The sequence below is a fragment of the Streptomyces sp. ISL-98 genome (genome assembly GCF_018614055.1).
Classification (GTDB): Bacteria; Actinomycetota; Actinomycetes; order Streptomycetales; family Streptomycetaceae; genus Streptomyces; species Streptomyces spiramyceticus.
Map to the genome: position 1 here is coordinate 1 of NZ_JAGGPB010000023.1, position 56,637 is coordinate 56,637.

The 56,637-nt window shown below is 71.2% G+C and carries 52 protein-coding genes and 1 pseudogene (1 of these 53 only partly in view); 6 read left to right on the forward strand and 47 right to left on the reverse strand.

Annotated elements, in window-relative coordinates:
• Positions 1–118: 118 nt before the first annotated feature.
• The 25 genes and pseudogenes from J7I98_RS16400 to J7I98_RS16520 all read right to left on the reverse strand — a co-directional run bounded on the left by J7I98_RS16400 (position 119) and on the right by J7I98_RS16520 (position 26,232).
• Positions 119–598 (reverse strand): nuclear transport factor 2 family protein, encoded by a 480-nt coding sequence (locus J7I98_RS16400; protein WP_214921449.1) that lies wholly within the window; start codon positions 596–598, stop codon positions 119–121.
• Positions 599–669: 71 nt separating this feature from the next.
• Positions 670–888 (reverse strand): acyl-CoA carboxylase epsilon subunit, encoded by a 219-nt coding sequence (locus J7I98_RS16405; RefSeq protein WP_214921450.1) that lies wholly within the window; start codon positions 886–888, stop codon positions 670–672.
• Positions 889–902: 14 nt separating this feature from the next.
• Entirely contained in the window at positions 903–2,474 is a 1,572-nt protein-coding gene (locus tag J7I98_RS16410; RefSeq protein WP_214921451.1) for an acyl-CoA carboxylase subunit beta, read from the reverse strand.
• A gap of 53 nt (positions 2,475–2,527) precedes the next feature.
• Positions 2,528–3,331 (reverse strand): 4'-phosphopantetheinyl transferase superfamily protein, encoded by an 804-nt coding sequence (locus J7I98_RS16415; RefSeq protein ID WP_214921452.1) that lies wholly within the window; start codon positions 3,329–3,331, stop codon positions 2,528–2,530.
• 13 nt (positions 3,332–3,344) lie between these two features.
• Positions 3,345–4,709, reverse strand: coding sequence for an MFS transporter (locus J7I98_RS16420; protein ID WP_251020734.1), 1,365 nt, complete (start codon positions 4,707–4,709; stop codon positions 3,345–3,347).
• Between the two features lie 24 nt (positions 4,710–4,733).
• Positions 4,734–5,648, reverse strand: coding sequence for an alpha/beta hydrolase (locus J7I98_RS16425; protein ID WP_214921453.1), 915 nt, complete (start codon positions 5,646–5,648; stop codon positions 4,734–4,736).
• Between the two features lie 99 nt (positions 5,649–5,747).
• A complete protein-coding gene (locus J7I98_RS16430; protein WP_214921454.1) occupies positions 5,748–7,124 on the reverse strand; it encodes an NDP-hexose 2,3-dehydratase family protein in 1,377 nt (458 codons plus the stop codon).
• The gene (locus tag J7I98_RS16435; protein ID WP_214921455.1) at positions 7,121–7,864 is read right to left on the reverse strand and encodes a trans-aconitate 2-methyltransferase; all 744 of its coding nucleotides are present in this window, start codon (positions 7,862–7,864) and stop codon (positions 7,121–7,123) included. Before J7I98_RS16435 ends, J7I98_RS16430 begins: the two co-directional genes overlap by 4 nt.
• Positions 7,865–7,931: 67 nt before the next feature.
• Positions 7,932–9,053, reverse strand: coding sequence for a DegT/DnrJ/EryC1/StrS aminotransferase family protein (locus J7I98_RS16440; protein WP_214921456.1), 1,122 nt, complete (start codon positions 9,051–9,053; stop codon positions 7,932–7,934).
• Positions 9,054–9,108: 55 nt separating this feature from the next.
• The gene (locus tag J7I98_RS16445) at positions 9,109–10,113 is read right to left on the reverse strand and encodes a carbohydrate kinase family protein (protein WP_214921457.1); all 1,005 of its coding nucleotides are present in this window, start codon (positions 10,111–10,113) and stop codon (positions 9,109–9,111) included.
• A 44-nt stretch (positions 10,114–10,157) separates the two neighbouring features.
• Positions 10,158–11,381, reverse strand: coding sequence for a methionine adenosyltransferase (metK, locus tag J7I98_RS16450; RefSeq protein ID WP_214921458.1), 1,224 nt, complete (start codon positions 11,379–11,381; stop codon positions 10,158–10,160).
• A gap of 35 nt (positions 11,382–11,416) precedes the next feature.
• The gene (locus J7I98_RS16455; RefSeq protein ID WP_214921459.1) at positions 11,417–12,937 is read right to left on the reverse strand and encodes an FAD-dependent monooxygenase; all 1,521 of its coding nucleotides are present in this window, start codon (positions 12,935–12,937) and stop codon (positions 11,417–11,419) included.
• The gene (gene rfbB, locus J7I98_RS16460; RefSeq protein ID WP_214921460.1) at positions 12,937–13,938 is read right to left on the reverse strand and encodes a dTDP-glucose 4,6-dehydratase; all 1,002 of its coding nucleotides are present in this window, start codon (positions 13,936–13,938) and stop codon (positions 12,937–12,939) included. Before rfbB ends, J7I98_RS16455 begins: the two co-directional genes overlap by 1 nt.
• Positions 13,939–14,125: 187 nt before the next feature.
• Complete coding sequence (gene rfbA / locus J7I98_RS16465) at positions 14,126–14,995, reverse strand: glucose-1-phosphate thymidylyltransferase RfbA (protein ID WP_214921461.1); 870 nt, start codon at positions 14,993–14,995, stop codon at positions 14,126–14,128.
• 112 nt (positions 14,996–15,107) lie between these two features.
• Positions 15,108–16,652: an FAD-dependent monooxygenase gene (locus J7I98_RS16470; RefSeq protein ID WP_214921462.1), complete on the reverse strand. Its 1,545-nt coding sequence runs from the start codon at positions 16,650–16,652 to the stop codon at positions 15,108–15,110.
• A gap of 2 nt (positions 16,653–16,654) precedes the next feature.
• Positions 16,655–17,599, reverse strand: a complete 945-nt coding sequence (locus J7I98_RS16475; RefSeq protein WP_214921463.1) for an aromatase/cyclase — start codon at positions 17,597–17,599, stop codon at positions 16,655–16,657.
• Positions 17,600–17,633: 34 nt separating this feature from the next.
• The gene (gene fabG / locus J7I98_RS16480; RefSeq protein ID WP_214921464.1) at positions 17,634–18,419 is read right to left on the reverse strand and encodes a 3-oxoacyl-ACP reductase FabG; all 786 of its coding nucleotides are present in this window, start codon (positions 18,417–18,419) and stop codon (positions 17,634–17,636) included.
• 89 nt (positions 18,420–18,508) lie between these two features.
• On the reverse strand, positions 18,509–18,772 hold the full coding sequence (locus J7I98_RS16485; protein ID WP_214921465.1) for an acyl carrier protein: 264 nt from the start codon (positions 18,770–18,772) through the stop codon (positions 18,509–18,511).
• 156 nt (positions 18,773–18,928) lie between these two features.
• Positions 18,929–20,143 (reverse strand): ketosynthase chain-length factor, encoded by a 1,215-nt coding sequence (locus tag J7I98_RS16490; RefSeq protein ID WP_214921466.1) that lies wholly within the window; start codon positions 20,141–20,143, stop codon positions 18,929–18,931.
• The gene (locus J7I98_RS16495; protein ID WP_214921467.1) at positions 20,140–21,411 is read right to left on the reverse strand and encodes a beta-ketoacyl synthase; all 1,272 of its coding nucleotides are present in this window, start codon (positions 21,409–21,411) and stop codon (positions 20,140–20,142) included. Before J7I98_RS16495 ends, J7I98_RS16490 begins: the two co-directional genes overlap by 4 nt.
• Complete coding sequence (locus J7I98_RS16500; RefSeq protein WP_214921468.1) at positions 21,408–21,737, reverse strand: TcmI family type II polyketide cyclase; 330 nt, start codon at positions 21,735–21,737, stop codon at positions 21,408–21,410. The genes J7I98_RS16495 and J7I98_RS16500 overlap by 4 nt, the downstream gene beginning before the upstream one ends.
• A gap of 208 nt (positions 21,738–21,945) precedes the next feature.
• Positions 21,946–22,095: pseudogene (locus J7I98_RS16505) on the reverse strand (biotin carboxylase N-terminal domain-containing protein); the annotation flags it as partial.
• Between the two features lie 212 nt (positions 22,096–22,307).
• Positions 22,308–23,141: a hypothetical protein gene (locus J7I98_RS16510; RefSeq protein WP_214921469.1), complete on the reverse strand. Its 834-nt coding sequence runs from the start codon at positions 23,139–23,141 to the stop codon at positions 22,308–22,310.
• A gap of 56 nt (positions 23,142–23,197) precedes the next feature.
• Entirely contained in the window at positions 23,198–23,974 is a 777-nt protein-coding gene (locus J7I98_RS16515) for a response regulator transcription factor (protein WP_214921470.1), read from the reverse strand.
• A gap of 332 nt (positions 23,975–24,306) precedes the next feature.
• The gene (locus tag J7I98_RS16520) at positions 24,307–26,232 is read right to left on the reverse strand and encodes an acyl-CoA dehydrogenase (RefSeq protein WP_214921471.1); all 1,926 of its coding nucleotides are present in this window, start codon (positions 26,230–26,232) and stop codon (positions 24,307–24,309) included.
• A gap of 179 nt (positions 26,233–26,411) precedes the next feature.
• On the opposite strand from J7I98_RS16520, the gene J7I98_RS16525 reads away from it, so the two are divergent.
• The 3 genes from J7I98_RS16525 to soxR all read left to right on the forward strand — a co-directional run bounded on the left by J7I98_RS16525 (position 26,412) and on the right by soxR (position 29,006).
• Positions 26,412–27,098 carry a ScbR family autoregulator-binding transcription factor gene (locus tag J7I98_RS16525; RefSeq protein WP_214921472.1) on the forward strand — a complete coding sequence of 229 codons (687 nt, stop codon included), beginning with the start codon at positions 26,412–26,414 and terminating at the stop codon, positions 27,096–27,098.
• A 97-nt stretch (positions 27,099–27,195) separates the two neighbouring features.
• Positions 27,196–28,437, forward strand: coding sequence for a cytochrome P450 (locus J7I98_RS16530; RefSeq protein WP_251020735.1), 1,242 nt, complete (start codon positions 27,196–27,198; stop codon positions 28,435–28,437).
• Between the two features lie 113 nt (positions 28,438–28,550).
• Positions 28,551–29,006: a redox-sensitive transcriptional activator SoxR gene (gene soxR, locus J7I98_RS16535; protein WP_214921473.1), complete on the forward strand. Its 456-nt coding sequence runs from the start codon at positions 28,551–28,553 to the stop codon at positions 29,004–29,006.
• Positions 29,007–29,022: 16 nt separating this feature from the next.
• Here soxR and J7I98_RS16540 read toward each other — a convergent pair whose 3' ends face one another.
• From J7I98_RS16540 to J7I98_RS16605, 14 genes are all read right to left on the reverse strand, one after another.
• Positions 29,023–29,619: an NADPH-dependent FMN reductase gene (locus tag J7I98_RS16540; protein ID WP_214921474.1), complete on the reverse strand. Its 597-nt coding sequence runs from the start codon at positions 29,617–29,619 to the stop codon at positions 29,023–29,025.
• Between the two features lie 180 nt (positions 29,620–29,799).
• Entirely contained in the window at positions 29,800–31,398 is a 1,599-nt protein-coding gene (locus J7I98_RS16545) for an MFS transporter (RefSeq protein WP_214921475.1), read from the reverse strand.
• 59 nt (positions 31,399–31,457) lie between these two features.
• Positions 31,458–32,177 (reverse strand): antibiotic biosynthesis monooxygenase, encoded by a 720-nt coding sequence (locus J7I98_RS16550; RefSeq protein ID WP_285438039.1) that lies wholly within the window; start codon positions 32,175–32,177, stop codon positions 31,458–31,460.
• A 135-nt stretch (positions 32,178–32,312) separates the two neighbouring features.
• Complete coding sequence (locus J7I98_RS16555; protein WP_214921476.1) at positions 32,313–32,759, reverse strand: hypothetical protein; 447 nt, start codon at positions 32,757–32,759, stop codon at positions 32,313–32,315.
• Between the two features lie 91 nt (positions 32,760–32,850).
• Positions 32,851–33,981, reverse strand: coding sequence for a glycosyltransferase (locus tag J7I98_RS16560; RefSeq protein WP_214921477.1), 1,131 nt, complete (start codon positions 33,979–33,981; stop codon positions 32,851–32,853).
• 52 nt (positions 33,982–34,033) lie between these two features.
• Positions 34,034–34,951 carry an NAD(P)-dependent oxidoreductase gene (locus tag J7I98_RS16565; RefSeq protein ID WP_214921478.1) on the reverse strand — a complete coding sequence of 306 codons (918 nt, stop codon included), beginning with the start codon at positions 34,949–34,951 and terminating at the stop codon, positions 34,034–34,036.
• Positions 34,952–35,150: 199 nt separating this feature from the next.
• Entirely contained in the window at positions 35,151–36,125 is a 975-nt protein-coding gene (locus J7I98_RS16570; protein ID WP_214921479.1) for a cytochrome d ubiquinol oxidase subunit II, read from the reverse strand.
• A 51-nt stretch (positions 36,126–36,176) separates the two neighbouring features.
• Positions 36,177–37,505 carry a cytochrome ubiquinol oxidase subunit I gene (locus J7I98_RS42580; protein ID WP_308377825.1) on the reverse strand — a complete coding sequence of 443 codons (1,329 nt, stop codon included), beginning with the start codon at positions 37,503–37,505 and terminating at the stop codon, positions 36,177–36,179.
• 192 nt (positions 37,506–37,697) lie between these two features.
• Positions 37,698–38,519 carry an SAM-dependent methyltransferase gene (locus J7I98_RS16580; protein WP_214921480.1) on the reverse strand — a complete coding sequence of 274 codons (822 nt, stop codon included), beginning with the start codon at positions 38,517–38,519 and terminating at the stop codon, positions 37,698–37,700.
• 53 nt (positions 38,520–38,572) lie between these two features.
• Complete coding sequence (locus J7I98_RS16585; protein ID WP_214921481.1) at positions 38,573–38,944, reverse strand: lipocalin-like domain-containing protein; 372 nt, start codon at positions 38,942–38,944, stop codon at positions 38,573–38,575.
• Between the two features lie 50 nt (positions 38,945–38,994).
• Entirely contained in the window at positions 38,995–40,044 is a 1,050-nt protein-coding gene (locus J7I98_RS16590) for an aldo/keto reductase (RefSeq protein WP_251020758.1), read from the reverse strand.
• Entirely contained in the window at positions 40,041–40,856 is an 816-nt protein-coding gene (locus J7I98_RS16595) for a thioesterase II family protein (protein ID WP_214921483.1), read from the reverse strand. The genes J7I98_RS16590 and J7I98_RS16595 overlap by 4 nt, the downstream gene beginning before the upstream one ends.
• 71 nt (positions 40,857–40,927) lie before the next feature.
• On the reverse strand, positions 40,928–43,726 hold the full coding sequence (locus J7I98_RS16600; RefSeq protein ID WP_214921484.1) for a type I polyketide synthase: 2,799 nt from the start codon (positions 43,724–43,726) through the stop codon (positions 40,928–40,930).
• Positions 43,720–44,124: an acyl carrier protein gene (locus J7I98_RS16605; RefSeq protein WP_214921485.1), complete on the reverse strand. Its 405-nt coding sequence runs from the start codon at positions 44,122–44,124 to the stop codon at positions 43,720–43,722. Before J7I98_RS16605 ends, J7I98_RS16600 begins: the two co-directional genes overlap by 7 nt.
• A gap of 123 nt (positions 44,125–44,247) precedes the next feature.
• Between J7I98_RS16605 and J7I98_RS16610 the strand changes: the two genes are divergently transcribed.
• A complete protein-coding gene (locus J7I98_RS16610; protein ID WP_214921486.1) occupies positions 44,248–45,135 on the forward strand; it encodes a LysR family transcriptional regulator in 888 nt (295 codons plus the stop codon).
• A gap of 34 nt (positions 45,136–45,169) precedes the next feature.
• Here the strand turns inward: J7I98_RS16610 and J7I98_RS16615 are convergent, their stop codons facing one another.
• Both J7I98_RS16615 and J7I98_RS16620 read right to left on the reverse strand, forming a co-directional pair.
• On the reverse strand, positions 45,170–46,576 hold the full coding sequence (locus tag J7I98_RS16615; RefSeq protein WP_214921487.1) for an aldehyde dehydrogenase family protein: 1,407 nt from the start codon (positions 46,574–46,576) through the stop codon (positions 45,170–45,172).
• Positions 46,576–47,676, reverse strand: coding sequence for a phenazine antibiotic biosynthesis protein (locus tag J7I98_RS16620; protein ID WP_214921488.1), 1,101 nt, complete (start codon positions 47,674–47,676; stop codon positions 46,576–46,578). Before J7I98_RS16620 ends, J7I98_RS16615 begins: the two co-directional genes overlap by 1 nt.
• A 247-nt stretch (positions 47,677–47,923) precedes the next feature.
• On the opposite strand from J7I98_RS16620, the gene J7I98_RS16625 reads away from it, so the two are divergent.
• Positions 47,924–48,271 carry a YdhR family protein gene (locus tag J7I98_RS16625; RefSeq protein WP_214921489.1) on the forward strand — a complete coding sequence of 116 codons (348 nt, stop codon included), beginning with the start codon at positions 47,924–47,926 and terminating at the stop codon, positions 48,269–48,271.
• Between the two features lie 41 nt (positions 48,272–48,312).
• Here the strand turns inward: J7I98_RS16625 and J7I98_RS16630 are convergent, their stop codons facing one another.
• On the reverse strand, positions 48,313–48,768 hold the full coding sequence (locus tag J7I98_RS16630) for a hypothetical protein (protein ID WP_251020736.1): 456 nt from the start codon (positions 48,766–48,768) through the stop codon (positions 48,313–48,315).
• A 117-nt stretch (positions 48,769–48,885) separates the two neighbouring features.
• The gene (locus J7I98_RS16635; RefSeq protein WP_308377826.1) at positions 48,886–50,283 is read right to left on the reverse strand and encodes an FAD-binding oxidoreductase; all 1,398 of its coding nucleotides are present in this window, start codon (positions 50,281–50,283) and stop codon (positions 48,886–48,888) included.
• An 87-nt stretch (positions 50,284–50,370) separates the two neighbouring features.
• Here J7I98_RS16635 and J7I98_RS16640 point away from each other — a divergent pair, with 87 nt between their 5' ends.
• Complete coding sequence (locus J7I98_RS16640) at positions 50,371–51,366, forward strand: YafY family protein (RefSeq protein WP_214921490.1); 996 nt, start codon at positions 50,371–50,373, stop codon at positions 51,364–51,366.
• On the opposite strand, the gene J7I98_RS16645 is transcribed toward J7I98_RS16640, so the two are convergent.
• From J7I98_RS16645 to J7I98_RS16660, 4 genes are all read right to left on the reverse strand, one after another.
• A complete protein-coding gene (locus tag J7I98_RS16645; RefSeq protein WP_214921491.1) occupies positions 51,345–54,011 on the reverse strand; it encodes a LuxR family transcriptional regulator in 2,667 nt (888 codons plus the stop codon). The genes J7I98_RS16640 and J7I98_RS16645 overlap by 22 nt on opposite strands.
• Before the next feature lie 156 nt (positions 54,012–54,167).
• Entirely contained in the window at positions 54,168–55,565 is a 1,398-nt protein-coding gene (locus tag J7I98_RS16650) for an FAD-binding oxidoreductase (RefSeq protein WP_214921492.1), read from the reverse strand.
• A gap of 80 nt (positions 55,566–55,645) precedes the next feature.
• Positions 55,646–55,903 (reverse strand): phosphopantetheine-binding protein, encoded by a 258-nt coding sequence (locus tag J7I98_RS16655; RefSeq protein WP_214921493.1) that lies wholly within the window; start codon positions 55,901–55,903, stop codon positions 55,646–55,648.
• A gap of 31 nt (positions 55,904–55,934) precedes the next feature.
• Positions 55,935–56,637, reverse strand: partial view of a ketoacyl-ACP synthase III family protein gene (locus J7I98_RS16660; RefSeq protein ID WP_214921494.1) — the 3' portion only. It continues 344 nt past the right edge of the window; 703 of the gene's 1,047 nt are visible here — the last part of the coding sequence; the start codon falls outside the window, past its right edge; its stop codon occupies positions 55,935–55,937.

Below are 56,637 nucleotides of genomic sequence, written 5' to 3' on the forward strand. Positions count from 1 at the left end.
CCCGACCACTACCGCTACTGAGCAACCCGCACGACGCAAGAAACGCAAAAAGAGGGGTGGCCGGGCAGGACCGCAAAGGTCCTGCCCGGCCACCCCCCTCCGCCCTCCGTGTACGGGATCAGATCTTGCCCGCCGGCGGATCGCCCGCGTTCCAGACCAGGTCGAAGTCGAACGTGCGGATCCGCCAGCCCTCGTCCGTACGTACCGCCTCGGCCTCGTAGTGACCGCCGATGGTGAAGTGGCTTCCCGGCTCCTCGCGGCGCCGCACGTGCACCGCCATCAGGTGCGCCGTGATCAGGGCGCGGTCGCCGTCCACCCGGATGTCGTAGTTGGAGCTGACGTGGTGGGTCCGCTCGAACGTGGTGCGGGCCATCTTCTGGAAGGCCGTCAGGCCCTCCATGCCCCGGAACTCCCCCATGGGGAAGGTCAGACGGGCGTCCTGTGTGAAGACCGAGCCGAGCCAGGCGTCGCTGGCCCGGTCCTTGTCGAGATGCCGGACGTAGCGGTCGCACAGTTCGGTGAGCTCGACGCGGTCGGTCAGCTCCTGCAGCCGGAGGCTGAGCGACTGGAGGTCGTACTGCGGTGCGGTGGTGGTCATGTCTGTGTCCTTGTTCTCGGGGGCTCGGGTTCTCGGTCGGGTTCTCGGGTCTTCGGGGTCTCGGGAAGCGGTCAGGCCGCGCTGCGCCAGGTGCGCGGACCGTCGAATCCGGCCACCCGCTCGGGCCGTCGCCAGTGGGCGACCGCTCGCCTGCCGCGCGCCTGGTCGTCCGGCTCGACGTCAGGGCCGAGGACGCGGGCGAGGAGGACCGCGGTCAGGGCCGCCAGCTCCTCGGGGGCGGGGTTGCCCTTCTCGATGCGCACCAGAGGCGCGGGATACGGCTGTGTCATGGCAGCTCCTTCACTCACTGGGGCGGGTTGCCGTGCTTGCGGCGCGGCAGGTCGGCGTGCTTGGTGGCGAGCATGGCGAGGGCCCGGCCGAGCACCGACCGGGTCTCGCGGGGGTCGATGACGTCGTCGACCAGGCCGCGTTCCGCCGCGTAATAGGGGTGCACCAGCTCCTGCTTGTACTGCTCGATCTTGCTGCTGCGCATCGCCTCGGGGTCGTCGGCCGCGGCGATCTCCCGCCGGAAGACGACGTTGGCGGCGCCCTCGGCGCCCATCACCGCGATCTCGTTGGTGGGCCAGGCCAGCGCGATGTCCGCGCCGATGGACCGGGAGTCCATGACGATGTACGCGCCGCCGTACGCCTTGCGCAGCACCACCGAGATCCGCGGCACCGTCGCGTTGCAGTAGGCGTACAGCAGCTTGGCCCCGCGCCGGATGATGCCCTCGTGCTCCTGGTCGACGCCGGGCAGGAAGCCGGGCACGTCGACGAGGGTGAGCAGCGGGATGTTGAAGGCGTCGCAGAACTGGACGAACCGCGCGCCCTTCTCGCTGGCCTTGATGTCCAGCACCCCCGCCATGGCGGCAGGCTGGTTGGCGACGATGCCGACGACATGGCCGTCGATGCGGGCCAGCGCGCAGACGATGTTGGGCGCCCAGGCCGCGTGGACCTCCATGAATTCGCCGTCGTCGACGAGTTCCTCGATGACGGGACGGATGTCGTACGAACGGTTGCCGTCGGCCGGCACCAGGTCGAGAAGCGCGTCGCCCGCCCGGTCGGCCGCGTCGCCGCTCTGCGCGGACGGCGGGAGCTCCCGGTTGTTGGCGGGCAGCAGGGAGAGCAGGTAGCGCACCTCGGCGAGGCAGGTCTCCTCGTCGTCGTACACGAAGTGGGCCACACCCGAGACCCCCGCGTGTACGTCCGCGCCGCCCAGCCCGTTCTGGGAGATCTCCTCACCGGTGACGGCCTTGACGACGTCGGGGCCCGTGATGAACATCTGCGAGATGTCGCGTACGGCGAAGATGAAGTCGGTCAGGGCCGGGCTGTACGCCGCGCCGCCCGCGCACGGACCGAGCATCACGGAGATCTGCGGGATCACACCGCTCGCGCGGGTGTTGCGCTGGAAGATGCCACCGTAGCCGGCGAGCGCCGAGACGCCCTCCTGGATACGGGCGCCCGCGCCGTCGTTCAGCGAGACCAGCGGGGCGCCGGCCGCGATGGCCATGTCCATGATCTTGTGGATCTTCTGGGCATGCGCCTCGCCGAGCGCGCCGCCGAAGATGCGGAAGTCGTGGGCGTACACGAAGACTGTGCGGCCCTCCACGGTGCCCCAGCCGGTGACCACACCGTCGGTGTACGGGCGCTTGGCCTCCAGGCCGAAGCCCGTCGCCCGGTGCCGGCGCAGCGACTCGACCTCCGAGAAACTGCCCTTGTCCAGGAGCAGCGCGATGCGCTCGTGGGCGGTCAGCTTGCCCTTGGCGTGCTGTCTCTCGGTGGCCCTCGGATCCGCGCCCAGGCGGGCGAGGTCCTTGCGCTCCTGCAGATCCCTCAGCCGGTCGGCCAGTGCTTCGGTGGTTGTTGCGGGCGGCATGCTGTTCCCCCACTGTCGTGACAGTCGTGCCTGTCGTGTTGGCGTGTTCTCGTTCAGTGCCTCGCTCGCACGGCGGCGATCAGATCGGTGGCGTCCTCGGCGTACAGCCACTCCTCGGGCAGGTGGCGGGCGACGGTGCGGTGCGGCGCGTCCGCCCGCACGGCGGTCGCCGCGACGTGGCCGTCCTCGACCGGCAGATTGCGTACGCTCCAGCCCTCGGGCCGGCCGGGGGCGCCGGGCCCGCCGGCGCCCAGGTAGTCGGCGGCCGCACGGCGACACAGTCCGGTGCCCAGGCCCTTGAGGTAGGCCTCCTTGCGGACCCACAACTCGCCGAAGGCGGCGGGAAGCTGCTCCCCGGGCAGCGCTGCCATCTCGCGGCGCTCGGCCGGGTGCAGCGCCGGCAAGCACACCTGGGCCGACGCGACGGTGGGCAGCCGCTGTACGTCGACACCGAGCGGCGTGCCCGCCAGCCCGACGACCGCCAGGCCGTGGCTGTGCGAGAGGGAGAAGTGGGGCCCGGTGCCGGAGAGCACCGGCGGGCCGTGCTCTCCCGCGCAGCGCGGACACGGTGCCCGGCCCAGCCGCAGCCGGCCAGGCGGGATGCCGGTGTACGCCGACAGCAACCGCCGCAGCGCGATGTGCGCCGCCGTGTACGTCAGCCGGTCGCGCGGGCGCCGGAACGCCGCGGCCCGCCGAGTCTCGACAGGGCCGAGTTCGCGGGTCGCGAGGGGCAAGGGGCCGTCGTCGTCCGGTGGCACGCGCAGCGCCCACACGTGCGCCTCGCCCGGCCTCATGGCACGCGGCGCGGCCGGGTCCGTGAGGTGGCCTGCTCCGCCGGAAAGGGTCGGTTCCGTCATGGGTTCCTGCTCCTCATCGGGGCGCGTCGGGGAAGACCTGCGGCCCGGCAGATCCGGTGCGCCCGTCCTGCCCCGGCGCGGGGGCGGTGCGCCCCGGCGCCGGGGCGACAGCGGCTTTCCCCGCTGTGTCCCCAGTGGTGCGCCCGCGCCCGGCCGCGAGCACCACGAGCGCCCCGGCCAGCGAGGCCAGGCCACCTGCGTAGAGCCCGGCGCGGGCCCCGAAGTGGCCGGTGAGCCAGCCGACGAGGAGGGCGCCGAGGGGGGTGGATCCCTGCAGGATCAGCGTGTAGAGGGCCATCACGCGCCCCCGGAACTGCGGGTCGCTGCCGAGCTGGATCCGGTGGTTCGCCGCCTGCGCGAAGTAGATGGTCGCGAAGCCGGTGAGACAGAGCAGCACCGCTGCGGCGAGGTAGTTCGGGGACCAGCCCGCGGCCGTCTCCAGCAGCCCGAAGGCGAGGGCCGCCACGGCGACGGTACGGGCCGCCGGGCGGCTGCGGCGCACGGTGGTGGCGAACGCCGCGATCAGTGATCCTGCGGCGAACGCCGTGGTCAGCAGGCCGAAGGAGGCCGCGTCGGCGTGGAAGACGGTCTTGGCGAGCAGCGGCAGCGTCAGCTGGAAGTTGAAGCCGAACAGGCCGACGACGGCGACGAGCGCCAGCGGCACCAGCAGATCGCGGCGGGTGCCCACGTACCGCAGCCCGTCGACCACTCGGGCACCTGCCGTGGGACGGTTCCCGCGGGTCAGTTCCTGCGGCCGCATCATGCGCAGCCCCACCACCGTGGCCAGATAGCTGGCCGCGTTGACCAGCATCACCGGCCCGGTGCCCAGGACGCTGATGAGCAGGCCGGCGAGTGCCGGGCCGACGACCCGGGCCGTGTTGAAGTACGCCGCGCTCAGCGCGGAGGCGTTCGGCAGCAGGTCGGGGCCGACCATCTCGCTGACGAACGACATCCGTGTCGGCACCTCGACGGAGTTGACCGTGCCGAGCGCGAACGCGAACAGGTAGATCTGCCACAGCTGTACGGAGCCGGTGACGACCAGCAGTGCCAGCCCCAGCGCCAGGGCGCCGGAGACCAGGTTGGCGAGGGTGAGCAGCAGTCTCTTGTCGAACCGGTCCGCGATGCGCCCCCCGTACAGGGTGAACAGCAGCAGCGGCGTGAACTGCAGCGCGGTCACGGTGCCCAGGGCCGTTTCGGAGTCGCCCGTCAGGGAGAGCACCAGCCAGTCCTGGGCCACGATCATCATCCATGTGCCCGCGACCGAGACCACCTGTCCGGCCGCGAAGAGCCGGAAGTTGCGTACGGACAGGGACCGGAAGATGTTCGGGTACGTCTTGTCCATGGGCTTCATGGGCTTCATGGGCTTCATGGGCTCCATGGGCTGCGCTGCACCTCGCGTCTCTCATGTGCTGCCGGTAGACATCCCCTGGTCGGCGGCCGCCACGCATTCCTCCAGGAAGGCGAGCGCGCGCAGGTGGTACGTACGGGCGGCCCAGCCCAGGCTGATGTTGTGGCCCGCCTCGTCCAGGCGGTCGACGGTGACCCGCGGGGCCGAGGTGAGCCGGGCCGTCAGGTCGGCGATGCTCTCCGGGTCGTGCCGCCACCACTTCTCGTACTCGGCGAAGGTCAGCCGGACCGGTACGCGTACCCGGGCAGCCAGTTCGTCGAAGTACTGGGGCCAGCGCACCGCCTCCGCCCAGTCCAGGGAAGGCATCGGGGCGATCAGGGGGGCGCTGTTGCGGAAGGTGTGCGGCGGATAGAAGCGCAGACGCCCCCAGTTGCGTGTCCAGTGCCCGTGCCGGTGGGAGTCGGGGAGGTCGGCCGGGTCGACGGCGTAGCGGTGGCCGCAGCCGGAGATGTCGAGTCCGAGCAGGGGTACTCCCAGCGGGTCCGCCGCGCAGGTGAGCGCGAGTTTGCCGCCGTAGGAGTGGGCGAGCAGGAACAGGCCCGCCCCGGTGGGCCGGCCGCCGAGGATACCCGCGAGCGCCGTGCGCATCGACATGGCCTGTCCGGACAGCGTCTGTCCCTGGGGCAGTTGCCGGGCGGAGAGGCCGTAGCCGGGGCGGTCGACGGCGATGACGGTGTAGCCGAGCCGGGCGCCGAGGGTGAGCAGCGAGACGTCGGGGTGGGACTGGCCGTCGAAGTAGCCGGCCCGCATACCCCCGCCGTGCACGGCGACGACCGTCGCCCGGGGGGTGCCCTCGGGCTCGGCGATCAGCGCGGACAGGGCGACGCCGTCGCCGCCGTCCAGGGTGATCGCCCGGACGCCCGGGGACAGGGAGCCGGTGGGGGCGGGCGCCGCCACGCCGGTGTTCACGCGGCGCGCCCGGCGGCCGGGGCGGGGATGCGGGCGCGGCTCATGGTGTCCTCCTGGGGTGGGTGTGGGGGGTGACGGCCGCCGAAGCGGACGGTGTGCTCATGCCACGTCTTCGAGCCGTGCCGCACCCGAGTTGAGGCAGGCCAGGAGCGTCCGGGCCTGGACGTTGACGTAGTGTGCGTGCCCGGCCAGGTCGTTGAGCTGCCCGGGGGTGACCCACTGGAAGCCGGGCGGCGGGTCCAGCGGGGCCTGTGTCTCGTCGGCCTCGACGAAGAGGTAGCGGATCTCCGCGTACAGGAAGCGTCCGCCCTCCTCCGAGTGCAGGGCCTCGTACACGACACGTTCCGGAGCGGCCTCCAGGACGGTGTCCAGGAACGGCGGGGCTTGTACGTCGCGCCAGTTGCCGGGGTCGCACTGGACGGTGGGGCCCAGCTCGATGGTGTCGAGGAAGCCTGCCTCCGCCCTGGCGCTGACCAGCAGGTGGGGTACACCTGCGATGCGGCGGACCAGGAAGGCCGCCACCGCGGGCCCGGTCGGCTCCAGCAGGGGCTGCGACCAGCCGGAGACCTCGCGGCTGCCGGCCTCGACCGAGACGGCGACCAGCTTGAAGAAGCGGCCGTCGGGGCGGCCCAGCGAGTTCTCGTCGCGCTCCCAGCCCTTGAGGCCGGCGAGCGGCACCCGGTCGACGACCACGTCGTGACGGGAGCGTTCGACGGTGACCCAGGACTGCACGGCCGCGTCCGGGAGGAGCGCGCCCTGCTCGGACGCGCCCATGGGGAAGCAGGCGACGACCGTGCGCGAGTCCATGTTGACCACGTTGTCCAGGCGCAGCAGCTCGCCGATCTGACCGAGGGTCAGCCAGCAGAAGTCGTCGTCCTGCGGCACCTCGTCGAGCGCCTCGACCAGCATGTTGCGGTTGGCCTTGCGGTAGAACCAGGAGCCGTGTTCGGACTGGAGTACGTCGAAGACCACCCGGCCCCGGGCGGGGTCGGTGAAGTACTCGAGGTACTTCACGTCGGCACCCTTGTGGACCTTGGTGTAGTTGCTCCGGGTGGCCTGCACCGTCGGCGAGAGCTGGAGGAGGTTGCGGTTGCCCGGCTCCATCTTGGCCTGCATCAAGAAGTGCAGGACCCCGTCGAACTCCTTGGCCACCAGGCCCAGAATGCCTACCTCGGGCTGCCGGATGATCGGCTGCTCCCAGTGGCGGAACGGGCCCTCCCCGACCGTGACGGACAGCCCCTCGACGGAGAAGAACCGCCCGGTGCGGTGCACCAGGTTCCCGGTGTCCTCGGCGAACGACCACCCGTCGAGCTCGGCGAAGGGGATCCGTTCGACCTTGAAGTGGTGGGCACGGCGCCGCCCCTCCAGCCAGGCGGGGAAGTCGGCGGTGGAGATCCACGATCCGTCGGCCGCAGCCGACCGCGCGAGGCGCCCGGCGAGCACGTCGTCCGCCCGGGGACGCAGGGCCACGCTCACGCGTTTTCCCGCTTGACGCCCACGAACAGGCCGTTGCCGTTGTAGTCGCCCTCGACGTACTCCACGGAGAACCCGGCCTGCTCGAAGGCCTTCTCGAACTGCTCGCGGCCGTACAGCGACAGCACGTGGACGTCTGCGAAGTGCTGAACGCCCTTGCCGGACTCGGCCACCAGGTAGTGGACGTTCATCCGGCTGGCGGTCTCGCTGTCGCGGACCGCGTGCGAGACCCGGGCGACGGTGCGGCCGTCGACGGTGGTGACGCTGCCGCCGACGTGGCCCGGGGTGAAGTTCTCCGGGAACCACCACGGTTCGATGACGAGGACGCCGCCGGGCACCACGTGGCGGGCGAAGGTGGACAGCGTCGTGTCGAGCTCGTCCTGGCCGACCAGGTTCCCGATGGTCGCGAACAGGCAGACGACTGCGTCGAAGCGGCGGCCCAGCTCGAAGGAGCGCATGTCGCCGCACTGCACGGGTATCTCCGGCAGGTTGCGGCGTGCCACGTCGAGCATGCCCTCGGTCAGGTCGAGGCCCTCGACCACGGTGAAGTCCTCGGCGAAGTACTTCAGGTGGCCGCCGGTGCCGCACCCGACGTCGAGGACCGAGGCGGCCCGGGGGTGGCGGGAGCGGATGTGCCGGGTGACGGCGGCGGACTCGCCGCGGTAGTCCTTGCCCCGGCCGCCGTAGATGGCGTCATAGATGTCGCCGACGTCGTAGATGCCGATGTTCTCCTGGTCGATCATGTATTCCCTCTCTGGGACGGCCGGGGCCGGGCGGCCGCGGTGGTGGTGATGACAGGGGCGGGCCGGCCTAAAGGGCGGCCAGCACCAAGCGCAGCGCGTTGATGACCCGGTCCTGCTCCGCCTCGTCGAGCGAGGGGTACATCGGCAGCGAGAAGATCTCGCCGGCCAGCTTCTCGGTGACCGGGAGCGTCCCCGTCCCGTAACCGAGATACGCGAAGCCGGTCATGGTGTGGCAGGGCCACGGGTAGCTGATGTTCAGCGAGATGTCGTACGCCTTGAGCGCCTCGATGATCCGGTCGCGCTCGGGGTGACGGACCACGTAGACGTAGTACGAGTGGGTGTTGCCTTCGTTGGTGGCCGGCAGCCGGAGCGCATCGGGGCCCGTGAGGTCGCCGAGCTTCTCCTCGTAGCGGCGGGCAACGGCGTTGCGGCCGGCCACGTACTCGTCGAGCCGACCGAGCTTGCGGCGCAGGATCTCGGCCTGTACCTCGTCCAGCCGGGAGTTGTGGCCCGGGGTGCGGACGACGTAGTAGACCTTGTCCATGCCGTAGTAGCGGAGCTGACGCATGGCCAGGTCGGTCGCCTTGTCGGAGGTGACCACCGCTCCGCCGTCCCCGTACGCCCCGAGAACCTTGGTGGGGTAGAAGGAGAACGCGGCCGCGTCGCCCATGGTGCCGACGAGCTCGCCGTGGTGACGGGCGCCGTGCGCCTGCGCGCAGTCTTCGAGGATCTTCAGCCCGTGCTTTGCGGCGATCGCCTTGAGCGGGGCCATGTCGACGCTCTGGCCGTAGAGGTGGACCGGCAGCAGCGCCTTGGTGCGAGGGGTGATCGCCGCCTCGACGAGGTCGGTGTCGATCAGGAAGTCCTCTTCGCGCACGTCCACGAACACGGGGACGGCCCCCGTGCCGGTGATGGCCAGGACGGTGGGGGCCGCCGTGTTGGAGACGGTGACGACCTCGTCGCCGGGGCCGATGCCCAGTGCTTCCAGGGCGAGCTTCAGCGCGTTGGTGCCGTTGTCGACACTCGTGCAGTAGCCCGCGCCGTGGTAGGCGGCGAACTCCGCCTCGAAGCCCTTGACGCTCTCACCGAGCACCAGTTGGCCGGAGCCGAACACCTTCTCGACGGCGTCGAGGATGTCGGCCTTCTCCTTCTCGTACTCCGGCAGGTAGTTCCATACACGCGTCGTCACTCTCATACCTCCAGGTGCGGGTCGTACTCGTCAAAGGGGGGCTGGACCTGCGGAGTCAGGCGGCGGGCGTGAGCGGGCCGCACACACCCGCCAGCCCGGTCTCCATCGCGCGGGCCGCGTCGGAGCCGTACGCCTGCTCGATGCGCCGCAGCAGACCCGCTCCGGTGAGCTCGTACTCCTGGGTTCCGACGGATTCGAGCACCAGCGTGGCCAGGCTGCAGCCGAGCTGCGCCGCCCGTTCCTGCGGCCAGCCCCACGAGGTGCCGGCCAGGAAGCCGGCCCGGAAGGCGTCGCCCACGCCGGTCGGTTCGACGACGTCGTCCGTGTGGACGGCGGCCACGTGCAGGCCGGGCCGGTCCTTTTGGGCGATGTCGACGCCGTCGGCGCCGCGCGTGGTGATCCAGGTGCCGACGCGCTCCAGGACGTCCGTCTCGCTCCAGTCGGCGTGCTCCTTGAGCAGCGCCGCCTCGTACTCGTTGGTGAACAGGTACGTGGCCCCGTCGACCACCGTGCGGACCTCGTCACGGCCGAGCCGGGCAAGCTGCTGCGAGGGGTCGGCGGCGAAGGGGACGCCGAGCCGGCGGGCGGCCTCGGTATGGCGCAGCATCGCTGCGGGGTCGTCGGCGCCGACCAGGACGAGGTCCAGCCCGCCGCAGTTTCCGGCGACGGTGGCGAGGCTGATCTTCCGGGCCTCGGCCATGGCGCCCGCGTAGAACGTGGCGATCTGGTTCTGCTCGATGTCCGTCGTGCACACGAAGCGCGCCGTGTGCAGGGTTTCGCTGACGTGTACCGCGGAGGTGTCCACGCCGTTGGCCTCCAGCCAGCGCGCGTACTCCCCGAAGTCGACGCCCGCCGCGCCGATCAGCACGGGGGAGAGCCCGAGTCTGCCGAGCCCCAGCGCGATGTTGGCCGCGACTCCGCCCCGCCGCACCTCCAGGGAGTCGGCGAGGAAGGACAGCGAGACCCGGTCGAGACTGTCGGCGATCATCTGCTCGACGAACCGGCCCGGGTAGGCCATCAGATGGTCGGTGGCGATCGATCCGGCCACAGCGATGCGCACGGCGGTTGGCTCCTTCGATTGGGCGTGGGGGGCGAAACGCCGACTCAGACGCCGGCGGCCTTCTTGAGGGCATCGACGCGGTCGGTGCGCTCCCAGGTGAAGTCGGGGAGCTCGCGGCCGAAGTGGCCGTACGCGGCTGTCTGGGCGTAGATCGGGCGCAGCAGGTCGAGGTCGCGGATGATCGCGGCCGGGCGGAGGTCGAAGACCTCGGCGACGGCGTTCTCGATCTTCTCCGTGTCGACGGTGGCGGTGCCGAAGGTCTCGACGAAGAGACCGACCGGCTCCGCCTTGCCGATCGCGTACGCGACCTGGACCTCGCAGCGCGCGGCGAGGCCCGCGGCGACGACGTTCTTGGCGACCCAGCGCATCGCGTACGCCGCCGAGCGGTCGACCTTGGACGGGTCCTTGCCGGAGAAGGCGCCGCCGCCGTGGCGGGCCATACCGCCGTACGTGTCGATGATGATCTTGCGGCCGGTGAGGCCGGCGTCGCCCATCGGGCCGCCGATCTCGAAGCGTCCGGTCGGGTTGACCAGCAGGCGGTAGCCGTCGGTGTCGAGCTTGATGCCGTCCCCGGCCAGCTGCGCGAGCACGTGCTCGACGACGAACTTCCGTATGTCCGGGGCCAGCAGCGAGTCCAGGTCGATGTCGGAGGCGTGCTGCGAGGAGACGACGACCGTGTCGAGGCGGACGGCCTTGTCGCCGTCGTACTCGATGGTGACCTGGGTCTTGCCGTCGGGACGCAGGTAGGGGATGGTCCCGTTCTTGCGGACCTCGGACAGGCGGCGGGAGAGGCGGTGCGCGAGGTGGATCGGGAGCGGCATGAGCTCCGGGGTCTCGTCGCACGCGTAGCCGAACATCAGGCCCTGGTCGCCGGCGCCCTGCTTGTCGAGCTCGTCGTCATCGTCACCTGCGGCGGCACCTTCGACCCGGGTCTCGTACGCCGTGTCGACGCCCTGCGCGATGTCGGGGGACTGCGCGCCGATGGACACCGACACGCCGCAGGAGGCGCCGTCGAAGCCCTTGTTCGACGAGTCGTAACCGATCTCCAGGATCTTCTCGCGCACGAGCTGCGCGATCGGCGCGTACGCCTTCGTGGTCACCTCACCGGCGACGTGCACGAGGCCGGTGGTGATCAGAGTTTCCACGGCGACGCGGGATGCCGGGTCCTGGCGCAGGAGCGCGTCGAGAATCGTGTCGCTGACCTGGTCGGCGATCTTGTCGGGGTGACCCTCGGTCACGGACTCCGAGGTGAACAGACGTGTTGCCATCACAGTTCCTTCTGAATCGGTGGAGCGGACATGCCCTAGAGCGCGGTGGCCGGGCCGAACCAGCGCGTGAGCGCGGCCGTCAGCTGCCCGGCGTCCGCCCCGGCCCATGCGACATAGCCGTCGGGGCGGACGAGGACGGCGGCGGCGCCCGCGAACACGGCGGCGTCATCCGGTTCGGCCGGGGTCGCCGTGACGGTGAGCACCCGGTCCTTCCAGCCTGCCGACGCCTCGCGCAGCGCCTGGTCGTCGGTGAGGTCGAGCAGTACGCCCTGGGCCGTGTGCAGCAGTTCGGCGCTGCTCCGGTCGTCGAAGGCGGTGCGCAGGGTGCGGTGCGGCAGGCGGCGTCCGAGCAGCGGGTGCCCGCCGTCCGGGGCCTCGGCGCCGCCCATGTCGTAGCGGATGTCGAGACCGCTGACCACGCCCGCGAGGTGCTTCTTGACGTCGTCGTACTCGATGAGTTCGGCGAGCAGTTCGCGCAGCGGGTCCGTCTCGGGGCCGCCGAGGAACACTTCGCCCTGGGCGCGGGTGTTCATCAGGAGCCGGGCGCCGACCGGGTGCCGTTCGGAGTGGTAGGTGTCCAGCAGGCCGGGCGGCGCCCAGCCCTCCACCACTGCGGCCAGTTTCCAGCCGAGGTTGACGGCGTCCTGGATGCCGGTGCTCAGACCCTGTGCGCCGGCGGGCAGATGGATGTGCGCCGCGTCGCCGGCGAGCAGCACCCGGCCGCGCCGGTACTCGCCGGCCTGCCGGGTGGCGTCGGTGAAGGAGCTGACCCAGTCGGCGCCGCCGCCCGATATGTCCTCGCCGGTCAGCCGCTGCCAGGCGGCGGCCACCTCGGCGAACTCCGGGGTCTCGCTGCGGCCCGCCGGCGGGGTGCCGTGCTCGCAGACGATGATGCGGTCCACACCCTCGGCGAGGGGGGCCGCCATCACCATGCCGCCGTCCAGCCGTTCGCCCAGGAACCGGGGCCGAAGCCCGCAGCCGGTCACGTCGGCGAGGTACATGCCGCGGGTGGCCGCGGTGCCGGAGAAGCCGAAGCCGGCCGCCTTGCGCACCGGGCTGTTCCCGCCGTCGGTACCCACCAGGTAGGCGGCGCGCAGCCGCTGTTCGCCGTCGGGGGTCGCGGCGGTGATCTCGACGCCGTCCTCGTCCTGTGTCAGGCCGGTGAACTCCCAGCCGCGCCGGATCTCGACGCCGAGCTCCACCGCCCAGGCCTCGAGTACCGCCTCGGTCTGCGACTGCGGGATGCCGCGCGCACCGAAGTGGGCGCCCTCAAGGACGGTGTAGTCGAACTGCAAGCCGCCGAAGTGGCCCATCGGGCTGGTCTCCAGCGCGGGGAAACGTGGGACCAGCCCGCGCTGTTCCAACGACTCCAGGGCGCGTGCCGTGAAACCCAGGCCGCGCGACTGCCCGGTGGGCCGCTTCAGCCGCTCGGCGACGACGACGCTCGCCCCGCCCAGCCGCAGTTCGCCGGCCAGCATCAGCCCGGTCGGGCCGGCACCGACAATGATCACGTCCGCATCCACGGATATTCCCTCTCGGTTCTCGGTGGCACGCATCAGGCTGCCCCGGCGGGTTCTGCGGCCTCTGCGGCACGGTGCTTGACGGACTTCCACCACTCGGGGTTGTCGCGGTACCAGGCGACGGTCCCGGCGATCCCCTCGTCGAAGGAGATGCGCGGCGCGTAGCCGAGCTGCTCGCGGATCTTGGTGTCGTCCAGGGAGTAGCGCAGGTCGTGGCCCTTGCGGTCCTCGACGTAGCGGATCAACGAGTCGTCTGCGCCGGACAGTTCGAGCACCCGTCGGGTCAGCGAGAGGTTGTCCAGCTCGTTGCCGCTGCCGACGTTGTAGATCTCGCCGGCACCGCCCCGGGTCAGCACCAGGTGGAGGGCCCGGCAGTGGTCGTCCACGTGCAGCCACTCGCGCCGGTTGCGGCCGTCGCCGTAGACCGGGACTGTGAGGCCTTCCAGCACGTTGGTGACGAACCTGGGGATGAGCTTCTCGGGGTGCTGGTACGGGCCGTAGTTGTTGGCGCAGCGCGTAATGGAGACGTTCAGCCCGTGCGTGCGCCAGTAGGAGCGCGCGATGAGGTCGGAGCTCGCCTTGGAGGCGGCGTACGGGGAATTGGGCAGCAGCGGCCAAGCCTCCGTCCAGGAGCCTTCGTCGATGGAGCCGTACACCTCGTCGGTGGACACGTGCAGGACGCGCTCGACGCCGCTGTGCAGGGCGGCCTCCAGCACGGTCTGGGTGCCCAGTGCGTTGGTGCGGACGAACTCGGCGCCGCCGTCGACGGAGCGGTCCACGTGCGATTCGGCGGCGAAGTGCACGATCGCGTCGTGTCCGGGGAGCAGTTCGAACAGCAGCGCACCGTCGCAGATGTCGCCGCGTACGAACTCCAGCCGGTCGTTCGCGGCGGGCAGGTTGTCCCGGTTGCCGGCGTACGTCAGCTTGTCGAGCACGGTGATACGGGTCCCCGCGTCGGCGCCGTAGGAGCCGGCCAGCAGCGCGCGTACGTAGTGGGAGCCGATGAAGCCGGCGCCTCCGGTCACCAGAATCCTCATGCCCCGGCCCCCGGCAGCGCGGAAGGCCGGCCCTGTCGCATTCCGTCGGGACCGGTCTCGGTTTCGAACATGTTGAATACCAGCAGGTATCCGTCGTCGGGGTCGATGGCAGGCATGACTGTTCCACTTCTCGAAAGGGATTTCCGGCTCGGGCGGACCGGGCCGTGCTCGGGTCGCGAAAAGCTGCTCAACCGGCGGCGGCGGTTTCCATGACGTACTGGCCGTAGGGGGAGCTGGCGAGTCTGCTGCCGAGCTGGTGGCAGGCGTTCCGGTCGATGAATCCCATTCGCCAGGCAATTTCCTCTATGCAGGCGATACGCACTCCCTGGCGGTGCTCCAGGATCTGGACGTACTGGCCGGCCTCGGCGAGCGCGTCATGGGTCCCGGTGTCCAGCCAGACGAAGCCGCGCCCCAGCTGGACGAGCCTGGCCCGGTCGCGCTCCAGGTACACCCGGTTGACGTCCGTGATCTCCAGCTCTCCGCGCTCGGAGGGCGCCAGGTTCTTCGCGATCTCCACGACGTCGTTGTCGTAGAAGTACAGGCCCGTGATGGCCAGGTTGGAGCGCGGTCGGGCGGGCTTCTCCTCCAGGGAGGTGAGGTTGCCGAGCGCATCGATCTCGCCGACCCCGTAGCGCTCGGGGTCGCGGACCGGGTAACCGAACAGCACGCAGCCCTCGACGTCCCGCGCGCTCTGCTGCAGCACCTGGCTGAAGCCCGGGCCGTGGAAGATGTTGTCGCCGAGGACCAGGGCCACCGAGTCGTCACCGATGTGGTCGGCGCCCACGATGAAGGCGTCCGCCAGCCCCCGGGGCTTGTCCTGCTCCGCGTAGGTGAGGTTCAGGCCGAGATCCGATCCGTCACCCAGCAGTCTGCGGAACCCTCCCAGATCGTCCGGCGAGGAAATGATCTGGATATCGGTTATGCCGGCGAGCATCAGCACCGACAGTGGATAGTAAATCATCGGCTTGTCGTAGACGGGGAGCAGTTGCTTCGAAACTCCGAACGTGATCGGCTGCAACCGGGTCCCGAGCCCACCGGCCAGAATGATTCCCTTCACGTCTCTGCCTCCATGCAGTTCACGCGATATCCCGAAATGGAATCCAGTGGAAACCGATTACAGGATCTTCGCGTTGCCGAGATTTTTCAAGGAAACTCAGGTCAGGCCATTGTCAATTCCGGCAGGGCTCACCGAACCAGCGCCGCAGCGCGGTCGTCACCCCCTCCCACGCCGTTCCCACCCAGACGATGTGGCCGTCGGGCCGCACCAGGAGGGCCGCGCCGGCGGGCAGCGGCCCGTCGCTCCGCAGCCTGGCCGTGGTGAGAGCGACCCGGTCCGTCCAGCCGGCCACGACGTCCTCCGGCTGTGTCGGCGGCTCGCCGTCGGCGGCGACGCCGAGGTCCAGGAGCAGGCCGCGGCCGGTGCGCAGCAGGGCCGCCGTCCGGGTGTCTCCCTGAGCGGTCGTCAGCTCAGCGGGCGGCAGCCGCCGGCCGAGCAGCGGATGGGCCTGCCCCGCGTCCGGTGCGCCGACGTCGTAGCGGATGTCGAGGCCGGAGATCTTCCCGGCCAGGTGCTCCCGTACGTCGCCCAGGGCGGTCAGCTCCCCCAACAGTGCGCGCACCGGCTCCACTTCGGGGCCGCCGAGCAGCAGTCCGGCCTGCGCCCGGATGTTGGACAGCACCCGCCGGCCGGTCTCGTGCCGCTCGGAGTGGTAGCTGTCGAGCAGTCCGGCGGGCGCCCGGCCGGTGACTTGGGCGGCCAGCTTCCAGCCGAGGTTGACGGCGTCCTGCAGGCCCAGGTTGAGGGCCTGTCCGCCGATCGGCATCTGCTGGTGGGCCGCGTCCCCGGCGAACAGGATCCGGCCGTGGCGGTAGCGCTCCAGCTGCCGGTTGGCGTCGCCGAAGGAGTTGACCCACAGCGGGGTTCCGCCGCTGATGTCCTCCCCGGTGACCCGCTTCCAGACGTCGACGACCTCCTCGAACCGGGGCTCCCCGGTACGCGGAGCGACGACGGCGCCAAACTCGTGCACCATCACCCGCGTGACACCTTCGCGGGTGGCCGCGACGGCCAGCCCGCGCGCCAGCCGCTGGAACCGCCGGCCCGGAACGTCGATGCCCGCCACATCGGCGCGCAGCATCTCCCGGCCGGCGTCCTGCCCGGGGAACCGGGCGCCGGTCAGTCGGCGCACCGTGCTGCGCTCGCCGTCGCAGCCGACGAGATGGCTGCCGCGTACGCGCAGGGGGCCGCCGGGGCCGTCGGCCTCGGCCTCGACGCCCGCGTCGCCCACGGCCAGGGCCCGCAGCGTGTACCCGCGCCGGATGTCGGCGCCGAGCCCGGCCGCCCACCGCTGGAGCAGTTCCTCCGTGCGGGTCTGTGAGACCGTCCACTGGCCCGGGTGGGTACTGGGCAGCGTCAGGTCCAGCGGCAGTCCGCCGAAGTGCCCGCGGGGCTCGTCCGCCGGTGTGCCCAGCTCGTCGAGCAGGCCGCAGCTGTCGAGGATCTCCATCGTGCGGGCGTGCAGCGTCGACGCACGCGACTCGGTGGTGGGGCCGGGGCGGTCGTCGAGGACGACGACCTCGGCTCCGCCGAGCCGCAGTTCTCCCGCGAGCATCAGCCCGACGGGGCCCGCTCCGACCACGATGACCTGTGTGACCTGTGTGACCTGGGTGACCTGTGTGACCTGGCTGTGCAGGGGTTGCTGACTGTCCGGCGTCATGGTCAGCGCTTCTGCTCGGCGTAGTCCTTGGCGTGGCCCAGCGTGGCCCGGCTGTTGGTACTGAGCGCGGTCCGTACGTACTCGCGGGCGTCGTCCACCGTCGCGTCCGCACCGAGGATGCGGGCGATGTTGTCCGTATTGAGGACAACGGTGTGCTGCGAGGAGGCGGCGACACCGTCCTCGTTCTCCGCGAACGTCCAGTAGCCGGTGTGCAGGGTCATCAGAGCCGGGAGCGTCACCTGCTTGTAGGCGATTGTGTGGACCGGCCGGCAGACCCGGTACGACTTGGTGGTGTGCGTGGAGCCGTCCTTGGCGCGGGTGTCCATCTCCAGGATCTGCAGACCCGGCGAAAGCTCGTCCAGGCGTACGGTCGCCACGTGCGGCAGCCGCTCCTCCCAGCGGTCGGCCTCGTTGATGAAGTCGTAGACGTCCTTGGCCGCACCGTTGATCTGCACGGTGTCCTCGAAGGAGAAGGTCACCGCCTCGGCCGCGTGCGCGAGTTCCACGTTGGTCTTCAGCGCGGCCAGTTCGGAGCGGGAGTTGCGGTCGACGGCCTCGTCGATCCAGGCCAGGCTGTCCGCGTCGTCGTCGATCGCCCGGTAGTCGTGCAGCAGCCGGACACGGGACCGGGCCTCCGACACCGGTTCGATGATCCACGTACCGCCCATGGCGGCGACCGGCGGGGCCGGCACCTCCTGGCGGAACGTGATGCGCAGGGCCTCGGCGTCCAGCGTGCGGCGCGAAGTCCAGTTCTTGGCCGTCTCGTTGGCGGTGGCCCAGATGCGTATGCGCTCTTCGTTCCTGCCGTGCTCGTCGCGCTCGACGTAAATCGTGGGCGGGAAGATCCGCGGCCAGTTCTCCACCTCGGCGATCAGCCGGTAGACGGCGGCGGCCGGGGCCGAGATCGTGATCTCGTGCTCCACCTCGCGCAGGCCCTGCTGCGACATGCTCGTTCTCCTCGGGTTCTGTGGAACGGACGGCTCAGAAGTTGCCCAGGCCACCGCAGACGTTCATGGCCTGCGCGGTGATGGAGGCGGCGGTGTCGGAGGCCAGGTAGCCGACCAGACCCGCTACCTCCTCGGGGGTCGAGTAGCGGCCGAGCGGGATCTTCGCCCGGAACTTGGCGAGGATTGCGTCCTCACTGGTGTCGTACGCGGCCGCGTAACCGGCCCGCACCCGCTGCGCCATCGGCGTCTCGACGTAACCGGGGCAGACCGCGTTGACGGTGATGCCGGTGGGGGCGAGCTCGTTGCCGAGAGCCTTGGTGAAGCCGACGACGCCGTGCTTGGAGGCCGAGTAGGGAGCGCCCAGCACGACACCCTGCTTGCCGGCCGTGGAGGCGATGTTGATGATCCGGCCGCGGTTCTTCTCGCGCAGGCCGCCGGCGGTCAGCACTTCACGGGTCAGCCGGAAGACGCTGTTGAGGTTGGTGTCGATGACGTCCTGCCACAGCTCGTCACTGATGTCGGCGGTGACACCACCTCCGGAGCGGCCCGCGTTGTTGACCAGGACGTCGACCGTGCCGAACTGGTCGACGGCGGCCCGGACGAAGGCCTTGACGTCGTCGTTCGATCGGACGTCGAGGGGGGCACCGCCGGCCTCGAAGCCCTCCTCGCGCAGCTGCTTGACGGTGCTCTCGACGTTCTCGGCGCTGCGGGCGCCGATGAAGACCCGGTGGCCCTGGGCGGCCAGGAGCCGGGCGACGGCCAGGCCGATTCCGCTGGTGGCTCCGGTGATCAGGGCGACTCGCTTCTCCTGCTGCGACATGCTCTCTTCTCCACTGGTGGGGTGCTGCGTGTATCCGTTGCGGGGGACGGGCCGGACGGACAACTCCGCCCGGCCCGCGGTGACTTCGCTCAGGCGGGGACGGTCAGGTGCGCGTTGACCACCGCGATCAGGGCGCGCGGGGTGTCCGCGTCGGCCAGCGCGTCCTCGTCGAGGGAGATGCCGTACTCGCGCTCGATCAGGCTGCCGGTCTCCAACAGCGCGAGCGACTCGTAGCCGAGTGCCTCGAACTGCACGTCGAGGATGTCGCCGTCGAGGTCCACGCCCTCCTCCGCGCCCGCTCCCGCGAGCAGGATGCGCTTGAGGTCGTCGAGGGTGAATTCCTTGGTGGCCACGTGGGTCCTTCTCTCTTTCCGTGGGTGGATGGTCTGTTCTGCGGTACGAGCGCCCCCCGCCGCGCGGGGGAAAGGCGGCGGGGGGCGCGGCTCGGGTGCGCACAGCGCCTGTGTCTGGACCCCAGTCGGGCGCGACCGGGGTCCAGACACAGGCGCTCAGTCGACGGCGCGGACCACCACGGCGGAGTTGAAGCCGCCGTAGCCGCGGGCCAGGACGAGCGCGGTGCGCAGCTCGGCGGTGCGCGGCTGGGAGCCGACCAGGTCCAGGTCGTACTCGCTGGAGAGCGCGACGTTCACCGTGGGCGGGATCAGGCCCTCCTCGACAGCGAGCAGCGCCGCGGCGAGGTCCAGCGGGGCGGAGCCCGAGTACAGCCGGCCGGTCATGGTCTTGGGCGCCGTAACCGGCACGCCGCGCGGCCCGAAGACCGCGGTGATGGCCTCGGCCTCGATACGGTCCAGCTCCGGCACGGCCGCAGCGTCCGCGAAGACCACGTCGACGTCACCGGGTTCGGCCCCGGCGTCGGCCAGGGCCAGTTCGACGGCCTTGCGCAGGCCGGGCTCGCGCCCGCTGCCGGGCTTGGCGTCGATTGTCGCGCCGTAGCCGGAGATCTCGCCGTAGATCTTCGCGCCGCGCGCGTGGGCCGCGGAGGCGGACTCCATGATCAGGATTGCGCCGCCCTCACCGGCCACATGGCCGGCCGCGTCGGCGTCGAAGGGCAGGTACGCGCGCGACGGCTCGTCGCAGGTGCTCAGGCGGCCGCTCGTGAGCTGGGCGACCCAGCCCCACGGGCAGACCGAGGCGTCGATGGCGCCGGACACGATCAGCTGGGTGCCCTTGCGGATCTGCCTGCGCGCCTGCGCCACCGCGTCCAGGCCGCCGGCCTGGTCGCTGACGATGACGCCGCTGGGGCCCTTCATCCCATTGCGGATGGATATCTGGCCGCTGTTGACGGCGTAGAACCAGGCGAAGGACTGGTACGCGCTGACGTACTGGCTGCCCTGGCTCCACAGCTTCTGCAACTCGCCCTGGCCGAACTCGAATCCGCCCGACGAGCCGGCTGTGACGACGCCCATGTCGAACGCGTCCAGGCCGTCGGGTGTGATCCCCGCATCGGCCAGCGCCCAGTCGGTGGCAACCAGCGCCAGCCGGGTCATCCGGTCGGTCTGCGGAAGCAGTCGGCTCGGCAGCAGGTCCTCGGCGACGAAGCCGGGAACTTCACCGGCAAGCTGCGCCGGGTAGGACGAGACGTCGAAACGGGTGACCCGGGCGATGCCGCTCTTCCCGCTGCGGGTCGCGGCCCAGAAGTCGTGCGCACCGAGCCCGTTGGGGGCGGCGACGCCCAGACCGGTCACTACCACCGAGGTGGTCATGCCACGCTCCTCTCAGGTCGGGCCAGCACCATCGCGCTCTGGAATCCGCCGAAACCGCTGCCGACGGTCAGGACCGCGTCGGTGAGCTGCTCGCGCGCCACCAGCGGCACGTAGTCGAGGTCGCACTCCGGGTCCGGGGTGTGCAGGTTCGCCGTGGGCGGCACCACGTTGTTCTCCATGGCCAGCGCGGACGCGGCGATCTCGATGGAGCCGATGGCGCCGAGCGAGTGGCCGACCATCGACTTGATGGAGCTCACCGGGGTCCGGTACGCGTGGTCGCCGAGGCTCCGCTTGAAGGCGGCGGTCTCGTGGCGGTCGTTCTGCTTGGTGCCCGAGCCGTGCGCGTTGATGTAGTCGAGCTCGGTGGGGTTCATCCGCGCCTCGTCGAGCGCGATGCGGATCGCCTCGGCCATCTCCGCGCCGTCCGGCCGCAGACCGGTCATGTGGTACGCGTTGGAGCGCGTCGCATAGCCCGCGATCTCGGCGTAGATGTGCGCGCCGCGCTTCTTCGCGCTCTCCAGTTCCTCCAGGACGAAGACGGCGGCGCCCTCGCCGAGGACGAACCCGTTGCGGGTGCCGTCGAACGGGCGGGAGGCGTGCTCGGGGTCGTCGTGCCGGGGCGTGGTCGCCTTGATCGCGTCGAAGCACGCCATGGTGATCGGCGAGATCGGGGCGTCCGAGGACCCGGTGATCATGATGTCGGCGGAGCCCTCACGGATCAGCTCGACGGCGTGGCCGACGGAGTCGATGCCGGAGGTGCAGCCCGTGGAGACCACGGTGCTCGGGCCCTGCGCGCCGACCGCCCAGGCGACTTCGGACGCGAAGGAGCTGGGAACCAGGTAGTTGTACAGGTGCGGGACCGCGTACTGGTGGTCGACCAGGTGGAGTCGGCCGCCGTCGCTGACGACGTTGTACTCCTCGTCGAGGCCCATGGTGGCGCCCACGGCGCTGCCGATGGTGACGCCCACGCGGTACGGGTCGTAGGTGTCCAGGTCGATGCCGCTGTCGGCGACGGCGCCGCGCGCGGCGACGACCGCGAACTGCGCGGCCCGGTCCATACGCCGGATCTCCTGCGCGCTCAGGCCGTGCTCACGGGGATCGAAGTCGATCTCCGCGGCGACCCGGGAACGGAACGGGGTGGGATCGAAGAAGGTGATCCCCCGGGTGGCAGTGCGGCCCTCGCTCAGCAGGTTCCAGAAGTTCTCGGCCCCGGTGCCTCCGGGAGCCAGCACCTCGATGCCGGTGATGACCACGCGTCGGGCGGTCACGCGGACGCCTCCCAGTTGTAGAAGCGGGTGGCCATCGCGTCCGCGGGGGAGCGCCAGGTGGCCGGGTCGTAGGCCTGGATGAACGGCTTCAGGGCTTCACTGATCCGCACGAAGCGGGGGTCGGACTTCGCCTGCTCGATCAACTCGCCGCCGTTGTCGGCGTCGAAGTCCTGCAGGTGGAAGTACAGGCCCCGGTAGGCGAAGAGCTGACGCCGCCGCGTGCCCATCCGATGCGGCATCTCCGTGGCGTCGAACTCGGCAAACTGGCCGGCGACGTCGAGGCTCGCCTCGGGGTCCATTCGGGCCACGATCAATGTGCTGTGCATGGGTTATCTCTCCTCACGGCCGGACTGGTCCGGACGTCACGCGTGGGATGTGGACAACAAATGGGGACAACAAGGGGACGGCGACGGCAAAGGACGTACTGGACTACGGGATTGGCGGCGGCGACCGGGCGGTGCGTGCCAGGGGCATGCCGAGGGCCGCCCGGTGAAAGGGAGGGTGGTGGCCCTGCGACCTCTTCGGTGACCGGGCCGGGGGCGGGCCGATCCAGGTCGGATTGGCGGCCAGGACGGCCTGCGCGAAGTCGGCGTTCTCCGACAGGAACCCGTAACCGGGGCGGACAGCGGCCGGGGTGTCACCGTCCGGAGCGAGTGCCTCGCCGACGGCGCGGACATCAACGGAACCTTCTGGCCAAGCCCCTGGAGACAGCGCACCGGATCTTGTTCCCAAGGTTCTTCGAATACGAACGGCCGATCAATGCATGGCATTTCAGGAGTCGGTCAGGTTTCACAAGCGGTGCGCGGCTGCATCTGCGTTTGGTCAAGCGAATGTCAGGTTTCCGTCGGCCGGGCGGCCATCCACACGGATCCGCCGCCCGGCCGTACCGGAGGGTGTCAGCGACGACCCGAGCGGCTGCCGAAGCACTCGCGGACGTCGTTCTCGCTGTAGTACGTGCGGCCTGCTCGGTGCCGGCGCCGCCAGCGCTGCTCGCTCGCCATGCGGTACACGGTCCCCACCGGGACCTGCTGGAGCAGGGAGATGTCGGCGGCGGTCAGCCAGCGCTCGACGGCCGGCGCGACGGCGCCTTGGGCTGCACCCGCTTCCATGGAGCGGTTCAGTTCGCCCCACCGGTGGCTGGCCCAGCTGTGCGCCGGATCGGCGTCACAGCGGATCTTCGGCTCGGCGGCCCGCGCACGTTCGCGCAGGGTCAGGCTCAGCGTTCCGGAGCAGTCCGGTTCCGCGCAGGGCCCCACCCTGACATTCCGGCTCCCGTCGGGCCGGGCCACGCGCCCTCCGTCCCGTACGAGCTTCGCGATCTCTTCCGTCGCTTCGGCGGCAGCGGGATGGGCCGCCAGCCAGGAAGCGTTGCGCAGCAGGAACGCGGTCGTCGCGGCCACGGTGCGCCCGGGGGCCGGCAGGCCACGCTGCTGGGCCACAAGTCCGCTCCACGAACCAAGGGTGGCCAGCATCCGGGTACGTACCTCGGACGCGGCCCCGTTGAAGGGGAGACCGGGAAGGCTCCCACCGGTCGTCCGTTCGCGCAGGCCGTCGGCCGCGCCGCCTCCCAGGACGCGCTCACACTCGTCGTACAGACGGGGAATCTGCTGGAGTCCCGCTTCGAGCCGGTCCCTGCACTCCCGGCACAGTTGGGTTCCTTCGCTCGCGCGACGGCGTGCGCGCCCCTCGGCGCGGCCGCGTCGGCAGCCTTCCCCGTGGCATGTCGTCAAACCAGTGGTCGTAACACTCTGCTTCATTTTGCCCCCGCAAATAAGTAGCGTGTGATTCATCCGTGCCCGAGTCGGAACCCGACGCCGCGGACCGTGATGACCCAGGTGCTCGCGCCGAGCTTGTTGCGCAGTGTGCTGACGTGGGTGTCGACGGTCCTGCGGGACCAGGAGTCTCCCCAGACCTGCTGCATGAGGCGTTTGCGCGGGATGACGGTGTCGGGGTGGGACGCGAGGAGGCACAGCAGGTCGAACTCCTTGCGGGTCATCGTTATGCGCCTCCCGTCCAAGGTGACTTCGCGCGATCCCGTGTCGATCAGCAGGGGTCCGTGCGCGATGGTGCTGGAGGCCGGGGCCTGCGGGCGGGCGCGGCGCATGACCGCGTCCATCCTGGCCATCAGTTCCCGGAACCCGTAGGGCTTGGTGAGGTAGTCGTCCGCGCCGGCCTGCAGGCCCAGGACGCGGTCCAGCTCGGTGCCGCGCGCGGTGACCGCGATGATCGGGACGTCGCAGGCGGTACGGATGGTCCGGCAGACCTCCAGACCGTCCAGGTCCGGCAGTTCGAGATCCAGGAGGATCAGGTCGGCGTCCTCGTACGTATGAAGAGCTTCGCTTCCGGTGGCGACAATGTCGACTTCGTGGCCGTGCCGCCGCAGACCCCGGGAGAGGGCTTCCGCCTCGTGGGCGGTGCTCTCCACGACGAGGACCTGCCAGGCGGCGGACTCGCCCGGCCCCGAGTGCGCGGACCGTCCTCTTTCCGGCTCCGGATGTGCCCCCCCGGAGTTCCGAGGGGCGGGTATATGGGGCTCCAACACACAGGTGGAAGGCTGGTTCATCTTCTCCCCCTAGCTAGTCAGCGCGAAGTGTCACTCCAGCACTCGGAACATACAAACCGGCGTGGCGGTTTGTCAAAGCAATTACATGCGAGTCGAGAATTGGCAAAGTCCAGCTGAAGAACAGTGCGACACAGAGGAAAGAGTGCTTCCTGTCGGGCATAAAGTGGAATTTAAACCTCCACTTTGAGGGAGCGTCAGACTGTATTAGGGGAGAAGGACGAGCGGGCAAATAAAGAAGCTGAGCCGCTGTTTCCGTACCGGCGGGCGATGGCTGAAAAACCTTCGTCGCCACCGCCCACCGCCCACTCACGGGGAGCGGCGCCGGTCGGGAGTCAGCCGATGGCGTCCAACCGGTCGTCGGCCGGTTCGTCGCGGCCCCCGTCGAGGGCGCCGCTGCCGGCGATCGGAATGCCGGCCAGCATCTCTGCCGGGAAGTCGAACCCGTCGACGAGGGTCATCATGTGCGGCGCGAGGAGGCCGAGGGTGGTGTCGATGCTCTTGGGCAGGGACCGCACCTGATCGGGGGTCATGAGTCCTTCGGCCAGCAGGTCGCCGGTGTGCTCGCCGAGCTGCTTGAGCAGGAACAGGCGGCACAAGGTGTGCAGCAGGAAGCGCGCCGTGGGCTCCGCGGCCCGGTCGGCCGCCGCCAGGAAGGCGTCGGCGGCCTGGAGGCGCGCGTGGGCGGAGACCATCTCCAGTGCGGCCGACGAGGTCTCGTTCCAGCGGCCGAGCGGATCGCCCGAGGGCCCCGCCCGCAGGGCTGTGCGGGCCCTGGCCTGCCAGATGCCCTCGGCCTGGGCGAGGAGACCGCGCAGGAAGGCCAGGTCGTCGAGATCCTGGCCGGGAGAGAGCGGACCGAGGCGGCCGGGCCGGACCGCCTCGTGCCCGAAGACCATCTCGCCGGCGGCCTTGACCCAGATCACCAGGTTGTCGCCCTCCGCGGTGATTCCGCCCTCGATGTTCTGCGGCAGGTCGGCAATGCCGTTGACGGGGAACAGCCCCTGGGCGCCGCACCGTTCCCGGCACTCGACGGTGATCTCGCGGGCCTGCCAGGTGATCCAGCCCTTGGCCACCGCCACCAGGCGCTCCACCTCCGCCTGGTCCTCGCCCGTGCGGCCGGCCCAGCGGTCCATCACCGCCCGGTGCAGGAACGTCATGGCGTAGGCCGTGGCGAGCGAGTGCAGGAGCCGGCCGTGGTGGCTGCGGTGGGCGGCCAGTGGTATCCGCTCGCCCGGCCTGGCCCCGGCGACGAGCCGGCTGTGGGAGTACCGCACCGCGATGGTCAGCGCCGCCCGCGACATGCCGAGGGTGCCCGCGCTCATGCAGAGCTTGCCGGTGGTGACCCGGCCGATGGAACGCAGGAACCGCTTGCGCCGGTTGCCCAGGTTGCTGCTCAGTGTGCCGTCCGCGCCCAGCCGGCCGTGGTCGGCCTCCAACAGGGCCTCACGCGGCAGCCGTACGTGGTCGAATGCGGTCAGGCAATGGTCGACAGGGGTGCCAGTACGGTCCGGCAGGCGGCGGACCCGCACCCCCGGCAGGTGACCGTTCTTGTCGCTCAGCGGGGTGAGGAAGAGGAAGATTCCCTGGTCCTGATCATCTATCAGGAGCCGCGCCGCCACGACGGCGCTCTTCGCCCCGCCGATCAGGCTCGTGTTCGGCATGAACTTCTGTGCCCCGGGGGTCGGGGTGTGCAGGACGAATTCCTCGCTCGTACGGTCGTAGACCGCGACGGTCTCCATCGAGGCCACGTCGTTGCCGTGCTCGAGCTCGGTGCACAGAAACGTTCCTGTGCGCTCGAGCGACGTGAAGTCCGACAAGTCCCGGCGGTCGCCGTCGTGGTCGAGAAGGCTGCCCAGGAAAAGGTTGTAGTGGATGCTCGCCAAGGTGGTCAGCCCGCCGTCCACGGCGCCGATCCACTCGTGCAGCGCGGCCAGTCGGCGGGGGTCGTTCGTGAAGTCCTCCACCCCGTCGACGGCGCTGTTGACCAGCCCCAGACGGTCGTACGAGACAGCCGTCCGCTCGACCGGTGTCAGCCCAGGGCGGTAGGCGAACTCCCGGCCCGAGATGAGCCCGCGCCACGGTTTGTGGACCTGGTCGCGTTCGCGCCGGTCGAAGAGCAGGTGGACCAGTTCGTCGGCAACGAGGTCGGTCGGTCCGGGGGGACGTGCATCCCTCCCTGCAGGGGAGGCGGCGGGCCCCCCTGCCGTTCCACCACTGGGTATTTCCGCCCGGGAAGTCTCAAGTGCCAGGAAGGTCATCGACCTCTCCGAAAGTTAGGGGAGTGTGGGGAGATGAACTACCGTCATAAAATAGCGACCGAGCGGTTTTTTATTCAAGGGCTTCCTGAGCCTCGCTGCGCGTGTTGCAATAGGCGGTCGGCGCCAGAAAACCGGCCCAGCGGTCGGTTTTCTCTTTGGGTGACAGTGCGGAGGTATCAGTGGTGCGGCAGGAACGAGCCATCAGGACGCGGCAGAAAATCCTGGTCGTGGCTGCCGAGGTGTTCGACGAGGTCGGTTACGAAGCGACGACCATCTCCGACATCCTCAAGCGCTCCGGGCTGACCAAGGGCGCCCTGTACTTCCACTTCACGTCCAAGGAGGAGCTCGCCCAGGCCGTTCTCGCGGCGCAGGTCGACGCGCTCCCGAGCGTCCCCCCGGGGGAGTTGAAACTGCAGCAGTCGCTGGACGAGGCACTGCTGCTCGCGTACCTGCTCAAGCAGGACACGGGCGATCCGATCATCCAGGCCGGCGTACGGCTGACCGTGGACCAGGGCACGCGGATCGACAACCTGGAGCGGCGGACGGCGATGGAGAGATGGATGGACCACACCCGGTCCCTCCTGGAGGAGGCGAAGGCGGGCGGCGAGATCCTGCCGCACGCCGACACGGAAAGCCTGGCCAAACTGTTCGTCGGTGCTTTCACCGGCGTTCAGGTGCTGTCGCGGATCATGACGGGACGCAGGGACCTGGCGGAACGGGTCACCGATCTCTACCGGCATCTCATGCCGTCCGTCGCGATCCCGGGCGTACTCGTGCGGCTCGACTTCTCGCCGGACCGGGGAGCGCGGGTCTACGACACGGTCATGAAGCTGCGCAAGACGGAGGCCGCGAGCACGGCGGAGTGACCACCGCCCGGTCCGGCCTCCTGGGCGGAAGGGGAACCGTTCTGTCCGAACAACGTTTCTACAAGAAGGCAATGTCTCGAACGAACGGAGCGCACCGATGAACGTGGACGCGACTGGGTGCCCCTACGCGCTGGACGTACAGGGGCACGACCTCGCGGGCGAGGCCGCCGCACTGCGCGGACAGGGGCCGGCCGTGCGCGTGGAGCTGCCGGGCAAAGTGACCGCCTGGGCCGTTGTCCGGCAGAAGTACGTCAAGCAACTGCTCATGGATCCAAGGGTGTCCAAGGACGCCCGGCAGCACTGGCCGGCCTTCGTCGAGGGGCTCATCACCGAGGACTGGCCGCTCTACCCGTGGGTGGCGAACGAGAACATGCTGTTCGCCTACGGGGACGACCACTCCAGGCTGCGCAGACTGATCATGGCGGCGTTCACCGCGCGACGCACCGAGGCCCTTCGCCCGCGCATCGAGGAGATCACCGGCGGGCTGCTGGACGACCTGGAGTCCGTACCGGCCGGACAAGAGGTCGATCTGCGGGCGTCGTTCACCAAGCTGCTGCCCCTGCGGGTCATCTGCGAGCTGTTCGGCGTCACGCAGGAGATGAGCGGCCCGCTGTGCGCCGAGCTGGAGAAGGTGTTCGGCACCGCGGTGCCGGCGGAGGAGATGGCCGCGGCGCAGCTGAAGGTCTTCGGGATGCTCGCCGAACTGGTGGCCGCCAAGCGGACTTTGCCCGGCGACGACCTGACGTCGGCGCTGATCGAGGCCAGGGACAACGGCGACGGCCTCACCGAGCAGGAACTGCTGGGCACCCTGTACCTCATGATCGCGGCGGGGCAGGAGACCACCACCACCCTGATCACCAACGCGATAGCCGCGCTGTGCGCCCATCCCGAGCAGCTCGCGCATGTCCGGGCGGGCCGCGCCACGTGGGCGGACGTGACGGGTGAGATTCTTCAGTTCCGTGCGCCCGCGGCCTATTCGCCCATGCGGTTCGCCGTGGAGGACATAGAGCTGGACGGCGTCCTGATCAGCAAGGGCGACCCCATCCTGATCTCGTTCGCCGCGGCGGCGGGCGACCCCGAGGCGTACGGGGAGGATGTCTCGGAGTTCGACCTGCTGCGCACCGGCCGCCGCGACGACCTGGGCTTCGGGCACGGTGTGCATCGCTGCCTCGGGGCGCCGCTGGCCCGGCTGGAGGCCGTGGTCGCGCTCTCGGCACTCTTCACGCGCTTCCCGGACCTCGCACCGGCGGTCGCCCTGGACCGTGTTGAGCCCGTGCCGTCGTTCATCGTCAACGGCTACGGGTCCCTGCCGGTGCGGCTCAGGCCGGCCGTGGACTGAGGGGCCTGACGAGCTGACGGCCTGATGAGGATACCAAACCAGCTTGCTGGTTTGGTATCCTCATCAGCATTCCGGGCAGCCCTCACATCACAACAATCACCTAGGTTGTCGGCATGACGCTCGCACCCCGCAAGGCCGCCGAACTGACCGTCGGCGAATTGGCCGAACGCAGTGGAGTGACCACGTCCGCGCTGCGCTTCTACGAGGACCAGCAGCTCATATTCAGCCGCCGGACCTCGGGAAACCAGCGCCGCTACAGCCGCGACATGCTGCGACGCGTGGCCTTCGTCCGTGCGTCGCAGCGCGTGGGGATCGCGCTGGACGAGATCCGTGCCGCCCTGAAACTGCTGCCGGACGAGCGCACTCCGACCCGTGAGGACTGGGCGCGGGTCTCCGAGCTGTGGCGGCACGATCTCAACGTCCGTATCAAGCAACTGCAGGAGCTGCGGGACGATCTCAGCTCCTGCATCGGCTGTGGCTGCCTGTCCCTGGGGCGCTGCGCGCTGGTCAACCCGGGGGACATCCACCGGCAGCTGGGCAAGAACCCCACCCGGCTCACCGGAGGGTGAGGCCCGGACGAGGGTGCTACAGCGCCTGGTAGGGCTGCTTCGCACGTCCCTCGCGCAGCAGGCCCGCCCACCAGCCGAGCTGGTCCAGCATGACCTTGGCCGCGCCGTCGGACGCGCCGTCGTCACACGCCGTGGCGTCCTCGTCGAACAGTTCCCACGCGTTGTGGAAGCTGAGCGCGTTGCGCACGCTCACCGCGTGCAGCTCGCAGATGACCATGCGCAGGTGTTCGGTGGCCCGTACGCCGCCGGCCTGGCCGCCGTACGAGATCAGGCCGAACGCCTTCGCCCGCCACTCCTCGCGGAACCAGTCGAGCGCGTTCTTCAGGGACGCGGGGTAGCTGTGGTTGTACTCCGCCGTGACGAGCGTGAAGGCGTCCGCGGCCGCGAGACGCCGGCCCAGCTCTTCGCGGTGGACCGCGGTGGCGGCGTCGGGGGCGCCGCCGAAGTCGGGCAGAACCAGGGGCAGCGGCGAGTCGGCGAGATCGATCAGATCCACCTCGAACCCGCCGTGCTGACGGGCCTGTTCGGCGAACCAGCGGGCCACCTGGGGGCCGAACCGGCCCTCGCGGACACTTCCGATGACCACGGCAAGGCGCAGGGGTGAAGCGGACAAGGCTCTCTCCTCGTATGGGGGGTCCGGTGGTTCCGGTGGTTCCGGTCGGATCTCAAGCCTCGTACTTCAAGTCGTATTGAAGTCAAGCCTGTTCAGGACGCACAAAAGGCGGCCGCACGGCCGAGTACGAACCCGGCCGCGCGACCGCCTGCTGCTCACGAGGTCCCGCTCTCCCTCCGGTCAGGAGGGTGTGCCCGCCGACGGGGCCGGCGCGGCGGGAGCCCCCGCCTCTTCCGCCTCTTCCTCATGCTTGGGCAGGGCGGCGTTCCGCAGGACGGTGACCGTGATCAGGGCGCCGACGGCCGCCAGTACGGCGCAGATGGTGGCGGCCGTCTGCAGCCCCTGGGTGAAGGCGGCGCGGGTGACGTCGAGCAGCGCCTCACTGGTGGCCCCGGACAGTTCCGTGGCCGTGTGCACGGCACCGCCGATGGTGTCCTGCGCGGCCCGGGCGGCGTCGGCGGGCATCCCCGTCGGGAGCGCGCCGTCCACCTTGCTCCGGTAGACGGCGGTACCGACACTGCCGATGGCCGCTACACCCAGCCCGAGCGCGAACTCCTGGACGGTCTCGGCCACACTCGACGCCGCGCCCGCACGCTCGGGCGGAGCCGAACCCACGGCCAGTTCGAGGCCCAGGATCATCACCGGGGCGACACCGAACGACATGCAGAACACCCCGGCCGCGAACAGTCCGACAGGGGAGTCGGTCTCCATCCGGGACAGGAGGACGAAGGCACCGCACGAGACGAGCAGGCCGCCTCCCATGACGAACGGCGGCCGGATCTTGCGGATTGCATTGGCGGTCGTCACCGCGCCGACGACGACCCCCAACGCCATCGGCATCATCCACAGGCCGGCCCGCAGCGGCGAGAGGCCGCGCACCATCTGGAGGTACTGCGCGACGAAGAACAGGGTGCCCGACATCACCAGGACGGCGAGTCCCATGATGCCCAGCGCCGAGCCGAAGCGCGGGCTGGAGAACAGGCCGAGGTCGAGCAGCGGATCGCTCAACCGCTTCTGCCTGTACACGAACAGCGCGCCGACAGCCAGGCCTCCCACGATCGACAGCAGGCTGACCAGGCCCATCCCGTGCGTGGCGATGTCCTTCATCCCGTAGATGACCGCGAGCACGGCGACGACGGACATGGCAGCACTGGTGAGGTCCACCCGGCCCGCTCCGGCGTTGCGATGCTCGGGCAGCAGGATCGGCCCGGCCACCAGCAGAAGCAGCATCACGGGGATGCCCACCAGGAAGACCGAACCCCACCAGAAGTGCGCCAGCAGCGCGCCGCCGGCCAGCGGTCCCAGCACGCTGCCCGCCGAGAAGCAGACGGTCCACACACCGATGGCGGCGGTGCGCTGCTTGGGATCGTGGAACATGTTGCGCAGCAGCGCCAGGGTGCTGGGCGCCAGGGTGGCCCCGGCGATGCCGAGCAGGGCGCGGGTGGCGATCAGCATCTCGGAGCTGGTGGAGAAGGCCGCCAGCGCGGAGGCGGCAGTGAAGGCGGCGGCGCCGATCAGCAGTAGGCGGCGGCGGCCGATCCGGTCACCGAGGGTTCCCATCATGACCAGGAACCCGGCCATCAGGAATCCGTAGATGTCCATGATCCAGAGCAGTTGCGCGCCACTGGGCTTCAGGTCCGCGCTCAGATGCGGAACCGCCAGGTACAGGACGCTCAGATCCATGGACAGGAGCAGGGTGGGCAGGGCAAGGACGGCGAGTCCGATCCACTCCCGCCTGCCCGCGGTGGGAGGAGCATCTGTGGTCACGGAAGATCCCATCTTTGTGGCTTTACGGTGTGCCGGCTCGATCGCCGTGGTGCGCGGGGGTTCTGCCGCGCCTACGGGGTCTCGGAGGCCGTCGTCCCGGGCAGCGGGGCGGCAAGCGCTCCGTACGGGCGGCAGCGTCGGCCGGGTCCGTGCGTCAGGCCGGTGAACTCCTCGACCTGCTGCCACTCGGGGGTCTGCACGGGGTTCTCCAGGAACTTGCGGTGCGACTCCTCGTCCAGCCACTCCGAGTAGTTGAGCACCTGAGTGCCGTCGGGGCTGAGGAGGAAGTGGCGGGAGATCCCGCCGGGGGTGGGCTCGGGCTGGGCGGCTTCGGCGTTGCAGATCGCGTCCGACCACGCGCGTGCCGTGTCCGCCTCCTCGAATCCGAAGGTGGTGACCACGACACACCCCGGTGTGGCCTCCGCGTTCGTGATGCTGCTGCGGTGCAGGCGGCACACGAAGGGCTCGGACCGCTCGGCCTTGCCGGCGGCCGCCGCGATCTCGCGGTCGATGCCCTCCCGCCCCGGCGCGGAGGCGGAGGCATTTTCGAACGCGCGCAGCTCCCGCTCGCCCGACCACTGCTCGTAGGTGAAGACGGTGTCGCCGTTGGTGCTGATGAAGCAGCTGACGGCGAGCAGCCCCTGGGGCCAGGGCGCGTTCGCCCAGGCGGCGAGGGAGGCGTCCGCCACGGACCGCTGCTGGTCGGCGGTGGGGGTCACCCAGCGGTTCAGCACGGCGACGCCGGAGTCGTCGCGGTTGATGACGGGCAGCGGGACGGGGGGTGTGCTCATGGGGGCTCCTCCTGGAGGTTCTGGTGCTGTCGACCGGGAAACAGGCTCACACTTCAAGTCGGCTTGAAGTCAAGGACGTTCATCACGGCGCCGGGGGGGGGCGTCGTGCCCCCGCCCCCGGCGTTGTCCGTGCGGTCAGGTGCAGGAGACGCGCTTCCCGGTGATTTTGATGACGTTGGGGCCGCTCACCGTGCCGTCGTCGTAGTGGTGGTACGTCTGCCCCTCGGCGGAGAAGGCCTGGTACGAGGAGAGCTTGCCGTTGAGCGAGGATCGGGCCTCGCCGGACGGACCGCCCGGGAGCGGGTGGTTCACAGTGAACTGGAACGTACCGCCGGACTTGGGAGCCCAGTTGCCGTAACCGGTGAAGTACGGCGTGCCGTTCTCGTCCCGCGGTCCTGTCAGCTTCAGCGTGCGGTCCACGTTGAACTTGATCTCCACGTCCGCGGGCGGCATGTCGCCCTCGGACGCCTGGGCCTGCCAGCAGCCGGCCGGCGACCCGGTGGACGCTGTGTCGGCGCCCGCGGGGTGGGCGGCCAGCAGGGTGGCCGCGAGTATGCCGCCCGCCAGGGCGATGCTGCTCATGCGTCTGTTCCTGGTCATGTGCTGTCCCCTTCGTGACTTCGCTTCGTGGGGTTGCTTCGTGGAGCTGCCGGGGCGATCCGGGGCCGCCGGGTCACGCGGTGAGCTTCTCCAGCGCGACGACCACCTCGGAGGGCAGCGGCAGCGAGGCCATTTCCTGGGCGAGGATCTGCGACTGCCGGGTGTAGGACGGGTCGCCCAGCAGCTCCCGGCAGGCGGCGCCGACACGGTCCGTGGTGAGCTCGCCGGGCTGGAGCGAGAGCCCCGCGCCGAAGTCGGCGATGCGGTCCAGGGCGGCGCCGTGCGAGGCGTTGTCCTGCGACTCCATGACGGACAGCTGGGGTACGCCGAAGTGCAGCGCCGTCAGGCTCGTGGCCCCTCCGGAGTGGTGGACGATGAGGTCACTGGTGGGTGCCACGACATCGAGCGGGATCCACCCGGCCCGTACGCCGTCCAGCTCGTCGCGCAGCTTTGCCGCCAGCTCCTCCGGCGCGGCCACCACGACCTCCACGCCCAGGGCGGAGACCTTCTCCACCATGTCCTTCAGGAAGTCGAAGTTGAGGCCGCGGCTGCCACCGGTCACGCAGACCCTGCGCTGCTCTCCGCGGGTGTACATCCACGGCTCGACCTCGCGCTGCTGGTTGACCGGGGTCCACCGCATCATCTGCGCGGGCAGCGCGTTGGGCGGGCGAAGGCTCGGCGGGCTGATGTCGACGAACAGGTCCGGGTCGGGCAGCCGGGCGAGGCCGAGCTCGTCGAGTTCCGGCCGGAGCTCCTCGCCCGCTCCCGGGTCGATACCGTCGAAGTCCTTGCCGTCCCAGGCCTGGCGCACGTACGGCACTCCGAGCCGGTGGGCCAGCAGCGGCGCCGCGTAGGTCAGCGTGCCGCCCACGACGAGATCGGGCCGCCAGTCCTCGGCGAGGCCCAGCAGCGGTTCGAGGCTTGCCGCGGCCAGCCTGCCGAACCAGCGGCCGGTGAACAGCCGTCCCTCCACCGCGTTGTCGGGCACCGTGACGGGGTTTCCGGCCCGGTCCTTGGTCCTGAAGTGCGGAATCGGCGTGGAGGTCGCGGAGAACGGCGTTATACCGAGTGCCGCGATGTCCGGCAGGACATTGCGGGGGGCCGCCATGATGACCTGGTGGCCCGCGTTGCGGGCGGCTGTCGCCAGGGGCGTCAGACCGTAGACCGTGGCCGCGCTGCCGGCACCGAGAAACAGAATTTTCATCGAGCTGTGAACCTTTCCAGAGGTCTGCGGAGCCCTGGCGGCCCCGAGCAGGTCATGCGGAAGCGGCCTCTTGGCCGCTCTCCTCCCAGAAGGACCGCAGGGCCACCTCCAGCGAACGGTGCGGGCACCAGCCCAGTACCTCGTACGCCGGTCCGGTGTCGACCCGGATCCAGTCGTCGGCGCCCTGCGGCGCGGCCGGGGCCTCCCTCTCGACGACCCGCGCGGGGACACCGCTGACCCGGATCAGTTCGTCGACCAGGCTGCGCACGGGGACCGCCTCGCCGCGCCCGATGCCGATGACCTGCCCGGTCGCCGTGGACATGGCGGCGGCCAGCACTGCCTCGGCCGCATCGCGTACGTCGACGTAGTCGCGGTGGGCGCGCAGCGGGGAGAGTTCGACTACGGCGCTCTCGCCCCGCGCGGCCGCCTCCTTGAGGCGGGCGGCCACCTGCCCCAGCAGGCTGATGGCAGGTGTGCCGGGCCCTGCGGCATTGGCGATCCGCAGGACGAGCGCGTCGGCCTCACCGCGGGCGTCCGCCCGGAGCACCGCTTCGGTGGCGGCCAGTTTGGCCTGCCCGTAGGCGGTGGCCGGCGGCGACCCGTACTCCAGCACCGAGCCCAGCTGGACGAGCCGGGGGCGCCGGGGCATCAGGGCCAGGGCTTCGAGGAGCCGTTGGGTGGGGGCGGTGCAGCGCTCGTGCATCTCCTCGGGCGGGGCACCCCAGATGCTGCCGATGGAATTGACCACGACGTCGATCCGCTCGTCCTGAAGGAACCGGGCGGTGTCCTCGGCGGGCGTGCGGGCCAGGTCGAACGCTACGAAGCGGTGGGCGGCCAGGTGTTCCACGGCAGTACGGGCCACCGCAACGACGTGGTATCCGGCGGTGGTGAACGTTGCACAGACATGGCGCCCCACAAAACCGGTTGCCCCCAGCACCAGGACTGTCGGCGTACTCTCACGAATTGTCATGTGCCGTCTCCTGTTGTTCAGTTGGCCGGTCGAAATCCGCGCATGCCTGGGGGAGGAGCACTCACCCGGATACGGCCACTTCCATGACGTATTCATAAACGGGCAGTAATTGCTTCGATGCGCGATCAGCCTCTTCAGTAAGGCAGTTCACGTCAAGAGAGATTGCTTTAGGCGCAAGCAAGCAAATGTCAAGAATGAGCTAAGCCGTCGCCCGGGCGAAGACGCGCCAGATCCACAGCTGGCCGAGAACGACCGCGATCAGCACCGGGAGCACGGTCACCGTCAGCAGGCCGAGCGAGGCGGAGTCCGCGATCGCCAGGGACAGGGCCAGTTCGCCTTCTCCCGAGCGGGTGGCAAGCACGGTGGTGCCGTTCGCTGCGCCCACCATGACGGGCAGCGCGAACAGCGGCGCGGCGCCGAGCAGCAGCGCGGCCTTGGTCCGGCCGGCCGACTGGAGGAGGCCGGAGCCGCACACGCCGGCGGCGCCGAGGGCCATGACGACGGCCACGGCCACGGGGGCGTCGGTGACAGCGGCGCCCACGGCGGCGGTGAGCGCGAGCAGCACGAGCAGGACCGGTGTGAGGGCCCGGTTCAGCCGGCCGAGCCGGACACTCAGGGCGCTGTCCCGCGGCAGGCCGCGGGCCGCGAAGAGGGAGCCCTGGCGCAGGCTGCCCGCGACGGCCAGGGCCGCGCAGAGCAGGGTCAAGGGGTGCGCCAGGTCGGCGGCGGTGGCCACGGCCTGCCCGTTGCCATGGGTGGACAGCCCCCGCACCAGGGTGGCCAGGACGGCGCCCCAGCCGGCTGCGAGAACCAGGCTGGTGACCGGCAGCACGATGTCCCAGGCCCGCCGCCAGCCGGCGCCCGGGTGCGCGCTGCGGAACCAGAGCGCGGCGTCGCGCAGGAACCAGGCGGACAGCAGGGTCACGATGGGCAGCCGCAGCGCGTACAGCAACTCCCCTTCCAGCAGCGGCAGGGCGCCGAACAGCAGTCCGACGAAGGCGACCAGCCACACCTCGTTCGCGAGGAAGAGCGGTACGACGGTGCGGCGCATGCCCGCGCGGCCGGGTTCCGTGTCTGCGAGCGGAAGCAGCATCCCCACCCCGAAGTCGATGCTTTCCAGCGCCAGATAGCCAGCGAGGAGCAGCCCGACCAGGGCGTACCAAAAGACATCCACGGTTGATTCCCGTCAGCTGTGCGTACGTACGTAGAGGGGAGGGGAGAGGGGTCAGTAGGAGTGGTGCATCTCGGCCCGGGGCGACGCCTCGGTGCCGTCCCGCAGCTCCTTGCGCCGGGCCGCGTCGGGGAACAGGTCCTCGTCGCCGAGGAGTCCGGCGTCCGGTCCCTGTCGCGCGTAGTGGGAGATCAGTGCCCAGTCGACGACGGCGAGGGTGCCGAGGACGAGCGTGAAGGCGACGAGCGAGGCGAGCATCCCTCCGGCGGACACGTCGCCGATGGCGTCGCGAACGGTCAGCTCGCCGGTGACCATCCACGGCTGGCGGCCGACCTCCCGGCTGAGCCAGCCGCAGATCATCGCCACGATGCCGACGGGCAGCAGGACGGCGGGCAGCCGCATCCTGAAGCGCTGCCGGGACAGCGGTGCGTCCGGGGCCTTCCCGCGGGCGGCCGTGGCCGGGATCCAGGTCAGGAAGATCAGCAGGATGCCGAGGAGGAGCATGAGCAGCGAGGCCGCGCCCACCCAGGCGGGCGGCATCCAGTCGCCGGGGCCGTGCGCGGCCTGTGCGGCGGCCCGCGCCCGGTCGAGTTCCGGGCCGCTGGTGCCCATCAGCACGGCGTACTTCTCGGGCTGGTAGTCCTTGAGCGTCAGCAGGTGCACGGTGCCCGCGCCCGCGGTGACGAGCGCGCCGACGCCCGCGAGGCGGGAGCCCTGGACCAGGGTGGGGCGGAAGAAGGCGATGTCGCGGTCGTGGCGCAGGTGGAAGGCGCTGACGGCGGCCATGAACAGTCCGGCGAGGAGGGTCACTGCGCCCGCGATGTGCAGTACCGCGTACCAGGTCGCCCCGTTGGTGAGGATGGCGCCCCAGTCGGTCACGTAGGCCGTGCCGTTGCGCATCTCGTAGCCGACCGGCTTCTGCATGAAGCCGTTCACCACCATGATCCAGAAAGTGGAGGCGTACGCGGTGAGGCTGACACCCCAGATCAGTCCGAGGTGGGCGCGGGGGGACACCCGGTTGAAGCCGAACGCCCACAGACCGAGGAAGGTCGATTCCAGGAAGAACGCGACGATGGTCTCGATGGCCAGCGGGGCGCCGACGACATTGCCCATGATGTGGGAAAGGCCCGACCAGTTGAGCCCGAACTGGAACTCCTGGGTGAGGCCGCTGATGATGCCGAGCGCGTAATTGATGACGTAGAGCCCGCCCCAGAATCGCACTCGGCGCATTTGCGCGGCGCGCTGTGCGGGGTCCTTGGTACGTATCGCCCGGGTCTGCATTACGGCGACGACCGTGACCAGTCCGAGGGTGAGGGCCACGAACAGGAAATGCAGCGTTGCCGTGACGGCGAACTGGATTCGTGCAAGGTCAACGACGTTCACGTGGAGCTTCCAGTGAGAGGGGGGAGTTGCGCGGTTAATCGTACCGACCGGTCGCTCGTATCATGCGTAAAACAACGTCAATTGAGCGCCACGATCGGTGTTTTCATTCAAATCTGTGTGTGCTCCATGTCAGATCCGTGCAAAGCCGAGTCCCCCGCCTCGCCGGCCGCCGGGAGGCGGGGGGGGACCGGGTCAGTTCTTCATGGCCACACCGACGACGCCGGTGTGCTGCATGGGGTGGTCGGACGCGGTGTCCGCGTCGGGGCGCCAGCCGGCCATGGCGGTCAGGCCGGGCTCGACGAGGGTGAAACCCTCGAAGAACCGGCCGGTCTCGGCGGGGCCGCGGTTTTGCAGCTGGGCACCGAAGCCGCGGTAGACCCGCTGGAGTTCCTCACTCGTCGTCCCGGCGCCCGACTCCTTCTGGACGTAGGCGTGGGACAGGATCAGGGCGCTGCCGGGCGCGAGGGCGTCGCGCAGCTGGGCGACCTTCTCCCACGGGTCGTCCTTGTCCTCGATGAAGTGGAGTACGGCGACGAGCATCAGCGCCACCGGCTTGTCCAGATCGATCAGGGCGCGGACCTCGGGGTCGTCGAGGATGTCCTTCGGCTTCAGGAAGTCACCCGTGACGGCGGCCGCGGCCGGGTCGCCCTCCAGGATGGAGCGGCTGCGCGCGACGGCCACCGGGTCGTGGTCGACGTAGACGACATGCGCGTCGGGGACGACATCGCGGGCCACGTCGTGGGTGTTGCCGTTGCCGGGGGTGGGGATGCCGGAGCCGATGTCGAGGAACTGGGTGATGCCGAGCCCGGCGGTGTACCGAACGGCCCGGCGCAGGAACGCCCGGTTGGCGCTGATGGCTATGTCGAGGCCGGGGAGCGCGTCGAGTGCGGAGCGCGCTGTCTCGCGGTCGGAGTCCAGGTTGTGCTCACCGCCCACGTAGAAGTCGTACATACGGGCCACGCTGGGGGTGTCGGTGTCGATGCCCGCGGGGACCCAGTCGGGGGTGGTTGCCATGCGATGCCTCCGGTGGTGGTTCTTCGGGATGGGTGGAGTGGAGTGGGGTGGGGTCACAGGCCGGCGCGGCCGATCCGCTGCCAGACCAGTACGCGTCGGTCCGGGGTGGAGAGGGAGGTACCGGTGAGCGTGAGGCGGTCGCCGTCCAGACGCAGCTGACGGCTCTGGTCGGTGCCCAGCCAGGCGGGCTCGGCGGCGATGGTGAGGGAGTGGACGATCCGGTCCCCCTCGCGGTGCCAGGTCCCGGCGTAGCTGAGGTACTGCGGGGGGCCGGCCGCGGGCATCATGTGGACCGCGACATGACCGTCCGCGCTGTAGAAGAGGAGGCCGACGGGTGTTTCCCCCAGTGGCCCCGGGCCGACGGCGCCGTGTTCGTCCACAGTGTGGAAGGAGACGAGGCGCCATACCCCGGCCAGTTCCGACACGTTCGCTGCTCCGGTCGTACGAGGGGGTGCCTGGCGTTGGCGGGCGCCGGTCACGGGATCTGGGGCGCCGCTGAACGGAAGCGTGCGGGGTCGCCGCCCAGCAGCGCGCCCCGTGATGCGTGCACGATCTCGTGCGGGGAACCGAGAGGGACGGCGCTGACCGCGTCGAGACGTTCCAGGTGCTCGTCGGACAGGGTGAGATCGAGCGCGGCGAGGTATCCCTCGAGCTGGGCCGCGGTACGAGGGCCGATGACCGGGATGTGGGCGGTACCGGCCCTGCGGGCCCGGGCGTTGAGCCACGCCACCGCGACCTGGGCGGGCGCCGCCCCGGTCTCGTCGGCCACGGCGAGCACCTCGTCGACGATCGCGGTGCGCCGGCTGTCGGACTCGGTACGCATGATGCGGCCGTCCCAGTCGGTGAGCCGGCCCGCTGAACTGTGGCGGTACTTGCCGGTGAGCAGTCCGCCGCCGAGCGGCCCCCACTGCGCCACCCCGAGGCCGAGGGCGTCGGCCATGGGCAGGAGTTCCCGGTCGGCGGTGCGCTCGATGAGGCTGTACTCGGTCTGGATGCCGGCCATCGGTGACCAGCCGCGCAGTTCGGCGAGGGTGGCGGCGCGGGAGACCTGCCAGGCGGCGAAGTTCGACAGCCCGGCGTAGCGGATCTTCCCCGCGCGCACCAGGTCGTCCAGCGCGGCGACGATCTCGTCGACCGGGGTGATCGTGTCGGGGAAGTGCACCCAGTACAGGTCGATGTGGCCGGTGTTGAGCCGGCGCAGGCTGGCTTCCACGGACCGGATCATGTTGGCGCGGGAGTTCCCGGTGGTCTGGACGCCCGCGTCGGGACCGGTCCCGTAGGAGTACTTGGAGGACAGGGCGAACTGGTCGCGCCGGGCGCCGAGGAACTCGCCCAGGAGGGTTTCGGCCTCGCCGTTGTTGTAGCAGTCGGCGGTGTCGATGAAGGTGCCGCCCGCCTCGGCGAACCGGTCGAAGATCTTCCGGGCCTCGGCGCGCTCGGTGCCGCCGCCCCAGCTGGTGCCGAAGTTGACGGTGCCCAGGGCGTAGGCGGAGACCCGCAGCCCGCAGCGTCGGCCGAATGTCATGTGCTCCACTGCGCCGGTACTCCTGTCTGCTCGGTGGTGACTGTCTGCTCAGTGGTGTGCTCAGTGGTCCGCGTCGTCGCGCGGAGGACATCCAGCACAGGGGCCTGGTCCTCGCGGAAGTAGAAGTGGCCGCCGGGCAGTTCGTGCCGACCGGTGATCGTGCCGACGTGTCCGGCCCAGCCGTCCACGGTCAGCCTGCCGCGCTCCGCGGTGCCGGTGAGCAAGGTGGCCGGGACGTTCAGGCGCGGCTTCGGGCGGTGGGTGTAGGTCTCGAAGGCGCCCAGGTCGGCACGGAGCGGTTCGACCACCAGCTTCCGCAGCCGCGCGTCGGTGCGGACCTGGTCGGGCAGCGGTCCCCAGCGCTCTTCGGCCTTCGTGATGAACGCGTCGTCGGGGAGGGTGTGCATCGAGCTGCCGGAGCCGCTGGTCCCGATGGTGTCCGGTGGCGGGCAGGAGGAGAGGATGAGGTGCTCCGGCCCCGGCAGGCCCTTCGCGTGCAGCGCTCTCGCGGTCTCGTACGCCACGAGTGCGCCGAAGCTGTGGCCGAAGAAGGCGAACGGGCTGGTGAACGTGGCCTGCGAGACCAGGGCGTCGACGAGTTCCCCGAGATCGGTGTGCGCGGGTTCCGCGAGGCGGGCGCCGCGGCCGGGGAGCTGGACCCCCCACACCTGAAGCTCCGTCAATACGTCGGACCACATGAGGTATTCACCCGGCGATCCGCCCGCGTGTGCGAAGAAGTACAGGTTGAGCGGAGCGTCGGGGCGCTCCCGGCGGCGGGCCAGCCAGCGCGGCGGCCCTGTCCTGGGTGGCATGGGATTCCTCGGGTTCTGGTGGGCGGTCGGGTACGTCGGTCGTCGGCCCGGTGCGGCGGCCTCCGGGGCCGTCACCGGGCGAGGAGTTCCTCGATCACAGCGGCCAGTTCGACGGGTGCGGGTGCCTCGAACACCGACAGCACATCGATGTCGACGGGGTAGACCTCGCGGATACGTTCGGTGAGCCGGGAGGCGATGAGGGAGTCGCCGCCGAGGTCGAAGAAGTCGTCCGACGGGCCGACTTCGGGGAAGCCGAGGATCTCGGCGTACAGCCGCAGCACGGTGGGCAGGACCTCGCCCCGTTCCTCGTCCTGCTGCTCGATGGGCCGGGGGGACGGGGATTCGTCCGGGCTCTCGCCCCGCTGCCGGTCCGTCTTCGCGACGGGATCCACGATGAAGCGTTCGCGCTGGAAGGGGTACGTGGGCAGGGACAGCAGGGCGCGGGCCGCCCCGCCGTGCACATGCCGCCACCGCACCGGGAATCCGGCCGACCAGAGCCTGCCGAGGGTGCCGAGCGCCGCGGCGAGGTCGTCGGCGGGCAGGCCGGTGTCCTGCCCGGGCGGCTCCGGGAGCAGGAGGCGGTCGGGGGTGTGCTCGGGCCGGGTGCGCGCCGCGGCGAGCAGGGCACGGTCCGCCGAAACGTCCAGGAGGACCAACTGCGGGTCGGCCAGCAGCACGGACAGCGCCTGGCCCAGCAGGTCCTGGTCCGGCTGGAGCGCGGCGCGGGCCCAGTTGAGGGGGTCGGCCGCCTCCTGGGGGGTGAGCCGCCGGCCGAGCGCGGCGGACAGCAGCGGCACCCGGGGCAGCCGGGGGGCCGCCTCGCGGAAGAGCTCGGCGTATTCGCGTACCGCCTCTGCATCGCCGGCGCCAGCGGTGTGCCGGGATGCGTCGGCGGACGGCCCCCTGCCGCGGGCGTGCTCGACGGTGAGTCGTACGGCGTCGGCCACCGGCATGACCTTGGTGACGGCGGCGGCGACCGTGACTCCGGTACCGGTGGCGAGGACGGAGGCCGGCCGGACACCCCATTGGATCCAGGTCATGGCCAGCGCGTACTCGTGGGCGAAGGCGGCCACGAGCGCGTCGTCGCCGACGGCGGCCGATCGGCCGTCCAGCAGGTCGTGCACGGCGTCGGTGAGCCCGGCGGCGGCGAAGCACGTGTCGACGGCCGTACGGTAGGCGGGTTCGGCGTCGTACAGGCTGCGTGCCGGGGTCCGCCCGGTGGCTCCGGTGAAGAGGAAAGCCGCCTCGTGGTGCTCGGACCGCTTGCCGGCGGAGGTCACCAGCTGTCGTGCGGCGGGGTCGGTGAGGGCCCGTACCGCCTCATCGGCGTCCCGCACCACCGCGTAGGCGCGGTGCTCGTGTTCCCGGCGGCCGGTCTGCAGGGTCCAGGCGACGTCGGCGAGGTCGCCCGGGGGCGCGTCGCGCAGCCGGTCGGCGAGTCGTCCGGCCATGTCGGTCAGGGCTTGGGGCGTCTTGGCCGAGAGGACCAGGAGCTGGTGCGGGGCGGCGGGTGACGGCGCCGGGCGGGGCGGGGCCTCTTCGAGGATGACGTGTGTGTTGGTGCCGCCGATGCCGAACGCGCTGACCGCCGCGCGGCGGGGGGTGTCTCCCGCGGTCCACGGAGTGAGCCGGGTGGCGACCCGGAAGGGGCTGGCGTCGAAGTCGAACTGCGGGTTGGGCTTCTCGTAGTTCAGGCTGGGCGGGATGCTGCGGTGCTGGAGAGCGAGCACGGTCTTGATGAGTCCGGCGGCGCCCGCGGCGGCGTCGGTGTGCCCGATGTTGGTCTTGACCGAGCCGATCCAGCAGTAGCCGGTGCGGTCGGTGTCGCGGCGGAACGCCTGGGTGAGGGCGGCCAGTTCGATGGGGTCGCCCAGCGGGGTGGCGGTGCCGTGCGCCTCGACGTAACCGATGGTGCCGGCGTCGACCTGGGCGACGAGCTGGGCCTCGCGGATCACCGCGGTCTGGCCGTCGACGCTCGGCGCCGTGTAACCGACACGGTGGGCGCCGTCGTTGTTCACGGCGGTGCCGCGGAGCACGGCCAGCACGCGGTCGCCGTCGGCCTGCGCGTCGGCGAGTCGCTTGAGGACCACGATGCCGACGCCGTCGCCGCCGACGGTGCCGTCCGCGGCGGCGTCGAAGGTACGGCACTCCCCCTGGGCGGAGATGATGCCGCCCCGGGTGTACTGGCTCTCCTTGTCCGGTACGTGCACGGCGGCCGCGCCGGCGAGCGCGACGTCGCAGTCGCCGCTGAGCAGCCCCTGCACGGCCAGGTGCACGGCGACGAGGGACGTGGAGCAGGCCGCCTGGACGGTGATGGCCGGGCCGGTGAAGCCGAGCTTGTAGGCGACGCGGGAGACCTGGTAGTCGGGGGCCGTGCCGAGGAGGATGTCCCAGTCGGTGACGCCGGGCAGTTCGTGCCGGCGTTCGCGCAGGATCTGGCCGTAGCTGTTCTCGGTGCCACCGCCGTAGATGCCGAAGGTGGCCGCGCTGCGCGCCGGGTCCTGGCCCGCGTCCTCCAGGGCCTGTGCGGCGCACTCCAGGAACAGCCGCTGCTGGGGGCTGATGAGCCGGGCTTCCCTGGGCGAGTAGCCGAAGTAGCCGGCGTCGAAATGGCCGGGGTCCGTGAGCAGGCCGCGGGCCGGTGTGTACTGCTGGTCCGCGCCGTCCGCGCGGGTGCCGGGGACGGGGGCCGGGGGGAAGCGGGTGACGGACCCGACGCCGTCGGCCAGGTTCCGCCAGAACGCCTCGGGGCTGTCCGCGCCGGGGAAGCGGCAGGCCATGCCGATGATCGCGATCTGCTGTCCGGGGCCGGACGCGGCCGCTGCGGTCCGGTCGGACTCGTCCGGCTGCGCGCTCGTGGGGGTCACCATGCCTCTTCCTCCTCGCCGTACTGGCCTGCCCGGGTGCCCGCCCCGCGCGTGGTGCGCCGTCCGCCCTGCCCTGTCTCCAGCCGGGCGAGCCGTCCGCCCAGGGCGCCGGACGGTCCGCCGGCTCCCGGGTCGTCGCCCGCCGTGGCGCCGCCGAGGTGGTCGGCGAGCGCACGGACGGTGGGGTACTGGAACAGTTCGACCAGCGGTATGTCGCGGCCGAGGCGTTCGTGCAGCCTGTTCCGCACGGTGTGCAGCAGCAGCGAATGCCCGCCCAGGTCGAAGAAGTTGTCCGACGGGTTCACCTCGGGAAGTCCGAGCGCTTCGCACCACAGCTCGGACACCAGGGGCACCAGGTCGTCCCCACCGCCGCCGAGGGCGTCGTCCGCATGCGAGTTCATGCAACCACCCGTTTTCTTCCCTGTGTCCACGTGAGTCGTCGTCCTGTCGAGCACCGTCATCGTGCTCGGCGGGCCGCGGGCCGTTCCAATAACGTGATCGTCTGGTCCGTAGAATGAACGGTTATGGAGCTGCGTCAGCTGGAGTACTTCCTGGCCGTGGTGGAGGAGCAGAGCTTCACCAGGGCGGCAGCGCGCATGCATGTCGCGCAGCCCGGGGTCAGTGCGCAGATCCGCCGCCTGGAGCGGGAGTTGGGCCAGGAACTGCTGGACAGGACCGGGCCCGCTGTTCGTCTGACACAGGCCGGTGCCACCCTCCTGCCTCATGCCAGGGCGGCCTTGTCGGCCGTCACCGGTGCCCGGCTGGCGCTGGACGAGCTGGCGGGGCTGGTCCGTGGCCGGCTGACTGCGGGCATCGTGACGTCCTTCTCCTCGGTGCCCGTCTCCGACCTGCTGGCGGACTTTCACCGGACGTATCCGGAGGTGGAGATCCGGCTCTCGGAGGCGTCCTCCGACCAGCTGGTGGCCGGGCTGCGGGACGGTCGGCTCGACGTCGCGATGATCAGTACCGGCACGCGGCTGCCCGCGGGGCTCAACACCCGGGTGGTGGTGGACGAAGCGCTGGTGGCGGCCGTGGTGCCGGAGGACCCGCTGGCGGCGGGCGGCGAGGTGGCGCTGGCGGACCTGCGGGACCGGCCGCTGATCTGTCTGCCGCCGGGGACGGGCGCGCGCACCGGCCTGGACGAGGCGTGCGAGGCGGCCGGGTTCCGGCCCCGGGTCACGATGGAGGCCGGGGATCCGCACCGGCTGGTGGAGCTGGCCGGCCGCGGGCTGGGGGTCGCGGTGCTGCCCGCGCCCTTCGCCCGCAGCCACGGCGGCCGGTTGCGCGGGCTGGAGATCGTGGCGCCGCGCATCCGGGCCAGGGTCGCGCTGGCGTGGCCGGCGGAGAGGCCCGCGAGCCCCGCCGGCCAGGCCTTCGTCGACCTCGCCTGCGCCGTACTGCCGGCGCTCTGACCGGTGGTGCGGCCCGCCCGGAGGCGCTCCGGTGTCAGACGCGGACCAGCGTCTTGCTGCGCATCAGGAACTCGCCGAGATAATCGTCGTGCGGGAGTCCCGGCCGGTGCCAGTGCGTGGCACGGCTGCCGACGTGCAGATTGCTGATCGTCGGTTCCTCGACCAGGGCGTCGACGAGCTCCTCGTCCTGGGTGACGGCCGTCAGGACCAGCGTGTCGCGCAGCGGTGCGATGCCGTCGGCCCGGCTCCATGGTGCGATCCACACACAGGGGAAGGGCAGCTCCGCACCGAGCTGCGGGGCGTCGGCCGCGTCCAGCTGGTGGACCGCGGCGCGCAGCACGGCGCTGCCGTCGCCGAGCTCGTCGACGAAACCGGTGCCACCGAGCCATGCCCGGGTCCCCTGGGCGCGTTCGAGCACGTACGTCTCCAACGCCCGTGCCGCCTTGGTCTGCTGGACCGGCAGGCAGGCCTTCTCGTCGTACGGCGGCAGGCTCGGCAGCGCGGCCAGCCGCTCCGCGACGGCTCCGGCCAGTGGTGCCGGGTCGCCCTCGAAGAGCACCGCGGTGGCGTTGACGCATCCGCTGCCGCCGTGCCGGACGACCGAGTCGACGATCATGTCGAGGTGCTCGCGCCAGTCGGTGTCTGCGGTCAGCAGGATCTTCGAGCGGCCCGGTCGCAGCGAGAGCACGCCGGGGTCGTCGGCGTACCGGCGGATGATCTCGTCGCCGCCGTAGGCGAGGTCGGCGCCCCGCACGATGGCGTCGGCCGCGTCGTGCCCGCAGGGCAGCAGCGCGACCTGGTCGTCGCCGAACCCGGCCTCGCGCAGCGCCAGCACCAGCCGGTGTGCGGTGAACGGCTCCCGGGCGGAGGGGCGTACGGCGACCCGGTAGCCGAGTGCCAGCGCTTCCGGCCAGAAGCCGTGCGTACCGGGATGGTTGCCGGGCACGTGGACGGCCAGTACGTCACCGCGCCGGGTCCACACCGCCTGTCCGGTGCGGGCCAGCGGATCACGCCAGTCGGATACGGCGCCGGCCGGGCGGGCCAGCTGGACACTGCGGTAGGACTGGCCGACCCGGTCGGCGCAGGTCCGGGTTGCCGTGCGCACGACGCTGACCGGCAGCCCGGAGACCCGGGTGACGGCCAGTTCGTACTCCTGCGCCGTCATGCCGCCCAGCGTGGCGGTCCTGAACAGCTCGCCGGCCCGGGCCAGCGCCGCCGCGCGCCGTGCGGCGGGCAGCGGGGAGGCGCCGCGCAGCGCCTTCATGGTGCGGTTGACGAACAGCGCGGGGGCCAGGCTCAGCTCGGCCATGACCGCGCCGGTGACGTCCCGGACCTCCTGGCGGTTGTGCGTGCGGTACGCGCCGGACGGGCCCAGTGCGTCCAGTACGGGCACCCCGGGCTGTGGGGTCTCCTGCGGGGGCTCCTGCGTCGTTGTTCCCATCAGTAGACCCCTTCGATGACGGCCTCGTTGTCGAAGCGCTCCACCGGCGCGATGCCGGCCGCCGAGTCACCGATGCGGCCGGCGGGCGCGGCGACCCGCACCGCGGTGTCGCGCTCCAGGTTGTTGGGCAGCAGCAGCGCCTTGCTGACGTGGTGCATCACGACCTGGCCGCGCCGGCCGTACTCGACCGGCCTGCCGGTCTGCGGGTCCACCACCTGGAAGGTGATGTACGGCGAGAAGGTGTCGAAGACGCACGGCTCGCCCAGGGGAGTGCCGTGCCGCTGGCCGGCGATGCCGAGGATCATCGTGCTGCCGTAGTGGCCGTACAGGGCGGTGTCGGGGAAGATCTCCGTGCGGTACAGCTGCTCGGTGTCGGCGTCCATCTGGGTGCCGCCCCAACGGATGGCCCGTACCTTCTCGTTGATGAGCTCGACCAGGTCCTCACGCTGGGCGATGCGCTCCAGCAGGGGCGGCGTCACCGTCATCACGCCGATGGGCTGGGTGCGCAGGATGTGGGCGGCCTGGTCGACGACGTGCTCGGCGTAGGCGTCCGCCTGAGCGCCCTTGCCGCCGGCTATGAGCCGTTTCACCCAGCGTGGGTCGAGGTCGACCTGGAAGCCGTACCGGCCGTGGGTGACCGCGGAGCGCCGGAAGATCTCGCCGACGATGTGCGGTCCCGACGGGGTGATGCCGAGCCAGTCGACGCCGCGCGGGAAGCCGTGCACGTCCAGATTGGCGTTGCTCCAGTCGACCAGCTTCTCCAGCCAGTCGCGCGGGCAGACCACGCGCTTGGGGGCGCCGGTGGTGCCGCCGCTCTCGAAGACGCCGACGATGTCGGGGTGTTCGCCGTAGCCGCGCGGCACGAGGTCGGCGGCGGGCACGTCGCGCAGTTCGTTGGCGACGTTGGGGAAGAGCGTCAGGTCGTCGTAGCCCTTGACGTCCGTGAGGGGGTCGAACTCCAGCGAGGCCGCCCGCCCGAGCCAGAACGGGGTGCCGGTCTCGGGGCTGAAGTGCCAGCGCATCGCGGCCCGGACGACCTCGTCCGGGTCCGGGTCCGCGTCATGGGGCAGCTCCAGGGGTGAGAGCTCTGCACGCGCCACGTGTCCTCCTCTACTACGGCGGGACCGGCAGGAGGGCCCCGCCGGCCGGGCCGAAGCCGAACTGACGGATTCCGGCAGTCGACCACTCCGGCGCGTCCGCGCACATGAGTAACCAGTACTCAACTCCCGTCGCGCCCGAGGGGCTTCACGCGCCTGAGTACCGGCCGTTGATGCCGTCGCGCCCCTCGTACGCTGACCCGCAGAACGCGTACCGAGAGGCCGTAGCGGAAGTGGGAGGCATCGTCCGATGAAGGCCATGATCGCCTGGTGGGACCTCACCGATTCGCAGCACTGCGCGGAGACACTGCGCGAGTTCCTGCGCGAGGAGGCCGAGCAGTCCTGGTCGGACATTCCCGGCCTGCTGCTGAAGGTCTGGGTGTCCGACCCGGAGAAGAACCGCTGGGGCGCCGTGCTGATCTGGGAGTCGAAGGAGGCCGCCGAAGCGGCGGTGCTGCCACGCAGCGCCGGTGAACTGATCGGCCTGCCACTCGACTTCCGGGAATGGTTCGACGTGGAGGCGACCGTCGAGGGGAACCACGCGCTGCCCTCGCTCGGCGGTCTGGGCCTGGCGCTCTCGCCGCCGGCGGCCGGCTGAGCCCGCGCCGGAGCGGCCCGGCCGGGCGTGTACGGGCCGGGTCAAACGGCGCGCAGGTGTGCGCGCAGCGCCAGGGTCTGCAAGGACGCGAAGACCGCGACGGGCAGGATCTGCAGCCATGTCCACACCAGGCCGGTGGTGGTCAGGTCCAGCAGGCCGAAGGCCAGGGCCGCCAGGCTCAGCAGGATCCAGAAGACTCCGCCGCCGATCACGCCGCGCACCGCGCCGGCCGGGAGGGGGCGGAGCCTGGCCACCAGGGCAATGCCCGCTCCCGCCACCAGCATCGCGGCGCCGACGACCGCCACCAGTACAGTGCCGGGCCCGAACAGGCTGCCCAGCGGAGACGCGGCGACCAGGTAGATGACGCCGACCACGGCCATGCCGGCCGCGTCCATGGCGATCACGCGGCGCAGGCGGCCGCCGGTGGCGCTGTCGGCGTGCGCGTCACGGGCCGCACCGCCGGACAATCCTGCGGCGGAGGAGGACGAGGGGTTCATCGATGACTCCAGTGAGGGAAAAGGTGAAGCCCGCCCCGGCGCTCGGGGGATTCGCGCCGGGACGGGTGCTCGGGGGGCCGGCCGCCGAGCGGGGGCGGCCGGCGTCGGAGGCTCGGCTCAGCTCGTGGTGGCCGCGCCGTCGCCGGTCGGCGCAATGTTGTAGTTGAGGCGGAAGAGGTTCTCCGGGTCGTGGGCCGCCTTGATCTCACCCAGCCGCTTGAGCGCCTCCGGCGCGTAGGCGGTACGGACCTGCTCCGGGCCCGCGCTCTCGCCATGCCCCATGAAGTTCAGGCTGCTGCCGGTGTTCCAGGGCTCCAGCGCGTCGAAGAGGCCCTTGAGGACCGGTCGGGTGTCCTTCTCGGTGACGCCGAACAGCAGGGTGACGACGGACAGGATGTACTGCGCCTCCCGGTGCGTCACCGCGTTGGGATGCGCGGGCGCCGCTGCCAGGGCGCCGCCCAGATGCCGCAGTTCCACCACGCACGGCACCGGCGCCTGCGGCCCGGCGTGCTCCAGGACCGTAGCCAGCGCTTCGTCGCCGAGCTCCTCGAACAGGGCGACCTCGCGCAGGAACGGCACAGCTACCGGCGGGTCGTCGTGGATGGACGCGCTCTCCGCGTACGGCATCTCCCGCAGCACCTCGAAGAGCACCGGGCCGGCCGTGTCACGCAGCGGCGCGACCAGCCGCTCGCCCTCTTCCTGGCTGCCGGTGAAGGCGATGCGTACGTGGTAGATGTGCCGGCCGCGCATCGGCTCGGGCACTTCCTCGTCGTCCGGCATCGGGATCAGCGCCACCGAGGAGTTCATCTCCTGCGGCAGGTCGGCGGTCCAGCGCAGGTACGCCTGGAGGACTTCGGGCGCCGCTTCGGCGTCGTAGAAGAGCCCTCCGCCGTACAGCCTGGCCACCGGGACGAGGCCCATTTCCAGCCGGGTCACGATGCCGAAGTTGTCCCGGCCGCCCAGCAGCGCCCAGTACAGGTCGGGCTCGCTGTCCGGGGTGACGTGGCGCAGGCTGCCGTCGGCGGTCACGACGTCCATGCTGCGCACCTGGTCGGCCGCGTAGCCGAACGAGCGCACCAGAAGCCCGATCCCACCGCCCAGGACGTAGGAGACGACGCCGACGTGCGGCGCGGAGCCGTTCAGCGGGGCCAGCCCGTGCGGGGCCGTCTCCGGGATGACCTGCTCGAAGCGGACGCCGGCCTCGACGGTCACGGTGTGCTCGGCGGGGTCGACCTCCACCCCGCTCATCCGGCCGGTCGTGATCAGCAGGCCGCCCTCGGCTGCGACGGAGTAGCCGTGCCCGGTGGCTTGCACCGCGACAGGCAGCCCGTGCTCCGCGGCGAACCGCACCGCCGCCTGGACGTCCTCGGCCCGGGTGGCACCGACGATCACGTCGGGCCGGTGCTGCACCGCGAGGTTGAAGCCGGTCCGCTCCTGGTCGTAACTCTCGTCGCCGGGCCGCAGGACCGGGCCCTCGACACGGGAGGCGAGCGTTTGGATGTCATGGGGATTCACAGCGTTCTCCGTTCGGTTCGTCCAGCGATCACGATCATGAGGCTGAAACCTGACACCTGCCGACAGGTATGCAGGGAGACTTGAGAAATGAAGTTCGACCGCCTGCTGTCCACCCTGCTTCTGCTGCAACAGCGCGATCTGGTCCCGGCGACCGAGCTCGCCGAGCGCCTGGAGGTCTCGGTCCGCACCGTCTACCGCGATGTCGAGGCACTGTCGGCGGCCGGCGTGCCCGTCTACGCGGAGCGCGGCAAGTACGGTGGGATCCGGCTCCTCCCCGGCTTCCGTACGGACATGACCGGGCTGACCACGGACGAGGCGCGGGCGCTGTTCGTACTGGTCGGGGAGAGCGCGCACTCGGCGCTGGGTCTCGACCGCGCCCTCGGCTCCGCGCTGCGCAAGATGATGGCGGCGCTGCCCGCACCGCACCGGCCGGCCGCCGAACTGAGCAGTCGCCGCATCCTGATCGACCCGGACCGCTGGCTGGCCGGGCCGCGCGGCGAGGCCGACGTGGAGGCGCTGCACACCGCGGTGCTCGCCGATCAGCGGCTGCGGATCGGCTACCGGCACAGCGGCAGCACGACGCGGAACTTCTACACCGTCGATCCGTACGGACTGGTCTCCAAGGCGGGCACCTGGTACCTCGTCGCCGACCACGAAGGCAGACCACGGCTGTTCCGCACCGACCGGATCTCGGACGCCACCGTCACTGCCGAACCGGTGCGCCGCCGCGACGGGATGGAGCTGGCGCGGGTGTGGGAGGAGCTTCGGCTCGAGGTGGAGGACCGCAGTACGGGGATGCGGGTGGTGGTACGAGTGCGCAGGCACCGGCTGGACATGGTCAGACGCATCACCGGTGCCAACTTCCGCGGCCCGGCCTCAGCCGGCGCCGACCCGGACGGCAGCGCGGACGAGGGCGCCGACGGATGGCTTACGGTCGAGCTGACCTACCCGGTGCCCGCCGCGGTCTGCCAGCTGCTCCAGTTCGGCACGGACGTCGAGGTGCTCGGCCCGCCCGAAGCCTTGCGCGAACTGTCCCGCGCAGTGGCCGGCCTCTCCTCGCTCTACCGGCCGTGCACGGCCTGAGCCGCGAGCGGTTGCGGTCCGAAGTGCTCACCGAGCAGCGCCCTGGACGTGACACCGAGCTTGCTGTAGATGCGGTACAGGTGGTTCTCGACGGTGCGTACCGACACCGTCAGCCGGGCCGCGATCTCGCGGTTGGTCAGCCGGGTCGCGGCCAGCACGGCCACTTCGTGCTCACGGGCGGTCAGCGCGGTGCCGGCCCCTGAAGGAACCGCAGGCGCCCGGTCCGCGGCCCCGGCCCAGCCGGGCAGCGGAGTGCCGGGGCAGGCGGCGAGGTACCCGTGGCTCAGCGCCAGTGAGGCCCGGCCCGCCCGGTGGCGTCCCGCGGCCTGCCACACCCGGTGCGCCTGGCTCGCGCTCTCCGCGGCGAGCGGGTGCAGGCCGAGGGAGGCGAAGCGGTCGGCGAGGTCGTCGAGGGCCGCACCGTCCTGCCGGGCGAGCGCGCGGATGTGCTCGGCGCGCAGCGCGGCGGCCGTGCCGGCGCCGAAGCCGCCGAGAGCGTCCAGCCGCTCCGCCGCCGGGCCTGCCGAGCCCAGCCGCGCCATCAGATGCAGGGCGGCCAGCGCCGTCGTGCGCCGCCCGGCCGCAGCCGCCCGCCGCGCCACCTCGCCGGATCGCCGCAGCGCCCCGGGAACGTCGCCGGACCGGCCCAGGACCAGTGCCTCCTCCAGCGCGACGGCGTCGTCGGCGATGGGGTAGCGCAGGGGCCGCCGCGCCGCCGTCCGCACCTCGATCAACGTGCGGACGGCTTCCGTCGGCTGCCCGGCCTCGGCCAGCGCCCCGGCCAGTTGGGCCAGGACCCAGGCCCTCGTGGTGAACCAGTCCTGGCTGTCCGGCACCGCGGCGGCCCGCCGCAGCAGCGCGACCGCGTCCGGCGCCCGTCCCGTCACCCGGTGCAGACGTGCCCGGAGCACATCGGCGCGGAGCCGGCGGCGTATGTCCCAGGGTGCGTCGGCGCGTCGCAGCCGCTCCAGGGCGCCGCGCGCCCGTGCGATGTCGCCGGATTCCAGCGCGGCGTGTGCGCTCACCACCCGGTGGGCGTGCCTGGCCTCGTCCTGCCAGCTCTCCACCGGGCAGCGCTCCAGCATCGCCAACGCCGCCGGTGCGTCGCCGAGTTCCGTGCGGGCGAACGCGGCGAGCGGTACGCAGGACTGGAGCGCCGGTGCTGCGTACGACTCGCGCAGCACCGTGTCCCCCGTCACCGCCACGTCGCCCAGCCGGTCCTGCAGCAGCCGTACGGTCCCCTGAAGTCCTCGCGCCGGCCCCTGCGGAGCCCGCTGCACCGCCCGGTCGGCGAGGGTCGCGGCCTCGGTGACCCGGCCAAGTCCCCAGGCGAGATTGCCGATCCGGGCGGCGAGTCCCTCGGCCGACCGGCCGTCGGCGGCAGTCGACCGGCCGTCGGCGGCCGCGAGCGCCGTCGCGGCCTCGTTGCAGCGCCCCTGCCCAGCCAGGGCCCGGCCCAGCAGCAGCGCCGCCGCGGGGTCGAGCGCGTGGCCGTCGGCGGCGGTCCCGTCGGCGGCGAGCGCGGCCCGGGCGAGCCGCTCGGCCGACGCGAATTCGAAGCGCAGCAGCGCCGTCGAGGCGGCGGCGCGCAGTCGGCCGGCCGGTGGGTGCTGCCCTGCGTCGACCCGCAGGGACACGGACTGCAGCAGGTCGAGGCCGGTGTCGCCGGACAGCTGCGCCGCTCCGGTCGGTTCCAGCTCGTCGGCGAGCTGCCGACGGAGCCTGCGGGCGGTGAGCGCCGGCAGGGCGGCGGCAACGGCGTGGCCGCACAGTGGTTGGCCGAGCCGCAGCCGCAGCCGTCGGCCGGTGCGCTCCGCGACCACGATGCCCCTGCGGTTCAGCCGCTCCGCCGCGGGAGCCAGTTCCGCCAGCAGAGGCAGGTCGTCCGGCACCGGTCCGGCCAGGCCGAGTACGGCGACCAACTCCTGCTCGTCGGGGTCCAGGCCGCCCAGCATGCGCCGGGCGGTCTCGGCCACCCGGCCACCCGGCCGTCCGGCGGGGCCCTCCCAGTGCCACAGTCCGAGGGTCGGCCGGAGCGTACCGTCGGCCACGAGCTGCTCGGTGAGTTCGGTCAGCAGCAGGGCGTTGCCGCCGGTCAGGTCCCAGCAGCGGGCCGTGGTGTCGGTGGCCACCTGGCTGCCCAGCCTGGCGCGCAGGGCGCGCGCGGTGCCGGCCCGGTCGAAGGCGGTGACGTCGACGTCGCTCACCAGGCCGTCCCGCAGCAGTCCGTCCACGGCCGCAGGCAGCGGGATGCCGGCCAAGGCCGTGGCGAGCAGCAGCACGCGGCCCTCCCGTACCGCCACGGCCAGCTGTTCGGCGCCCGCCGCGCCGAGCCGGTGGATGTCGTCGACGCCCAGCACGACGTACGGTCCGGACTCGCCCCGGTGCGGGGCGGCCGTGGCGCAGCGCTCCAGCAGGCCGGTCAGTTCACGGTGTGCCGGGATGCCGGGGCAGACCGCCTCGGCCGTACCCTCCTGCCGCAGCCGTCGCAGCGCCTCCTGAAGCAGCCGGGTCCTGCCCACCCCCGGCGGGCCGGTGACCAGGGCACCCCGGCCCCGCGCGGCGAGTCCTTCGATCCCTTCGAGCTCGGACTCCCTGTTCAGCACGGGCCACCGCGCGGCGGCGTCCGAGGCGTGTGCAGTCATCCTGGTCAGCTCCTCGCTGGTACTAGGGCGTGTCCGGCGGATCAGGCCTGGGTCGCGGGGCTGGCACGCACATCTGCGGCTGCGCGCACCAGACCCCGCTCACCAGCACAGAGAGTGCGCCGCACCTTGAAGTCGGCCTGATCCGCCGGACACCCCCTAGGGCCGGGGCTCCGGCAAGATGTTGCGGTTGCAGCGGAAGAGGTTGGCCGGGTCGTACTGCGTCTTGAGCACGGTCAGCCGACGGTGGTCGGCCCGCTCCCAGAAGTCCTCGGGCGGCTCGTCGGCCGCGCAGGCGCCATACACCAGGTTGTGGAACCTGCCGAGGCGTGCCGGCGCAAGTGCGTCCAGCACCTTGCGGTGCGCGGCCCGGGCCTCTTCGGTGCTGGTCCCGTCCAGCGGGGTCAGGACGCGGACGAGATAGCGCGCTTCCCGGTGGCCCACCGCGTTCGGCACCTTCGGCGCGCGGCCCAGGGCGCCGCCCAGGTGGCGGATGTCGAGCACGCACCTGACCGGCGCGCCGGGGCCGGTGGTCTCCGTCAGGGAGGCGGCCGCCTCCGCGTCGAACTCCCGCAGCAGGACGTTGTCGCCCAAGTAGGCATGCGGGTACGACGGGTCGTGGTAAATGGCGGCGCACTCCGTGTACGGCATTTCCCCCAGCGTGTCGACGAGTCCGGGGCCGGCCGCGCGCAGCGGTGCCACCAGCTCCTCGCCGGTTCTGGCGTCCCCGGTGTACGCGATGCGCACGTGGGTGACGTGGCGGCCCCGCAACGGGGCGGGGACCGCCGACACGTCGGGGTAATGAATCGTCGACACGGAGGAGGTCAGTTCCTCCGGCAGCGTCGTGGTCCACTGCCGGTAGGACTCCAGGAGGTCCGGCACCCGGGCCGTGTCGAAGGCCAGCTCACCGCCGTAGATCCGGCTGACCGGCACCAGGTCGATCTCGACGGCCGTCACCGCGCCGAAGTTCGCCCCGGCTCCGCGCAGGGCCCAGAACAGGTCGGGGTCGTGCTCGGCCGTGACGTGCCGGGGGCGGCCGTCGGCCGTGACGATGTCGACGGCACGCACATGGTCGGCCGCGTAGCCGAACTGCCGTGCCAGCAGGCCCAGTCCGCCCCCGAGGAGGTAGCCGACCGCGCCCACGTCGGGGGAGGAGCCGTTCAGCGGGGCCAGCCCGTAGCGCGCGGCCGCGTCGACGACCGCGGCGACGCGGGTGCCCGCCGCGATCCGTGCAGTCCGGGCGGCGGCGTCCACGGTGACCCCGGTCATCCGGCCGGTGCTGATGAGCAGGCCGCCGTCGAGGGGGACCGACAGCCCGTGTCCCGTCGCCTGCACGGCCACCGGCAGCCCGTGGGCGGCGGCGTGGGCCACGGCCGCCGCCACGTCCTCGGCTCCGGCGGCCCGTACCAGGACGGACGGCCGGTGCCGGTAGCCGGTCTGGAATCCCGCGCATCCGGCGTCGAACCCGGGGTCGCCCGGCACCAGCACTGCCCCTCGGATCTGTTCGCCGAGCCGGCCGGCCGCTCCGGTGCCGTCGGCCGCTGAGACGCCGTTCATGGCGAGCGTTCCTTTCTGTCGTACGTTCGGCCCCCGGGGGCCGTCCTGTTGCCCGGACCCCCGGGGCGGGGCTGTGCGGGTCAGCCTTCGGAGGGGGCGTTCCCGTCCAGGCCCAGGTGCCGCGCCCAGGCCCGCACGGTGGGTTCGACGGCGAGCGTGGCGAAGTCCACGTCCAGGCCGCTGCGCCGCCAGCGGCCGCTGAGCCGCATGAGCTGAATGGATTTGAGTCCCAGTTGGGCCAGGTTGGCATCGTCGGCTATCTCCTCCGGGGCGATGCCGAGGACCGTCGCCACGGCCTCCCTGATCTCCTCGGGGGTGAGCGTGGGCGCGCTGGTCATCAGAAGTGCCTTTCTGCAGTACGGGTACGGGTCAGCCGTGTGCGGCGGGCGGCGCGGTGATCTGCACGACGGCGCAGCCCGCCTCCATACCCTCGGTGGCTCCGACGAGCAGGACGTGGTCCCCCTCGGTCACCTGGCCGGTCTCCCACAGGTGTTGCAGGCCGAGGACCAGGTCGCTGACGCTGGCGTGGCCGATGGTCCTGATGTATTCCCAGGTCCCGACCTCGGCCGACACCTCCAGCGGGTCCAGGATCATGGCGTGCAGCGCGTCCTCGTTGAAGCCGATGTGGGCGACACGGGTGATGCTGTCCCACCCGACGCCCGCCTCGGCCAGCGTCTGCTCGGCGGTCTCGGCGACCAGATCGCCGAACCGCTTCACCGCGGCGATCATGTCGAGCGGAGCGGCGCCCGGCCGCTGGGACCACGCCTCCAGCCGAGGCGCGACGTACATCGGGCGGTCCGGGTGCCGGGCGGGCGGCAGCAGCGGCTCGGCACCGCGGTGCATCGCCTCCAGGCTGGACTCGGACCGCGAGCCGACCGCGAGCAGGCGCGCGAACCCGGAGCGGGTGGACGCCACCAGCGCGGCGGCACTGTCCGCGTACATCGCGTGGTCGGAGTCCCGCCAGCGGTCGACCAGCGGCGTGGAGAAGTTGTCCGCGGCCGTGATCAGGACCGCCTCCTTGCCCGGGGTGGTGCCCAGCAGCCCGGCGGCCAGCCGCAGCGAGGTCAGCACG

Excerpts from the sequence above, each read along its gene's own strand:
- J7I98_RS16400 (WP_214921449.1), bottom strand. The coding sequence starts at position 598 with ATGACCACCACCGCACCGCAGTACGACCTCCAGTCGCTCAGCCTCCGG.
- J7I98_RS16405 (WP_214921450.1), bottom strand. The coding sequence starts at position 888 with ATGACACAGCCGTATCCCGCGCCTCTGGTGCGCATCGAGAAGGGCAAC.
- J7I98_RS16410 (WP_214921451.1), bottom strand. The coding sequence starts at position 2,474 with ATGCCGCCCGCAACAACCACCGAAGCACTGGCCGACCGGCTGAGGGAT.
- J7I98_RS16415 (WP_214921452.1), bottom strand. The coding sequence starts at position 3,331 with ATGACGGAACCGACCCTTTCCGGCGGAGCAGGCCACCTCACGGACCCG.
- J7I98_RS16420 (WP_251020734.1), bottom strand. The coding sequence starts at position 4,709 with ATGGAGCCCATGAAGCCCATGAAGCCCATGAAGCCCATGGACAAGACG.
- J7I98_RS16435 (WP_214921455.1), bottom strand. The coding sequence starts at position 7,864 with ATGATCGACCAGGAGAACATCGGCATCTACGACGTCGGCGACATCTAT.
- metK (WP_214921458.1), bottom strand. The coding sequence starts at position 11,381 with ATGGCAACACGTCTGTTCACCTCGGAGTCCGTGACCGAGGGTCACCCC.
- J7I98_RS16455 (WP_214921459.1), bottom strand. The coding sequence starts at position 12,937 with ATGCGTGCCACCGAGAACCGAGAGGGAATATCCGTGGATGCGGACGTG.
- rfbB (WP_214921460.1), bottom strand. The coding sequence starts at position 13,938 with ATGAGGATTCTGGTGACCGGAGGCGCCGGCTTCATCGGCTCCCACTAC.
- J7I98_RS16470 (WP_214921462.1), bottom strand. The coding sequence starts at position 16,652 with ATGACGCCGGACAGTCAGCAACCCCTGCACAGCCAGGTCACACAGGTC.
- J7I98_RS16475 (WP_214921463.1), bottom strand. The coding sequence starts at position 17,599 with ATGTCGCAGCAGGGCCTGCGCGAGGTGGAGCACGAGATCACGATCTCG.
- fabG (WP_214921464.1), bottom strand. The coding sequence starts at position 18,419 with ATGTCGCAGCAGGAGAAGCGAGTCGCCCTGATCACCGGAGCCACCAGC.
- J7I98_RS16490 (WP_214921466.1), bottom strand. The coding sequence starts at position 20,143 with ATGACCACCTCGGTGGTAGTGACCGGTCTGGGCGTCGCCGCCCCCAAC.
- J7I98_RS16500 (WP_214921468.1), bottom strand. The coding sequence starts at position 21,737 with ATGCACAGCACATTGATCGTGGCCCGAATGGACCCCGAGGCGAGCCTC.
- J7I98_RS16515 (WP_214921470.1), bottom strand. The coding sequence starts at position 23,974 with ATGAACCAGCCTTCCACCTGTGTGTTGGAGCCCCATATACCCGCCCCT.
- J7I98_RS16520 (WP_214921471.1), bottom strand. The coding sequence starts at position 26,232 with ATGACCTTCCTGGCACTTGAGACTTCCCGGGCGGAAATACCCAGTGGT.
- J7I98_RS16530 (WP_251020735.1), top strand. The coding sequence starts at position 27,196 with ATGAACGTGGACGCGACTGGGTGCCCCTACGCGCTGGACGTACAGGGG.
- soxR (WP_214921473.1), top strand. The coding sequence starts at position 28,551 with ATGACGCTCGCACCCCGCAAGGCCGCCGAACTGACCGTCGGCGAATTG.
- J7I98_RS16545 (WP_214921475.1), bottom strand. The coding sequence starts at position 31,398 with ATGGGATCTTCCGTGACCACAGATGCTCCTCCCACCGCGGGCAGGCGG.
- J7I98_RS16550 (WP_285438039.1), bottom strand. The coding sequence starts at position 32,177 with ATGAGCACACCCCCCGTCCCGCTGCCCGTCATCAACCGCGACGACTCC.
- J7I98_RS16555 (WP_214921476.1), bottom strand. The coding sequence starts at position 32,759 with ATGAGCAGCATCGCCCTGGCGGGCGGCATACTCGCGGCCACCCTGCTG.
- J7I98_RS16560 (WP_214921477.1), bottom strand. The coding sequence starts at position 33,981 with ATGAAAATTCTGTTTCTCGGTGCCGGCAGCGCGGCCACGGTCTACGGT.
- J7I98_RS16565 (WP_214921478.1), bottom strand. The coding sequence starts at position 34,951 with ATGACAATTCGTGAGAGTACGCCGACAGTCCTGGTGCTGGGGGCAACC.
- J7I98_RS16580 (WP_214921480.1), bottom strand. The coding sequence starts at position 38,519 with ATGGCAACCACCCCCGACTGGGTCCCCGCGGGCATCGACACCGACACC.
- J7I98_RS16590 (WP_251020758.1), bottom strand. The coding sequence starts at position 40,044 with ATGACATTCGGCCGACGCTGCGGGCTGCGGGTCTCCGCCTACGCCCTG.
- J7I98_RS16595 (WP_214921483.1), bottom strand. The coding sequence starts at position 40,856 with ATGCCACCCAGGACAGGGCCGCCGCGCTGGCTGGCCCGCCGCCGGGAG.
- J7I98_RS16600 (WP_214921484.1), bottom strand. The coding sequence starts at position 43,726 with ATGGTGACCCCCACGAGCGCGCAGCCGGACGAGTCCGACCGGACCGCA.
- J7I98_RS16605 (WP_214921485.1), bottom strand. The coding sequence starts at position 44,124 with ATGAACTCGCATGCGGACGACGCCCTCGGCGGCGGTGGGGACGACCTG.
- J7I98_RS16610 (WP_214921486.1), top strand. The coding sequence starts at position 44,248 with ATGGAGCTGCGTCAGCTGGAGTACTTCCTGGCCGTGGTGGAGGAGCAG.
- J7I98_RS16615 (WP_214921487.1), bottom strand. The coding sequence starts at position 46,576 with ATGGGAACAACGACGCAGGAGCCCCCGCAGGAGACCCCACAGCCCGGG.
- J7I98_RS16625 (WP_214921489.1), top strand. The coding sequence starts at position 47,924 with ATGAAGGCCATGATCGCCTGGTGGGACCTCACCGATTCGCAGCACTGC.
- J7I98_RS16630 (WP_251020736.1), bottom strand. The coding sequence starts at position 48,768 with ATGAACCCCTCGTCCTCCTCCGCCGCAGGATTGTCCGGCGGTGCGGCC.
- J7I98_RS16640 (WP_214921490.1), top strand. The coding sequence starts at position 50,371 with ATGAAGTTCGACCGCCTGCTGTCCACCCTGCTTCTGCTGCAACAGCGC.
- J7I98_RS16645 (WP_214921491.1), bottom strand. The coding sequence starts at position 54,011 with ATGACTGCACACGCCTCGGACGCCGCCGCGCGGTGGCCCGTGCTGAAC.
- J7I98_RS16650 (WP_214921492.1), bottom strand. The coding sequence starts at position 55,565 with ATGAACGGCGTCTCAGCGGCCGACGGCACCGGAGCGGCCGGCCGGCTC.
- J7I98_RS16655 (WP_214921493.1), bottom strand. The coding sequence starts at position 55,903 with ATGACCAGCGCGCCCACGCTCACCCCCGAGGAGATCAGGGAGGCCGTG.